This window comes from Flavobacterium fluviatile, from assembly GCF_010645065.1.
Taxonomy (GTDB): Bacteria; Bacteroidota; Bacteroidia; order Flavobacteriales; family Flavobacteriaceae; genus Flavobacterium; species Flavobacterium fluviatile.
In genome coordinates this window covers 1-46,687 of sequence record NZ_JAADZW010000026.1, presented here as the reverse complement: position 1 = coordinate 46,687, position 46,687 = coordinate 1, and the positions used below count along the sequence as shown (strand labels likewise).

Here is a 46,687-nt window from a genome sequence, read left to right as displayed (position 1 = left end):
TATATTTGAAAAAAGGCTCCGATTATAAAAACCGAAGCCTAAACTTTTCAACTTACACACTTTTTGGGATAGTGTCATTTTAAATAAAAAGAGGCGTTCAGCCTCTTTTTTATTGGATTAGATTTAATCGTTATTTTTTCTGTATTCTCTCATTTTGTCCTTTGCCTTATCTTTGTTTTCCTCCTGGATTTTTTTCCATTTGGTGTATTGCTCGGCAGTTAGAATTCCTTTCATTTTAGCATCGTTTGCATCTGCTTCTGCTGTCATTTCTTTTTTGAAAGCTTCTCTCTGTTCAGCGGTTAGTTTGGTGCCTTTTTCTCTTTGCTCTTTTCTGGCTTCTTTTAATTTTTCTGCTTTTGCACTTCTTTCAGCAATTAACTGCTTTACTTGTTCCTGCTGTTTTGCATCTAAAGTCAGGTCAGAGGTTAATTTTTTAAGTTGTTTTTCATTACGCTGTTCCGGAGTCATTCTTTCTCTTTGTTCACGGGCTGGTCTCTGATCCATTTCACCGCCATCTCCATCTTGTGCGAAACTTGCTATTCCAACGAATAGTAAAGCCGCAATAAATAATTTTTTCATGAGTTGTTTTTTTATTGGTTATTGCAATTAGACTTTAGAGGATTCAATAGGTTTAATCTGATAGTCAGAATTGTAATTGTTTAACAAAAAATATAGAAAAAAAGGTTCGTATTAAATATAAATTCATGGGTGATCTTTCCCAGTCCAGAATAAACTACGTATTTAAATAAGTATAAACCTATTTTAGGAAGTAGCTTTTTGTTTTTAAATATTCTAAATTAGTAACATTATCACATTTTTAAGCATTATTGTGTTTGAAAAACATACTTAGGTATTTTTACTTAGTTTTTCTTTATTTACTTTTACTCCCGAAGAAATCTTTCTTTTTTACTTAAAAATAGAAAATATAAATATAAGTATGTATTTAATATGATCAAGGATGAAAAACAGGACTTTTAATACTAAAGCATTACTCATTGCCACATTACTTTCAATACTAATGATCGTATTGGTTTTTTATGGTTCAAGGAAACTGCAGAATTTTGATGCTGCACTGATTACCTATCTTTTCGGGACTGTTTTTGCTTTTTTCGGTATTGTGTATCGCTATACTGTATGGCTGCAAAGACCTCCAACGTGGATCTATTTTAAAAGAGGGATTACTTTTTTATTCACCGGAAAAGTATTCTCTCATTTTTGGTTTGCATCCAAAGAAACTATTGAAAATATAGCTTTTCAGAAGTTTATTTATCCAAGAGGAAAATACCGCTGGATGGCGCATTTTATGATTGCAATAGGCTGTACGTCTGCTTTTCTAATTACTATTCCGCTTACGTTTGGATGGATTCACTTTACAATGGCTCCTAATTCTATTTCGGTTTATGAAGCTCATTTTTTTGGTTTCAAAGTGATGGATTTCGAACTGGATTCTATCATGGCATTCCTGACTTTTCATGCTTTGAACTGGTCTTCTTATCTCGTGATTTTTGGTTCCGTGTATTATTTAAGAAGACGATTGACGAATCCCGGATTAATTGCTACCCAGACTTTTGAGGGAGATTTACTGCCGCTTATTTTATTGATTGCTATTTCAGTTACGGGATTGGGACTGACCTATTCGTATCAGTTTATGAAGGGTTTTGCTTTTGACTTTTTGGCGGTTCTTCATGCTGTCACGGTAATTATGTTTTTGATCTGGATTCCGTTCGGGAAGTTTTTTCACATTATTCAGCGTCCCGCACAAATTGGTGCTCATATCTATAATAAAGAAGGAAGGAAGAAAGGAATGGCTGTTTGTCCACACACTGGCGAAGAGTTTGCAACAAAACTGCACATTGACGATCTTAAAATAGTAACCAAAGAATTAGGTTTCGATTTTACTTATGAAGACGGGACTTCACACCTTGATTTAAGTCCTGAAGGAAAAAGATCCCGATTGGCTCAGGCTCATTTAAGGGCAAGGCAGGATGGTGGAAATTTATTTGGATAATTTTTTAAAGAAAAAATAAAAAACATGGCAAAATTACCTGTTTCAGAAGAAAATATTGTTTCACTCTTTGGACCTCATAAAAATTATAGTCCAAAGGAAGGTTATGAAGGAAGGGACGAACCGGATGAGCTGGTCAAAACCCACTGTTGTTTTTGCGGAATGCAATGCGGAATCCAATTGTCTGTAAAAGAAAATAAAGTGGTTGGTTTTGAACCCTGGATGGAATTTCCTTTCAACGAAGGAAGACTTTGTCCAAAAGGGGTACAGCGTTATTTGCAGAACAATCATCCTGACAGGCTTTTGAGTCCGTTAAAAAGAGTAGAAGGGCAGGGATTTGTACCCACTTCCTGGGATGATGCAATGGAGAAAACGGTTTCAGAAATACAACGTATTCAGGAAAAATATGGTAACGATGCTTTTTCGATGCTTTCTGGAGTTTCATTGACTAATGAAAAAAGTTATTTGGTAGGCAAATTTGCCAGAGTCGCTTTAAAAACAAAAAACCTGGATTATAATGGACGTTTGTGCATGGTAAGCGCGGGAGCCGGAAATAAAAAAGCCTTTGGTCTGGACAGAGGTTCCAATAACTATTCTGATCTTGAATATGCTGAGGTAATTATTGTGGCCGGAGCAAATATAAGCGAAACGTTTCCAACCCTGACACACTGGATCTGGAAAGCGAGGGACAGAGGAGCAAAATTAATTGTTGTTGATCCAAGGATAATCCCGTTGGCGAGAACTGCCGATATTCATTTGGATGTGCGTCCGGGAACCGATTCGGCTTTGTATGGTGCGATGCTGAAATATCTGGCAGACCATGATTTGCTGGATCATGATTTTATTAACAATCATACTTCGGGATTTCAGGAAACTTTAGAGGCTGTAAAAGACAATACACTCGAGTGGGCAGAAGAAATTACCGGAATCAAAAAAGAAAAAATTCAACAGGCAGCCGAGTTATGGGGGAAAGCCAATACGAGTTTCCTGCTTCATGCCCGTGGAATCGAACATCATTCAAAAGGAGTGGATAATGTTTTGGGATGTATCAATCTGGTTTTAGCAACAGGAAGAATCGGTAAACCCTATTGTGGTTATGCAACCATCACAGGACAAGGAAACGGACAAGGAGGAAGAGAGCACGGTCACAAATGTGATCAGTTGCCGGGAAACAGAGATATTGAAAATCCGGAACACCGTAAATATATTTCTGATGTTTGGGGGATTAATGAGAAAGACTTACCCGGAAAAGGTTTATCTGCTTACGAAATTATAGAAGCCATTCACAGAAGAGAAATCAAAGGTCTGCTGTCTATTTGTTTCAATCCACTGGTTTCGTTGCCGAACAGTAATTATGTTCGTGAAGCTTTAGAAAAATTAGAGTTTTACGTTTGTATAGATTTTTTCTTAAACGAAACAGCGCGTCATGCCGATATTGTTTTAGCAGGTTCTTTGCAGGAAGAAGAAGAAGGAACAACAACTTCTGCTGAAGGAAGAGTAATCCGAATTCGTCAGGCAGTTACCCCTCCGGGTGATGCCAGAACAGATACTTCTATTATTTTGGAAATTGCAAAACGTTTGGGTGTGAAAGACAAATTTACCTATGAAAATAGTGAAGCGATTTTTAATGAATTGCGTGTTGCATCAAAAGGAGGAACAGCCGATTATTACGGAATTACCTATCAAAGAGTGGAAGATGAAATGGGAGTCTTTTGGCCTTGTCCAACGATAGGACATCCGGGAACACCACGTTTGTGGGAAGACAGAAAATTCAAAACACCAGATGGCAAAGCTCATTTTAATCCCGCCCCATATAAACTTCCGGGTGAAGTAACTGACGAAGACTATCCCGTAATTTTAACAACGGGACGTGTAGTTTCTCAATATTTGAGTGGAACGCAAACCCGAAGAATAGGAAAATTAGTCGATCAGTTTCCGGAACCTTTGGTAGAAATCCATCCAAATATGGCGAAACAATACGGAATTAAACAAAGAGAATTAGTCCGTGTTTCAACCAGAAGGGGAGAAGGAATTTTTCCGGCTAATATTGTGGAAACCATCAGAGAAGATACTGTTTTTATTCCGTACCACTGGCCAGGAAAAAAATCGGCAAATCAACTGACACCGGGAACACTGGATCCGATTTCCAAAATACCCGAATTCAAGGTTTGTGCATGCCATTTGGAACCTCTTAATGAAATTGCGCCAACTGCAAGTGAATCAAAAGCCTACGCCAGTATTTAACTAAAAAAACAAATTAATGAATTATACCAGTTTCAATACAAACGAAGAATTTTTTATAGACATGCAGCGCTGTATTGGCTGTAAAGCTTGTGAATTGGCCTGTGCAGAGTGCGAAACTAACGGTCAGGAATCCATGATACACGTTAATTATGTAGATCGGGCTGCTACCGTACAAACAACAGTACAGGTGTGTATGCATTGCGAAGATCCTGTCTGTGCGAATGTCTGTCCGGCAGATGCAATATCTCAGGACGAATTCGGAATCGTTCATACGGCCAATACCGAAAGATGTATCGGATGTTCCAATTGTGTGATGGCCTGTCCTTTTGGTGTGCCTAAAAAGGAAGAAAATTACGATTTGATGATGAAATGTACCATGTGTTACGACAGAACCAGCGTGGGCAAAAAACCGATGTGTGCAACTGTTTGTCCAAGTGGTGCTTTGTTTTTTGGTACGAAAGAGGAAATTCAGGAAATGCGCCCTAACAGTACTCCGGTAAACAGTTTCATATTCGGAAAAGAAACAGTCAATACTAAAGTAAACATTATGATGCCTAAAGGAAGTACAGAACTGATAATTTACTAAAGAATACACTCATGTCGAAAGAAGATAATCTAAATAAAAACTGGAAAAAAGACTTTCCGATCGAGAAACAGCTGGCAACCAGCGTAAGCCGGCGTGATTTCGCAAAATTCCTTACCCTGGTTTCCGGCGGATTAATGGTAGGAAGTGGTTTAGTTGCGGCAAAAGCTTATATATACCCAAAAGAACAAGTCGAAGGCGATCATTTTGTGTGTAAAAAAGACGAAGTCCCTGTGGGAGGAACGCGTGCTTTTGTAATCGAAGGCAGTACGATTCCGTATATATTAATTCATTTGGAGAATGGTGATTTTAAGGCGTATGAACAGAAATGTACGCATCTTTCCTGCTCTGTTTTTTACAAACCCGGAACCGGAATCATTCATTGTCCCTGCCATGAAGGCTCTTTTGATGCCAAAACAGGCGATGTTCTTGCAGGTCCGCCACCAAGAGCTTTACCAGGTCTGGATGTGTTTTTCAAAGGCAATGATGTTTATGTAAAAGCTGCCGTTCAGGAAAAAAATCCGGCATAAATCATTAAAATAGATCAATTATGAGTAATTTTAGAAGAAGTCAGAACCAATCCAATCCGAACAAGCTGAATGCAATTCTTTCGTCATTAATTTTTATTTTAATTTTGAATGTAAGTATTCAGATTTGGCTGTTGTATGCAGCTTTGAACAATGCTTTAGATAACAATAAAGAAATCCTTATTCCTGCCTTTGTGGCTTCTTTAATATTGTTTTTGATTGGTTTTAGCTGGCTGTATTATTTACCGAAAGGAAATTTTAAGAAATAACAGATAGTTAATCAAAATTTTAAAACAATAATTATGAGCTTAAATTCTATTTACAACCCAAAAAAGATTGCTTTTTTCTCTACCCAGCCGTATGACAAAACTTTCTTCAATAAATACAATACTGAGTTTAATTATGAGTTGGATTATTTTGAAACACAGCTGAATCCGCAAACGGTAATTTTGATCGAAAACGCTGAAATTGTCTGCGTTTTTGTAAATGATATTGTCAATGAAGAAGTCATCAGGCAGCTGGCAGAAAAAAATGTAAAAATTATTGCTCTGCGTTGTGCAGGTTTTAATAACGTAGATTTAGAAGCAGCAAAAAAATACAATATAAAAGTCTGTCGTGTTCCGGCTTATTCCCCTCAGGCAGTTGCCGAACACGCCATGGCAATGATTTTAACCTTAAACCGAAAAACACATAAAGCCTACAACAGAGTTCGTGAACAGAATTTTTCCTTAAACGGTTTATTGGGTTTTGATTTATTCGGAAAAACAATCGGAATCATCGGAACCGGAAATATAGGGAAAGCTTTCGCTAAAATTGCCTTGGGTTTTGGGTGTAAAGTATTAGCGTATGATATTGTTGATAATGACGAAATGATCAAAAACGGTGTTTCTTTTGTAGGTTTAGAAGATATTTTTAAAACAAGTGATATCATTTCGCTGCATTGTCCGCTGAATGATCAGACCAGGCATGTCATCAATAAAGACTCTATTGCTTTAATGAAAGAACATGTAATGATTATCAACACCAGCCGTGGCGGATTAATCGAAACTGCCTGTGTAATTCAGGGGTTGAAAGAAGGAAAAATCGGTTATCTCGGAATCGATGTTTACGAACAGGAAGAAAAACTGTTTTTCAAAGATTTATCAGAAGATATTATTCAGGACGATGCAATCCAGCGTTTAATGAGTTTTCCGAATGTTTTGGTTACGGCACATCAGGCATTTTTTACCAATGAAGCTTTGACGCAAATTGCGTTGGTCACTTTTAATAATATAAAATCGCTTCTAGCGCATAATGATATCGAAAATAAAGCTGCGTTATTAGTTTAACCCGATGGGTGAAATTATTTCTTTTCCAATTCTATCCCATCAGCTTGATATAAATCTGTCTAAATCTGTTTTAATTTGTGTAAATCTGCGTGAAAAATTAATACGCAAAAGTATTTCACGCAGATTTTAAAGGATTTTCGCAGATCAAATTAGATTTAATGCTTGAATGAAGCTATTTTGTTCAATTTCACCCAACGAGTCAGTTCAGATTTAAATACGTTTTCAGACCCCGACAAGTTTTAAAAGCCTGTCGGGTTTATTTTTGTCGAATATTTTTTGTAATTTAATTCATTATAAGAATTTAAATAGCAGATCATGAAACGCATAATTTTAATGCTAATCGGAATTTCAATATTATATTCCTGTCAAAACAAAGACCAGAAAAAAAATATCATTAAAACGATTGTTCAGGACACTTTGTCTAAAACACTAGGCGGTACAGCTGATGTAAGTGATGCTCCGTCAAAAGACGAAGCAGTCGAATTGATTCGCAAGCAATTGCAGGTTTTATTAAAAAAAGATCTTCCGGCAATGACAAAAGAAGACCGCTACTTTTACTACGAAGCTTTCGATTTGAACAATGACCAAAAAGACGAATATTTGGTAGGCTTTTCCAATTCCTATTTCTGCGGAAGCGGAGGCTGTTCAGGTTATATTTTAAACAATGACGGAAGCCTGATGAATTCTTTTACCGTAACCGATTTCCCGATTTATGTCACCACAACTCCAACTGAAAAGGTTTACGATTTAATCATGGAAAGCGGCGGAAAGTTTCATCATGTAAAATTCAGCAATGGAAAATATCCTTCAAATCCATCTATTGAGCCGGAACATAAAGGCGATTTTCCGAAAGAAAGTTCAAAGGTTTTGGATATTGAAGGGAAGAAACTGGAGAGTTATTCGTTTTAGAAATTTTTTATTTTGATAGCCATTCTAAATCTTCTTTGTCTAAATCTTCCTGAGAAATAACCCTGCCACATTTTATATCTTCTTCACTTTCTTTGAGCATGTCTAATTCGTATTGCTCAAATTGATAAACATCAGAAGTATCTACATTTTTGAGAAGATTTTTAATTTTTTCCAACAAACTTACATCTTCAATATTTTTGAGTTTGTCAAATATTTCTAATTTTAATTCTAAAGTGCTCATAATGATATGATTTAATAAATCAAAGTTATATAAATTTAATCAAAAACCCGACAAGTTTAAAACTTGTCGGGTTTGATATTATTAACCGTTGGAATTTGGCGATCCTTAAGGAACAGGCGAAGCAATTTATAAACTTTGGAATTTACCCCACCAACTCCACAAACTTAAACTCACCCTCAACAGCAACCTTAGTCAAACCGTGTTTAGATAAATTCTTCATAGACGCATCCCATTTTTTACCGCTTAAATTCGCCGTAATTTTTAATTGCTGAAGATCCATTTTATTTTCATTTTTGGTAAGCAAGTCAATAATGAATTTCTCCTCATCAGAGAGTTCAATCTGAGCTTGTTTTTTCTCAGGACGCATTTGCGGGAACAATAAAACTTCCTGAATAGAAGCGTTATTTGTCAAATACATAATCAAACGATCCATTCCAATTCCCATTCCGGAGGTTGGAGGCATACCGTACTCAAGCGCTCTTAAGAAATCTTCGTCGATAATTCCGTTGGCTTCATCATCCCCTTTTTCAGAAAGACGCATCTGGTCTTCAAAACGCTCTCTTTGGTCAATTGGGTCATTTAATTCAGAATAAGCATTTGCGATTTCTTTACCGCAAACCATTAATTCAAAACGCTCCGTCAAATCCGGATTATCTCTGTGCTCTTTACAAAGCGGCGACATTTCTTTTGGATAATCTGTAATGAAAGTTGGCTGAATATAATTTCCTTCACATTTTGCTCCAAAAATCTCATCAATCAGTTTTCCTTTACCCATTGTTTCGTCAACCTCGATTCCCATTCCGCGTGCTGCTTCAAACAATTCCTGTTCTGTTTTACCGGAAATATCAAAACCAGTAAAATGTTTGATAGAATCGGTCATGGTAACACGGGCGTAAGGCGCTTTAAAGTTGATGGTGTGCTCGCCAAAAGTAACTTCGCTGGTTCCGTTTACAGCAATTGCACAATGCTCCAGTAAACCTTCTGCAAATTCCATCATCCAGTTGTAGTCTTTGTAAGCTACATATATTTCCATTGCAGTAAATTCTGGATTATGCGTTCTGTCCATACCTTCGTTACGGAAGTTTTTCGAAAACTCATAAACACCTTCAAATCCACCAACAATTAATCTTTTCAAATACAATTCGTTCGCAATACGCATGTAAAGCGGAATATCAAGCGAATTATGATGCGTAATAAACGGACGCGCCGCTGCACCACCCGCAATAGGCTGTAAAACCGGAGTTTCAACTTCAAGGTATCCCGCATCGTTAAAATAACCACGCATCGCACTAAATAATTTTGTACGCTTAAGAAAAGTTTCTTTAACCTGCGGATTTACTGTTAAATCCACATAACGCATTCTGTAACGTAACTCAGCATCGTTAAATGCATCGTACACGTTTCCTTCTTCGTCAACTTTTGGCAACGGAAGCGGACGCAGCGTTTTACTCAGGAAAGTAAAACCAGTTGCACGAATACATTGTGCACCAACCTGAGTCGTAAACAATTCACCTTCAATACCAATAAAATCTCCCAAATCGGTTAACTTTTTGAAAACCTGATTGTACAACGTTTTATCGTCACCCTCACACAAAATATCACGGTTTACGTACAATTGGATACGTCCTTCGCTGTCCTGCAATTCAGCAAAACAAGCTTTACCCTGATCACGAACACTCATCAAACGTCCCGCAACAACCACCTTCTTACCCTCTTCGAAAGTTTCCTTTATCTGCTTCGAAGTATGATTTACAGGAAAAAGATTAGCCGGATAAGGATTGATTCCTAAGTTGCGTAAGTTTTGAAGTTTTTCTCTTCTGATGATTTCTTGTTCTGATAATGCCATTTTGTGCTCTGTTTTTTAAGTGTGCAAAGATAGTTTTTAAGTCGCAAAGTTGCAAAGTCATCAAGTCTAAAGTTTTAGAAAAGAGCAATGTTTTTTATCAGAAGCAGAAAAATCGTTTTTAAATTATCTTTTGTCCCGCTATCCGTTATAATCTTTTATGCCGAACCCCGGCATAAAAGGATTTTCACTTCTATCGGGTCTATATTACAATAGTTCGTTTTATAATACAATAATCAAAAGTAAACCCAATTCACGTATATTTGTTTGAATAACTTTTAAACCAACACGTACGATGAAGTTATTATTTCTTTTACTGATTTTCGCTTCTGTTGTTTTTTCGCAAAATCAAATCCAAATAGTTGAAAAAGACGAAAATTCAATTTTAGTTAAAGGAACAATTAGTGGTAGTGCGATAACCTTATTTCTTGAAAATAAAAAAATTACAGATTGTGATATGTATGATAATTACATTGATGGCTGGTACTATTATGACAAGTATAAAATCAAAATTTATCTAACGGGTTTTTCGAATAAATGCGATATAAAACTGTTTAACTACGGTAAAAACCATTCGGCTGCACAAAAATCTGTGTATATAATAAATACAAGTTCTTCAAAAATTGACAGTCTGTATGAAAACTCAAAATATGAAGAATAACTGACTTTTAATCGTTGTGCCACGACCAAAGCAACACTTTAACTGGAATTTTCGATTTTAAAAATAAAAAACCTAAAATTATAATTCATTCAAACAATATTGCTATTGGTCAACATCATGAATATGTAAAACTGCCAAATGGCACTCAAATTGACTTGGTTAAGCTTTTTTCTGGTTACGGAGGTAATACTTTTTATAGTTCGTATCATGATGAAAATGAAAGTCGAGTAATTTATTCCTTTCGTGGTATTTCTAATCATAATTATTGTGGAAGGTGTGGTGCAAGTAATGGAGAAATAGGATTTAGAATAATCTATTTCGACAAAAGCTGGAAAATAAAAAGCAAAGAAGAATTTAAAACGGAAAGTTGTCTGGAAGGTTTATACCATTCAAAATTCAAAAAGCTATCCAGCAACTTATTTAAATACACGATTAAGGATAGTGATGATGTATTATTTGAACATTGATAAGGAAAAAGCTAAAATAAACAGATCGGAATAAAGTAAGGTCTGCTTAATGCGGGGTTTTATTTGTTTCTAATTAAACCTTTCCTAGCAACGGCTAGTCCAATTATGAAATAACCTTAATAATAAATGATTTCAAAACAGGAATCTTTTTCAGAACTTTATGCTCAATATAAAACCCTCGTGTATAACGTGGCTCTGAGTTATGTTCAGAACATTGAAGATGCCGAAGAAATTACCCAAGATGTTTTTGTAAAACTTTTTCAAAGCATCGATACTTTCAAACAAGAATCCAGCTTAAAAACCTGGATTTACCGTATGACCATCAATAAAAGTTTGGATTTTTTAAAACATAAAAAAAGCCAAAAGCGTTTCTTTATTTTCGGAAAGCGTTCGGAAGACGAATATGAAATCCAAAATACGTCTAATTTTGAGCATCCCGGCATTTTATTGGAAAATAAAGAGAAATCTAAAATACTCTTTGAAGTCATCAATCAGTTGAATGAAAATCAAAAAACGGCTTTTATCTTGTCTAAAATAGATGGGTTAAGTAATCCTGAAATAGCGACGATTATGGAGCTTAGTGTTTCCTCGATAGAATCGCTTCTTTTTAGAGCAAAAGAGAATCTCAAGAAAAAATTAGGAAATAAATTTGAAGAATACCACAAGAAAAAATAAAAAATAGCGTCTAAATACTATGGAAAAGGAAAATTGGATAAACGAAATTATAGACAGTACAGATCAAATCGTTAAAGTACTACCTAGTGACGGATTGTATGCCAGAATTCAGTCCCAAATGAATGCGCAAAATACCATTGAAACTAAATGGATAGGGCTCGCGGCCGCTTCCTTATTGTTATTGTTAGGCCTTAATGTCAAGGTCGTTATAAACGAATTGGAAGTGGAAAAAAATAGACAAGAAAAAGCTTTAGTTGCCCTAATCGCTGATACAAACTCATTTTACAAATAAGAATTATGAATAAGATAAAAGTATTAAGCTATGCTGTTATTATACTCGTTATTCTAAATTTGAGTATCATCTTTTTTTTTATGATTATGAAACCAAGAGAGTCAAGAGGTCTTCGCAATGGCCCGCGTGTGATGATTATGGAAAGACTCCATTTTGATGAACAGCAACGGAAAGAATTTCATGTCATAATAGAAGAGCACAAGGATAAAATTAATGTTGTGGAAGACGAAATCCAACACACCAAAGAAAATCTCTATTTACAGCTAAGTCAATCAGAAGTAGATTTAAAAGTAAAAGACAGTTTGATTAGCGTTTTGGGCGATTTGCAACAACAAATTGAATTGGCAAGATTTGAACACTTTAAGCAAATCAGAAAAATTTGTAATACGCCCGAACAAAGAGGAGATTTCAAGGATTTAATGATTGAATTGGCTGAAAAAATTCCACAGCAAAACCTCCATCCAAAAAAAAATTAGTAAAACCGCGCATGAATTAAATAAAACTTTCGTCTAAAGGAATATAAACAAATTAAAAATTATGAAAAAGTCACTCTTTTTGCTTATTCCTACTTTATGTGTCGTTTTATTTTTTGCTTGTAGTAATTCTGATGAGGATTCCTCAGGACCTGACTCACCAGATGTTTCAAATGCAGTACCTGAGGTATATAAAAAAATATATGGAGCATCGAGCATCACTTCAGATGGAACTTATATAACTATAAAAACCAATGGTCAGCCAGACCACAAAAGTGTCTATTATCCCACAACGAATGCTAAATATGAAAGTTTCAGCGGCACTACTTTTGGCGGCACTACTTTTCGTAAAAATCCGAATACGATAGGTTTAAATTTAGCCTATACCTATAAAATTCCATTACATCCTGTTGCAGCCACTACACATGCTTCTACACCATTAGGCGCCATGGGAGTTGCTGTAAACGGTGTGCCGTTTTTTAATCAATATGCAGGCCCTAATCAGCCTTTGACAAATGAAATTACATCATTCGATCAATATTGGGGACATCCGCAAGCCACTGGAATGTACCATTATCACGTTGAACCTTCTTATTTGACTCAAACCAAAGGCAAAGAAGCCTTGATGGGGTTTCTATTGGATGGCTTCGCTGTGTATGGTCCGGAAGAAAACGGAGCTGCCGTTACTGGCTTAGATATTTATCATGGACATACTGGTGTAACCACCGATTATCCAAACGGGATTTATCATTATCATATAACCAATACCGATCCTTATATTAATGGGAACGGATTTTATGGCACCCCAGGAACCGTTTCTAATTAGTTTCTTTACTTTTTTCACCGCGAAGACACAAAAGGTTATGCCATTAAGCCAAGAGAAAAAACATCTAGTTTTGTCATTTCGACGATGGAGAAATCATATAAGAAAAGCTTAAATTAATAATATTGAACGATGATATTGGACATAAGGACGCAAAGTTTTAAAAGTTATGGATTTGCTTTGTAAATGCTTGTCGGTTGTGATTCAAAACAGAAATCAAATGGATTTAAAAGAAGATTTTTTTAAAAAAATAACCTTTCCTTTTTTTGTATGCTTGTTCATTATAAGTTGTAATCAAAGCCCAAATGAAGTACCCAAAAGACTCGCTCAAAAAATACCTTCGATTTACAAACTAGCTACTGATGAAGGTTTTTATTTTAAACAAGACACCCTGCTGTTTAATAACGAAAAATTTTCGGGTAAACAATACGTCTTGTATCCCTCAAAAGATACTGCCTTTGTAAAATCCTATTTAAAGGGTATGCTCGAAGGAATACAGAAGCAGTGGTATTCCAATGGAATCTTAGCCGAGGAACGCCTCTATGTTGCCAATAAAAAAGAAGGATTGCATAAAGGTTGGTGGGAAAACGGAAAACCTAAATATACCTATCCGTTTTATAATGACGAACTAGAAGGAGAAGTCAAAGAATGGTATGCGACGGGGCAATTGTTTAAGTGGTTTCATTACAAAAAAGGCTACGAAGAAGGAAGCGAGCGCTTGTGGTATGAAGATGGCAGTGTCCGTGCCAATTTTGTTATCAAAAACGGCAAGAAATACGGATTAATCGGAATTAAATTATGCAAGAATCCTTATGAAAATACAGATAAATTATAAAATTTTAGGCGTAATAACCTCAATTTTTTTATTAGGCTCCTGTGCTAATAAACAGCAAGAGGAAGAAGGCATGCCTTTTTACAACTCTGCTGAATTCACTCCTGAATGGATTAGTGCCGATAGTCCCAACTATGATAAAATCCATACGATTCCTGAATTTTCGTTTACGAATCAGGAAGGTGAACCGGTTACCGAAAAAACGGTGGAGGGCAAAATTTATGTAGCCAATTTTATGTTTACCAGTTGTGGTAGTATCTGCCCAAAAATGACTGATAACATGAAAATCCTACAAGATAAATTTGCGAATGATGCTGAGATGTTACTGCTCTCTCATTCGGTAACTCCCGAAAAAGATACTGTTGAAGTATTAAAAAATTATGCTAAAGAAAAAGGGTGTATTTCGGGCAAATGGCACTTATTAACAGGAGATAAAAACGCGATTTATACCATTGCCAAGAGGGAATACTTTGCCGGGGATTCCATAGGCTATTATGGCAAATTGAATGATTTTTTGCATACCGAAAATTTTATTTTGGTCGATGGTAAACGCCGTATTCGCGGTGTATATAATGGAACTCTGCCCATCGAAATGGACCGAATTATCGAAGATATTATTACGCTTAAAAAAGAAAAGTTACAAAAAAAACCATTATGATTTATCACAATTTATATAGTAAAAATTTAATTAGCACCGCTGCTTTCTTGTTTTTTTTAATGCTACTTTCTTGTAGCTCTACTAACGATAGTGTTGTTGAAGTGCCCACCACTCCCGAAGTGCCATCGGTTTCAAATACAGTGGGTTTAATTCGACACGAAGCGGGAACATTCGATGCGGGTTATGTTTTGTTTGCACCCATTGGGAGTACGACCACCTATTTAATTGATAAATGCGGCAAACAGGTAAAAACATGGCCTAGCAATTATCGACCAGGACAATCCTGCTATTTATTGCCAGATGGAAGTTTATTACGAACAGGAAATGCGAATAATGCGACATTTAATGCAGGCGGAAAAGGCGGAATTATTGAAAAAATAGACTGGAACGGCAACGTCACTTGGACCTATACACTTTCGGATGCACTGCAATGCCAGCATCATGATGTAAAAGCACTGCCTAACGGAAATATCCTAATCATCGCTTGGGAATCTAAAACGAATACCGAAGCCATTGCCCAAGGGCGAAATCCAAATTTGGTACCCGCTACCGTTTGGAGTGAGCAAATTATAGAAGTCAAACCAACGGGCATTTCGGGAGGAACAGTTGTGTGGGAATGGCATTTGTGGGATCATCTGGTTCAAGATTATGATGTGGCTAAATCCAATTATGGCACCATAGCTTCCTCGCCAAATTTGATTAATTTGAATTACAATGCGAGTGCCACTAATCAAGATTGGATTCATTTGAATTCAGTAGATTACAATGCGGCTTTAGACCAAATCTTAGTAAGTTCCCACTCTTTTAATGAAGTTTGGATTATTGACCATAGCACCACTACGGCTCAAGCAAAAGGACATACGGGTGGAAATTCTGGCAAAGGAGGGGATTTGATTTATCGCTGGGGAAATCCGTTGGCCTATAATACGGGAACGACAACCCAATTATTCGGGCAACACAACGCCTATTGGATTGAATCGGGATTTCCTTTTGAGAACCAAATTATGATTTTTAATAATGGAAACGGAAGAACCGGAGGTAATTATTCGACAATAGAAATTATCAAACCACCTGTGAGTGGATATAATTACACCCAAACTTTACCCTATGCTCCTGCGGCTACTTCATGGAATTATAACTATGGCAATCCGAATGCAATGTATGCACAAAACATTTCTGGTTCGCAGCAGCTGTCTAACGGCAATGTTCTTTTTTGTAATGGCCCTGCGGGAACATTTACTGAGGTAAATAGCTCTGGGACTATAGTTTGGCAGTATGTTAATCCAGTTTCTTCTTCGGGGATTTTAAAACAAAATGCGACCGTAGGACAAAATCTAGTTTTTAGAAGTACATTTTATCCTAAAACCTTCAGCGGTTTTTCGGGACATACTTTGACTTCGGGTAATATAATTGAAGATGTGAACTTAATTTCGGCCTCTTGTAAATAGACTGCTGCTCATAACATTCAATTATTTTACTTAAAAAAAACTCTTTTTAGTGTAATCATGCTGAAAAGTTGATTCATGGGTGGACTATTATATTAATTCAAAAATCTACATTGGTAAATACTAATCTTAAATCTATCCTTTGTAACTTTGCAATTCGAAATAACGAACAAAATAGGATCCCTCGCCACTCCTAGCCATGACAAAAATGAATAAGACCATTCAACTTCAAGATTTAGGAACTAAAGATTACAAAGAATCTTGGGAGTACCAAGAAGAATTATTCAAAGGAGTTGTCGATTTGAAAATTCAAAACAGGAGAGAGGAAACCGATTGGCCAACACCAAATTATTTATTATTTGTAGAGCATCCGCATGTTTACACTTTAGGGAAAAGTGGTGATCTTGAAAATTTATTATTAAGCGAAAAACAGCTCGAAGCCAAAGGTGCGACTTTCTATAAAATCAACCGTGGCGGCGATATTACCTATCATGGTCCCGGACAAATCGTGGGTTATCCTATTCTGGATCTGGAAAACTTCTTTACCGATATTCATAAATACCTGCGTTTTTTAGAAGAATCTATTATTCTGACTTTAGCAGAATACGGTTTAGAGTCAGGCAGAAGCGATGGAGAAACCGGCGTATGGCTTGATGTTGGAACTCCGTTTGCACGTAAAATCTGCGCAATGGGTGTTCGCGCATCCCGCTGGGTCACCATGCACGGATTTGCCTTAAACGTAAATGTCGATTTAGGGTATTTCGATAATATCATTCCGTGTGGAATTCGCGGAAAGGGAGTTACTTCTTTAAATGTAGAACTTGGTGTTGAAAAAGTTGATGAAGAAGAGGTGAAAGCCAAAATCATCAAACATCTTACTGAGTTATTCGAAGCCGAATTTGTTTAACAAAAGTAATTCAGGCATGGAAAATGAATGTAAAAAATCATTTTTAGATCAGCTAGGCCTTCCTGAAAAGGAATTAAAGGAGTTGGCAAATATATCAGAACATAGAATTATTCATAAAGGAAATTATTTTATCAGTGAAGGCCAGATTCCGCGTAAAATGGCTTTTGTGATCAAAGGTTTGTTTCGATATGTTTATACTCACGAAAACGGAAACGAATTCACGAAAAATATTATAAGCGAAAAGAATTTTATCAGTTCTTATTCGGCTATGATTTATAATACAGCATCTTATTTTTCTGTTGAAGCACTGGAAGATGCTGAAATTTTTGAGATTAATTATACAGATTGGTTAAACATAAAAGAAAGGAATCCGTTTTGGAATGCCTTTTTAGTTCACATTCTTGAAAAAGCCTTTTGTACTAAAGAAAAGCGCGAAAGAGAATTACTCCTTTTGGACGCAGAAAAACGATATGAAATTTTTGTAGCAGAATTTCCAAATATTGAAAATCGTGTTTCACAACAGATCATAGCTTCTTATTTAGGGATTCAGCCCGAGTCCCTAAGCAGGCTCAAAAGAAAACGCAAGAGTTAACATAGGTCAATGCAGGCCTTCAGACAGTAAACTATTTTTGATTCATAATTGTAAAAAACAAGTTATGAAAATCTTAAACAGTACTGTCATTATTACCGGTGGAAGTTCAGGTATTGGCTTCGAGATTTGCAGACAGCTTATAGAAAGCGGAAATAAAGTAATTACCTGTTCACGCTCTTTGGAGAAACTTACCGCTGCACAAAAAAAATTACCAAATCTTATTATTTACCAATGTGATATCGCTCACGAAACAGCATGTAAATCTTTCGCAGACTGGATTATAGAAAATCATCCTGATGCTAATGTTTTGATCAATAATGCCGCAATTGTAACGAGAAACAATTTTATTGAAGATGCCTTCGCTTTAGAAAATCTGAATAAAGAGATTTCCACAAATTTTATTGCCCCGCTTCGTCTCACTAAATTATTATATCCGGTATTAATTCAAAACAGCCATCCTAAAATCATAAATATAACAACAGGTTTGGTGTATGTGCCAAGAGCAGTTTATACTTTTTACAATTCGGCTAAAGCAGCATTGCATTCTTTTACACAGGTTTTGAGATATCAGCTTAAAGAGGAAAACATTCAGATCATAGAAGTACTATTTCCGGCTGTTGATACTCCATGGCACGATGGAAATCCTCCTAAAATAGCCATAACACCTGAAAAAGCAGTTTCTGAAATGCTAAAAGGAATTAGCAGAAATAAAACTGAAATCAGGATTTCGAAAGTCAAGCTCCTCTATTTTATTTACAGATTAACTCCCAAATTTGCTTTCAAAAAAATAAATAATGTGAACTGAAATATCGTTTTTTTGAAATAAGTTAGACCTGAAAGTAAATTACGGATTTGTTGCAATTCTTTTCTGTATTTGTGGTAAATTTGAGTTTATACATTCTGTACAAGTTTTATTAATCTAATGTGTCTGACTTATGAGAAAAATTTACTTTATCTGTTTCCTTTTTGTACTTAATGGTCTTTTGGCTCAAAAAAAGGACAAATTATATCCGGTTACGGTTTATGAAAAAGTATGGCAGGAGAAAAATAGCGATGCAAGATTAAAACTGATAAAAATAATATGGCTCGAAAATAGCACTTTTGAAGATCCTTCAGCGTCAATAAAAGGCATTGCCGCATTAAATAATGTTATCAGCGAATTTTACAAAAAATTCCCGGATGCTGTATTAACATCGGGACCCAAAACCGTAAAAGATAATTATGTAACCTGGGACTGGAAAATTCAGGATTCTAAAAATAAACCCATAATGTCAGGACGCGATTTCGCCCGGTTAAACGGAAAAGGTCAGGTAAGTAAAATTATAGGTTTTTGGGATAAGGATGTGGCTTTGTCAGAGGATGATGTTTTGAAAAATCTGGAAGCGGATAATTTTAAAGTCGTTTCAAAATATTTTGATTGCCTTTTTAAAACCAGCGATTTAACTACAATGCAGACTTTAATTCAAGAAAATGCAGTTTATAACCAGGCAGAAGGACTTCCATACGGCGGAACATATAAAGGTTATGATGAATGGACTAAAATGTTTGTAAAATCAAATGAATTCTTCGATAGGCAGATAGAAAAAGAACCGGTCTATTTTAGCGATGCAACCAAAAATGAAGTGATTATTTATTTTACCATAAAATGCAAATCAAAAAAATCCGGTAAGACACTTTCAATGCCAGTTTCCGAGCATTTTGATTTAAAAGACGGAAAAATTACTGCAATCAGGTCTTTTTATTTTGATACTAAACTATTTGCTGAGTTTTTGAAAAGTAAAAAATAAAATATTTTTTTAAATCCTTATTTTAATTATCTAGTTCTTTACCAAATTGTGTATTTTTGTTTAGTAAGAATTTTTCGAACATTTTTTTTAAAATATTTTCGGTTATTGCTGAAAATCAAGTTCATATAACTTTTCAAATTATGCAAAGTGTAATAGACGATTTATCTAAGTTTATTGAATTAAAAGAAGAAGAAAGTGAAGCTTTTAGAAAAATACTGAAATTTAAAAAGCTAAAAAAAAACGAGCACCTGTTAGTGGAAGGCCAGTTTTGCAATTTTGGTGTTTTTATTGAAAAAGGATGCATACGCCATTATTATTTAATTGACGGGGTAGAATCAACAGGTAATTTTTTCTTTGAAAATGGCTGGTATGCTGATTTTGAAAGTTATTTGTATGGAAAACCTTCGAGGTTGAATATCGAAGCCCTGGAAGATTGTGATCTTTTTTTGGCTTATAAAGAAGATTTTGACAAATTAGTAATCCAATATCCTGTTTTTAATGGTTTCTTGAGGGAAATGATGGAAAGGACCATAAAAGGATTAACCGGAAAAGGAATGTCCATGACGCTCTTGAGTCCCGAAGAGCGCTATCTGGCTTTAATTAAACACCGTCCTAAAGTAGTCGAAAGGGTATCTCTTAAGTACATTGCCAGTTATTTAGGCGTAAAGCCCGAAAGTTTAAGCCGGATCAGAACCCGGATAACATTAAACAGTAAATCTTAACGAAAGTCAATTTTTAAAAAATTTGGGCTTTTTACTTTTGCTTTTATAATCCTAAAGGAACAAAAATGAAAAGTATATTTCTGATTTTTTTGAGTTTTTTAAGTCTGTGTATTTATGCTCAGACTGGAGTTGTCAAGGGAAAAGTAATTGACAAACAATCTGAAAAGCCTCTTTCAGGTGCTATAATTGAATTAGTTGGTACAGAAAATATTCAGGAAACCTCTGATGAGGAGGGAAATTTTAAAATTCTAAACGTCCCGACAGGCCGACAAAATCTAACCATCACTCTTATTGGATACGAAAGCACTTCGGTTTCTGATATAGATGTAACTTCAGGAAAAGATATTGTCATAACCGTATCAATGATTGAAAAGTTTAATACGCTTGATGAAATCGTTGTTTCTTCGAGTTCCAACAAATCTAAGCCTGTTAACAAAATGGCTATAGTTTCAACCAAACAATTCAGTCCCGAAGAAGTAAATCGTTTTTCCGGAGGCCGAAGCGATGTGGCACGTTTAGTGTCTAATTTTGCAGGGGTTTCGACGGGTGATGATACCCGTAATGATATTGTAGTTCGCGGAAATTCACCATCCGGAATGTTATGGCGTGTAGAGGGGATTCCGGTTCCAAATCCAAATCATTTTGCAACTTTAGCCACTACAGGCGGGCCTGTTTCAGCATTAAATCCGAATCTTTTAGCAAATTCAGATTTTCTGACTTCTGCTTTTCCTGCAGAATACGGAAACGCAATTGGGGGTGTTTTTGATCTGGGATTCAGGAAAGGAAATCCGGATAATTACGAATATATGGTGAGCGTGGGAGCGTATCCGGGAGTAGAAGCCATGGCCGAAGGACCTTTAGGTAAAACCGGTGGTTCTTTTCTTGCCGCTGCCCGTTATGGTTTCGTTGGCGTTACAGGTCTGGCCGGTACAGCTGCACAACCCAATTACCATGATATCAGTTTTAATGTTGATTTTGGAAAACATAAAATAGGGAATTTCTCTATTTTTGGAATTTATGGAGCGTCAAACATCGATTTTTTGGGAGAAGATATTGATAAGGATGACCCATTTGCTGCCAAAGATGAAGATGGCTATGTAACTTCAGATTTTACTTCTGTCGGATTAAAACACAATCTGGATATCGGGGACAATTCTTATTTAAAAACAATTGTGGGATTTGCAAATTCTGCCAATACCTATAAAAATGATCGTTATTATGATTACGGTACGCCAGAAGAAAATAAATTACGCTTTCAGGATAATGATAATAACGAAAACCGAATCACATTTTCGACCTTATTCAATTCAAAAATAAATAAAAAGATAACCATAAGGACAGGATTGCTTTTCGAAAATTACAATCTCGATTCCAATGTCGCATCAAGAGACAGACAGCAGGACAATGATGGCGACGGATATCCTGATTTAGTACAGCTCATTTCTACCAGGGCCAATTACAATATTGTTCAGCCTTATGCTCAGGCTCAGTTTAGGTTAACTGAAAAGCTTACTTTTAACGGAGGTGTCCACGGGCAGTATTTTTCAATAAATGAGGAATTTGCAATTGAACCCAGAGCAGCATTTTCTTATGCAATCAATGGGAGAAACAGCATAAATTTTGGCTACGGAATTCATCATCAAAACGTCCCTGTACCTATTTTATTTCTGAACGAAAATATAAATGGAGTTCCGCTTCAAACCAATAAGGATTTAGATTTGGTTCAAAGTCAGCATTTTGTTTTAGGCTATGAGGTAAGAATTGCAAAAAGATGGCGCGGAAAAGCAGAGGTTTATTACCAGGATATTGCCAAAGCTGGTGTTGAATCGTTTCCGAGCAGCTATTCATCCTTAACAGAAGGAGCAGATTATGGCTATTCTATAGACAAGACTTCTTTGGTAAGTAACGGAAAAGGCTTTAATCAGGGAATTGAGTTTACGCTTGAGAAATCTTTTAGCGATGGTTACTATGCTTTGTGTACGACTTCTCTATTTGAAAGCAAATTTAAAGGAAGTGACGGAATTGAGAGAAATTCTCCTTTTAACAATGGATATGTATTTAATGTTTTAGGAGGAAAAGAGTTTAAAGTGGGTAAGGCAAGAACAAATGTTTTTTCTATTGATACTAAATTTACCACAGCAGGAGGACGCTATTATACGCCTGTAGATTTGCAAGCTTCAAATGATGCAGGCTATGAAATCAGGGATGATGCTAATGCGTTTAGCCAGCAATATGATCCGTATTTAAGATTAGACATGAAGTTTGGCTTTAAAATTAATAGCAAAACCAAAAAGAGATTTCATCAGTTTTACATCGATCTTCAAAATGTTACCAATCATACCAATATTTTTACGATGGAATATAACAGGCTGACCAATAGTGTAAACCAGAAAGATCAAATTGGTTTTTCACCGGATTTTGGATATAAATATCAGTTTTAGTTTATCAGATTTTAATAAATAAATAAGGCTTGTCATTTACTGACAGGTCTTTTTTATAGCTCAAAAAAATCGAGTTCCAACTGTTCCGGCAGAAGTCTGAAACTCATTCGGTGGTATTTAGTAGTTCCGTATTTTTTTATGGCTTCTCGGTGTTCTTTGGTAGGGTAACCCTTATTTTGTTTCCAGTTATACATCGGGAATTCTTTGTGGATTTCGTTCATGAATTCATCACGGTACGTTTTTGCAAGTACTGAAGCTGCGGCAATACTTAAAAATTTTGAATCACCTTTTATAATGCTTTGATTCGGAATTGATTTTAATAACTCGATTTCTGTAGCAGAGAATTGTCTTCCAAGAGTATTTTTCAGGCCCAGTTTTGCATTCAGTGAGCGGTTTCCATCCACAATAATAAATTCCGGAACCTGTTTTAATTTCAGGATGCATTCCTGCATTCCTTTCATTGAAGCATTCAGGATATTAATTTCGTCAATCTCATCCGGATGCAAATGCGTTACGGCAAAACAAACAGCATTTTCCTCAATAACAGGTTTTAAGGATTCTCTTATTTTCTCGGATAATTGTTTGCTGTCATTTAACAATGGATGTTCAAAGTTAGCAGGCAAAATCACAGCTGCAGCTGTAACGGGACCTGCCAGACATCCCCTTCCGGCTTCATCTGTTCCGGTTTCGAAAATATGTCCTGAGAAATTCTTATGAAGCATTGTTTGGATTTGATATGACAAATATCCAAAAATATGATCAATAAAAAAATAATAAGATGATTTGTCGATCTGATAAATTCTATAGTATCATTTTATGATATCAGTAAAATAAATCAACTTTTTTAACGAGGTTAATTTTTTTAAACTTCAATAAGTTAAATTTTTGTTAAATGTTTAAATTTATTTTTTTGTTGTATATTTATCAACGATTTATTTTATTCTTTGATTTTTTTATTGAAAAAATAGTGTTTCATGTCGTTATTTTGCATTTATTTTATTTTTGAGTTGAAAAAAACAAAGATAAAATTTGGAGTTTTAAGAAATTATTAAGAGGTTTGCCCCATACTAATTCAAAATAAATTAACATGAAATTAAGATTAAAATGGATTTTTACGCTCTTTATAGCGTTGATTTTACAGCTTTCTTTTGCTCAGGAAAGAACTGTGTCTGGAAAAGTTTCTGATAAAACAGGAGTGATTCCAGGTGTAAATGTTGCAATTAAAGGAACTAAAACTAGTACGTATACTGACTTTGACGGTAGTTATTCTTTAAAGGCAAAAACTGGGGATGTTTTAGTTTTTTCATACGTAGGTATGACCAATCAACAAGTAACAGTGGGAACATCAAATACTGTTAATGTTACTTTAGAGACAGAAGCTCAGGAAATGAATGAAGTCGTGGTTGTTGGATATGGAATTCAGAAACGAAGTGAGGTGACAGGATCTATTTCGAAAATAGAAGGAAAGGATATTGCCAATTTAATCACTCCGTCTTTTGATGCGCTTTTAGCAGGTAGAGCAACAGGTGTTCAGGTTTTAACTAATACAGGTCTTATTGGTGCGGCTCCAAAAATCAGAATCAGAGGAATTGGTTCTATTTCCGGAAGTACAGAACCACTGATTGTGGTTGATGGTATTCCGATTTACTCTGGTGACATTGGAGGTGTTTCGGCTACAAATGGTCTGGCAGATATCAATCCGGAAGATATTGAATCTTTTGATGTCCTGAAAGATGGTGCAGCTACAGCGATTTATGGTTCAAGAGCTGCAAATGGTGTAATTTTAATTACGACAAAAAGCGGTAAAAAAGGAGCTTTAAAAGTTTCTTATTCAGCTGTTTTTGGAATTGCGAGTGCGGCTAAAAAATATGATTTATTAGAAACTCCTGATTTTATTACAATTTCAAATGAAAAAAGAGCTAATGCTTCATTGAGTCCATGGGCGGCAGGAACAACCTACAATACTGACTGGCAAAGTGCTGTGTTAAGAAATGCTCCGCAGATAACACACAATCTTAATTTTAGCGGAGGTTCAGATAAAACAAAATACTATTTGTCTTTAGGAATTAATGACTTAGAGGGTATAAACTTAGCAAATAGCATGAAAAAATATTCTATAAGGGCAAATATTGACCAGGATATCAATTCATGGCTTAGTATTGGTACAAACTTAAATGTGAACAGAACTGAATACAATGGGTTAAATAGTAATGCAAGTGGATTATCAGGTAATATTTTTAATACTATCAGACAATTACCGAATACGCCTATTTACGATGATCTGGATCCAACAGGATATAACCTTTCATCTAATAACGCAACTGTAGGTCAGTGGGAGAACTTAGCACCGGCAGGAGATAATATTACAAACATTATCTATGTGCTTAATAAAAATAAATATGAGTCAACTACTACAAGGATTATTGCAAGTGCATTTGCTAACGCAAAAATTACTTCTGATTTAAGTTATAAATTGCAGGTAAGCGCTGATAATGCTGCTACAGACGGTTTTCAATATTGGAATCCTGTACATGGTGACGGACGTACATCAAACGGAATTTTATATCAGGAAAACAGAAATCTCTTACGATGGAACTGGCAGAATATTCTGAACTATAAGCATACTTTTGCCGAAGACCACAATTTTGGTATAACCGCTGTGAGTGAGTATCAGAAATCAAAAGACAAAATTTTATGGGGACAAGGAAGTGATATCATAAGTGATTTCTTTGATAATAATTTAGTAACTAACAGTTATAATACTAAAGACTCCGGTGGTGGTATAACAGAAAAAGGAATTATGTCATATTTAGGACGTTTAACATATAACTATAAAGAAAAATATTTTATTCAGGGATCTATTAGACGTGACGGAATTTCTCAGTTTGAATCAGATGTACGCTATGAAAACTTTCCTGGTATTTCAGCAGGTTGGACACTTTCTAAAGAGAGCTTTATGGAAGGAATCAATAGTGTAGTTTCAGATTTGAAGCTAAGAGGATCTTATTCTGAAGTTGGTAACGTTGATGTTCTGAATAGTGCATCATATCCTTCAAAGGACCTTACAATCGGTTCTCCTTATGGGTCTTCAAATGGTATCGGCTATTATCAATTTGGAAATAGTATATTACAGTGGGAAACTTCTGCAAAAGTTGACTTTGGTGTAGATTTAGGTTTGTTTAACAATCGTCTGAATTTGACTTTTGATTATTACAAAAATGATATTGATAATTTAGTTCTGGCAGCTCCAACATCTCCTTCTCTTGGTATTCCAAATAATACAATTAACCAAAATGTAGGTAAAATGTATAATGAAGGCTATGAATTTTCGGGTTCTTTTAAAGCAATCAATACGGCAAATTTATCTTGGGATGTTTCTGCAAACCTGACGCTTACAAAAAATGAAGTTACAGCATTATATCAGGGACAGTCTATAATAGGAGGTTCTTCTACAGATACCAATATTGCACCAAATATTATAATTGCAGAGGGAGAATCAATAAATTCTTTATATGGTTTTAGATATTGGGGTGTAAACAAGGCTAATGGAAATCCGGTTTATTATAAAGCTAACGGCAGTTTAGTACAAGGAAATCTTAATAATACACTTTACTACGAATATGATCCTGCTGATCCTGCTAAAGCTATGACTGAAAGCAACAGATCCTCTTTAGCATCTACTGATAAAATTGTTTTAGGTAATACACTGCCAACCTATTACGGATCATTTATTTCTAATTTGAAATATAAGAATATTGACTTTGGTTTCATGTTTAGATTTAGTGGAGGAAATAAAATTTTTAATTCTACAAGAAGAGAGTTAATGAACCAGAACCTTAATAATAATGGTACTGAGATTTTAGGAAGATGGCAAAGTGCTGAAAACCCAGGAGATGGTTGGACACCAAAATTATATGCAGGTTCAAATACATTTACAAACCTTTCAGGGAGCGCCAGTACACGTTTTGTTGAAAAAGGAGATTTTATCTCACTTGATAATATTAGTGTAGGATATACATTACCTAAAATGTTATTGGATAAAATTGGGGTAGATAATTTTAGATTTTTCGTGCAAGGGCAAAACCTCTGGTTAATTTCAGATTATAAAGGTATAAACCCTGAGATGGAGACCTCAGGAGTAGATATTAATGGTACTCCTCGTGCTAAAGTTGTATCAGTAGGACTAAATGTAAGTTTATAATAAAAAAAAATATGAAAAATATAATTAAAACAATTTTGCTTTCAGTAATAGCTCTTGGGATGAGCTCATGTACAGAAGAAAAAATATTGGATTTAAAACCAGTAAATAATATCCTAAGTCCGGATGCTTTTACAACTCCTACATTGATTTCAACTTATATGAATGGTGTATATAATGCGGCTGCTATTGGTCAGTATAATGCTGTGCCTACTAGTCCTAATGGAGGTAGAGGCTATGTCTGGGGAGCTGCTTTCGTAGAGCAGGGTGAAGCAAGAGGTGAAGATGTTGTGAATATGGCTACCTTTTACGAGTTGACATACAGGGCAACTTATGATGCTACAACCCCTAATAATGTTTATTACTGGGTTGATGGTTACCGATTGATTAATAGATGTAATATTATGATTGAAGGAACTACCGATGCTGCAGCTAAAGGTGTAATTACACAGGCTGTCGCTAATGATTATATAGGTCAGTGTAAATTTTTAAGAGCAATTACACATTTAGAGTTGCTTACTTATTTTTCTAAGCCTTATTTTCATACTCCAGATGCAAGCCATCCAGGTGTTATTTACAGGGAGATTGGGGTAAATACTAACGAAGAAATTGCTTCAGAACGCCTAAAACCAAGAAATACAGTTGCAGAATGCTATTCTAAAATATTAGCAGATTTAAACGATGCTGAAGCTTTAATAACTGCTGTTAAAAATGTTGGCAGAGCTTCTAAATCGGCTGCAATTGCTTTTAAAACCAGATTGTATCTTCAAAAAAGAGACTGGACAAATGTAATTCTTGAAGGAAGCAAATTGTCTGCTACTTTTGCTTTAACAGTAGATCCATATGCTCCATTCCAGAGTCCTTCTTCGAATACAGAGTCAATTTTTTCTATTCAGCATTCTGCTACTGCTAACCCAACTGTTAATGGCGCTTTGGCTCCAATGTTAAAAGACAGGGCTTTAGTTTGCATCAGTCCAATACTTTGGAGAGATAGCGGGTGGTTAGCTGATGATAAAAGAAGAGAGAATGGAAAATTTATACACACTGCAGCCGGGATTAAATATACTAATAAATATACTGATGTAACAAACAGAACAGATCCTGCTCCGGTTATCAGATATGCTGAGGTAGTTTTGAATATGGCAGAAGCTCAGGCCCGTTTATCTAATCTGCAAGATGCACTTACTTTATTGAATTCTGTACGAAATAGATCTTTGGCTAATCCAGCTACACAAGCATATACTAATTCTTCTTTTACTACAAATGCTGGTATGGTTGCTGCTATTCTTAAAGAAAGAAGAATTGAGTTTTTACAGGAAGGTCGCAGATGGACAGATATTCATAGATTACAAAATGATCCAATAGCCGCAGTTGCAACTAACGGTATTCCTGCAAAATTTGCGAATGCAACACCTCCGGCAATTGCTTTTGATTTATCAGTACCCTATGTTGTTAACGCTACTATTGGTGCAATTCCATATACAGATCGTAGATTTTTATGGCCTATACCACAGATTGAATTAAATACGAATCCAGATTTAGAAAAAAATCCTGAATGGTAGTATAAGATAAATATTTTGAATTCTGAAAAGCCCTCTGTCATCTTCTTGACTGGGGGCTTTTTGCGAAAAAAGCAATTCTTTTAAAGAACTTAAAATACAAACAATTTGTTTTTTTTATTTATACATATTTATAATTTACCTTTGCTTTATCATTTTATCAAAATCTTTACATCATATCGTTATCAAATGAGAATATTCTTTTTTCTATATCTATTAGTTTTGCCTTCTTTATTGTTTTCTCAGGGAGAAACTCCTAAAAAGAGTTTAGATATGAATTCGCAATATTCGAGTATTACGGATACTGTAAAAAAGAAAAAAGATCTTGTAGCTAAAATTGAACAATATCAAATCGTTACTTTAGAACATGATACTACGATTGTAGATACTTCCTTAACCTTAAAAAGCGCTTACAGACAAAATTACCTGAGAAGGGATAATTTTGGACTTTTGCCTTTTTCTAATATTGGCCAGCCATATAATACATTGCAATATAGCCTGACTGATTTTTCGCCTTACCCGGATATTGGTTTCGAGGGAAAGCATATTAATTTTATGGATGCCAGCGAGATTAATTATTACCATGTAGCAACACCATTTACAGAATTGTTTTTTAATACATCTATTGGAAAAGGACAAAACGCAGATTCGTTTATTACACTAAACACATCAAAAAATCTGAATTTCTTTGCAGCTTACAGGGGGCTGCGTTCAGAGGGAAAATACATCAATCAGCTAACCAGTATTGGCAATTTTAGAATTGGGACCAGCTATAATACGACTAATAAACGCTATGTTTTATATGCTCATTATGCTTATCAGGATATTTTAAATGAAGAAAATGGCGGAATAACAACTGCTGAAGATTTTGAAAGCGGGGATCCAAACTTTACCAATCGTCAGCGACTGGAAGTTTATCTGACGGATGCCGAATCTTTTTTAAAGGGCAGACGCTTCTTTTTTGATCATACTTTCAGGGTAAATCCTAAAGAGGCAAGCAACAATTTATATGTTACGCACCAGTTTAATTTTGAAAATAAATTTTTCGAATACAAACAACCCACAGTTTTATCAACAGTTGGGAGTACATTGGTACAGCGATTTGGGGATTCTTATTTGGCAAGTAATATTAAAGACCAAACCCATTTTGAAAAATTGTATAACAAAGTTGGATTGACTTATGAGAATGTTCTCCTTGGAAAATTTAATTTTTTCATTGACGATTACAGATCAAACTACAGTTATGATCGTATCATAATAAAAAATGACGGAACAACAATTTCTGATAATTTGTTCAGAGAAATTAATAGTTTTGGAGCCCAATACGAATACCAGAAAAATAAATGGAATGGAAGATTTTTATTTTCAAGATCCATTACAAAAGAATCAATTTCTGATTTAGATGCGAAGCTGAGGTACAATTTAAACGAAAAGATTCAGTTTGATTTCCGTTATAAAAACATTAGCAAGCTGCCTAATAACAACTACAACCTTTATCAAAGCAGTTATATAGAATACAATTGGTCTAATGATTTTAAGAATGAAAAAATCAATTTGCTTAGTGCCAGGATATATACTCCGTGGCTGAATGCTGAGGCAAGCTATACTGTCTTGACGGATCATTTGTATTTTGCAGATGGTGCAACAGACCAGCAAATTGAGGATCGTGTACAAATTGTAAAACCGTTTCAATACGGAGGTACAATCAATTATCTGTCACTAAAGGCAAACAAAGAGTTTAAATTTGGTAAATTTGGTTTAGATAATACACTTTTGTATCAAAAAACTACGCAACGAGATGAGCCTGCGGAAGGGCCTAAACAGATTCTAAATGTTCCTGACTTTGTAACCAGAAACACATTTTATTATTCGACTTATTTCTTTGATAAGGCACTGTTTATTCAAACCGGAATTACCTTTAGTTATTTTACAGAATATTACGGAAATGATTATAACCCTGTTGTTGGAGAGTTTTTTGTGCAGAATAATAAGAAAATAGGAAACTATCCTGTTTTTGATTTTTTCCTGAACGGAAAAATCCGCCAAACGAGGATTTATTTAAAAGCAGAACATTTTAATGCGACTTTTGGCGAAAGTAATTATTATTCAGCTCCCAATAACCCCTATCGTGATTTCACTATCCGGTTTGGTCTGGTTTGGAATTTCTTTCAATAGAATGAAATTTGTTTTATCTTAAAGCAAAAAATTAAACTGATACAGATATGGACTTTTCAAATAATATTTTAGGAACCATTGGTAACACTCCATTAGTGAAACTTAATAAAATTGTTGCTGAAATTGATGCCCTGGTACTGGCAAAAGTTGAAACTTTTAATCCGGGCAATTCCGTTAAGGACAGAATGGCTGTTAAAATGGTTGAAGACGCAGAGGCAGATGGACGCTTAAAGCCAGGCGGAACCATAATTGAAGGCACTTCAGGGAATACAGGAATGGGCTTGGCACTGGTAGCGATTACAAAAGGCTATAAGCTGATTTGTGTGATATCAGACAAACAATCGAAGGAAAAAATGGATATTTTGCGCGCTGTGGGTGCCAAAGTTGTCGTTTGTCCTACTAATGTAGAACCTACGGATCCAAGGTCTTATTACTCGGTTTCAAAACGCCTGGCTGAAGAAACGCCCAATTCATGGTACGTAAACCAATACGATAATTTATCAAATACCCTTGCGCATTACGAACAGACAGGGCCTGAAATCTGGAAACAGACAGAGGGTAAAATAACTCATTTTGTTGTGGGAGTAGGAACTGGAGGAACTATTTCAGGCGTTGGGAAATATTTAAAAGAGAAAAACCCCAATATTAAAATCTGGGGAATCGACACTTATGGCTCTGTTTTTAAAAAATACCACGAAACCGGAGTTTTTGATGAAAACGAAATCTATTCGTATATCACTGAAGGAATAGGGGAAGATATTTTACCTAAAAATGTTGATTTTTCACTGATTGATGGTTTCACTAAAGTAACCGATAAAGATGCGGCGGTTTATACCAGAAAAATTGCATTAGAAGAAGCCATTTTTGTTGGAAACTCTGCAGGAGCCTGTATTAAAGGATTATTACAGCTAAAAGAACATTTCAGGCCGGACGATGTAGTAGTGGTTTTATTTCACGATTCGGGAAGCCGCTATGTTGGTAAAATGTTCAATGATGACTGGATGCGTGAACGCGGTTTTCTGGATGAAAATGTTACAAAAGCCGAAGATGTTATTAAAGATCATATTGACAAAGAACTGATCGTAGTTCGTACAGAAGAACTGGTTTCACATGCTATTGAGCGTATGCGTAAATACAAAATTTCTCAAATTCCGGTAGTCGATATTAATGGATTTGTGGGTTCTGTTGATGAAACCGATTTGTTTAGAAGCTATGTAGCCGATAAAAATGTAGCCGAAAAACCTATCAAAGAAGTTATGGGAAAACCGTTTCCAATTGTAAAATTAGGGACTTCAATTGAAGAAGTTTCAAAATTGTTTACAAAGGAAAATGATGCTGTTTTAGTGGAATTAGGTAATGGGAATCATCATATCATTACAAAATATGATATTATTGGAGCTATAAAATAAATGCTCTTATGTAAATTATAAAAGGCGTGCATTGTAAAAAATGCATGCCTTTTTGGTTTGCTGCTTTTTGCTCTTAATCAGAATCATTAGGATTCAGATTATCTTTTTTTGAAATCCGGTTTGGGTTATCATCAATAAATTCTTCAACAGTCTGCGTATTTTTATTTTTCTCAGAAAGTGTTTTTGCATAAAGATTTTCTATCGTGTCTTTTTCCGGGCAATTTTCGTTATCCGGATCATAATTTTTTTCGACCATGACTTTTGATTTTTAATTATTTTTGGCTGAATTCTTTTAAAAGCTATTTTGCGCAGTTTTTGCGCTTAGGCTTTTTTTGATAATCAATAAAATTAAATAAAGGAAGAGATTTCTTTTTTATAAAATTGAAATCTGCATTTATATAATTGTCAGCCTGATTTCTTAAAATCTGTGATAGAATATTAATATTGATTTGAAGCCAATCAAAATAATTCAAGTTGATTATTAGGATTTATGGGTTTACTTGTGAGAGGTTTAGCGTCGCCAAAAACAGTTTTTCCTCCATATTTATACGATTCATTCCGTTCTTTTTGAATTAGTGCATCAAAGTTAGAATTAGGTGTAAAGGACTCCTCAGCTTTTCTGGAAATTTCGGATAATTTCCGGATGGCATCTATTTTATCACTATTTCCAATTTTAGCACGGTTAATTGCTCTTTGTAAAGTGTCAATTGTTTCGTCATAAATTTTTACGGGAACAGGAAACGGGTGTCCGTCTTTTCCTCCGTGAGCAAATGAAAATCGGGCAGGATCTTCAAACCTGGTTGGTGTGCCGTAAATTACCTCACTAACTAAAGCCAGTGACTGAAGAGCTCTTGGACCCATTCCTTTCAAAAGTAGTAGTTCTTCAAAATCTTCAGGATTATTCTCATGGGTTGCCCACAGCATGGCACCAAGTCTTTTCATATTGACATTTTCCATCCTGAGATCGTGATGTGCAGGCATTACAAGATGCTGCATTTCTTTCATGATTTTGGTTGGGGATTCTTTAGACAATTCTAAAATGCCTTCTCTGGATTTTTCAGCACTATTTGCCGTGAGATTTAAAATTGCTCCCTGATTTTCACCATATATAAAAGTGTGTGGTTCATTTATAAAAGACTTCAGGTCTTGTGAATGCCAGTGATATCTTCTGGCTGTTTTGGAGTTAGGATTCATTCCTTGCTGAATAACAGCCCATTGTCCTTTGTCGTCAACAATAAAATTATGCTGGTATAATTGAAATCCGTCCTGAATAGCTGTATTGTCAACTTTGGCTGTCAACCTGCTGCAATTAGCCAGATTATTGCCATCAAGACCTGTTTTTTCAGCAACAAATAAAAGTTCTTTTGGCGTTAGCATAGAATGTTTGCCTTTGCCTCCGCAGATATAAATTCCCAGTTCTTTCGAATAGGGGTTGACCGACTTTTTTAATGCCCCCAGTACAGAAGTCGTAATTCCTGATGAGTGCCAGTCCATTCCCATAACGGCGCCAAAACTCTGAAACCAGAAAGGATTGCTAAGCTTACTGATTACTTCTGAAGTAGAAAATTCCATTGCAATAGTTTCAACAATAGCAAAGCCAAGTTTAGACATACGTTCAGCAAGCCATAAGGGCACATGTCCATAATGTAATGGAAGGTCTGCAGTTCCGGAACGTTTCATGAGAAGGGATTTTTTTGTAATTTACAAAAATACGAAAAAATGTTTGTAATACCTTAGAACAGAGAATTTAGGGGTAAAGCTATATGATATAAATTATTCCTTCTTTGTAAAGCCTTTTCTGGTCATTTCGCCCCAGCCCTTTGTTCCCATAATTTTTTCTTTATAACCAACTAAGGCAGCATAAACTGTTAAAGGATGAAAATATATTGGTTCAATAAAAGCGGCCAGTAACAGCTTAAAAAAATCAGTTTGTTTTGGATATTTATGATAAGTAAACTCTTCACTAAATAATGCTATTACAGAAAAGAATACGGCAAAAGTATAAACAAATAGTACAAGTAAAAGAAAGAAATGCCAGTGAATGAAACCAAAAAGCATAAATAACAGTGTTATAATTAGTCCTGTAAATTCTATTGCTGGAGCCAGAAATTCGAAAAATGTCCAGTAAGGTATACTAATTAAACCCAGAAGTTTATACTTGGGGTTTAGGAACATTTTTTTGTGAATTGCAAGCGTCTCAATAGTACCCCTCATCCATCGGCTACGCTGTTTTTTGAATATCTTGAAATCTTCAGGGGCTTCTGTCCAGCAAAGGGGGTCAGGAATGTAGCTAACGGAGTAAGGTAGTTTATTTTCGACCATATAACGGCGCATTCTGACTACCAGTTCCATGTCTTCACCTACCGTTTTAGTATTGTAACCTCCTGATAATAATGCTATTTCTTTGTCAAATGCACCAAATGCACCACTAATGAGCAATAGACCGTCCAGTCTTCCCCAGGCCATTCTTCCCAAAAGAAAAGCCCGAAGATATTCTAAAACCTGTATTCTTGGCAACATTACGTCCGGAATATTTACTTCAACCAGACGTCCATTCCGGATAACACACTGGTTTGCTATCCTTACGACACCACCTGTCGCAATAATACGCTTGCCATGAGATTCTAAAAAAGGTTTTGCTAATTTTAATAAAGAGTCTTTGTCCAGAATGCAATCAACATCAATACATACTACGTATGGATTTTGGGCAATGTTAAGCCCTACGTTTAGAGCATCAGCTTTTCCTCCATTTTCTTTGTCAACAACGATCAGTTTTTTAAAAGCAGTATTTTTAGAAATGTATATTCCTCTGACTTTTTTAGTTTCGATTTTTGAGTCGAACCTAAGTTCCTTCAGAACAAGATTGTAGGTATTAATCAGGATTTCCATCGAATTGTCTTTACTGCCGTCATTCACAACAATTACCTCATAATTATTGTAGTTTAAAGAAAGCAAAGATTTTACATTTTCCTCAATAGTGAAACCTTCATTATAAGCTGGGGCAATTAAGGAAAGTTTAGGCGCAAATTCGCTGGTAAGCAGTACTTCATAATCTACAAAGCTATTCTTTTTGAGATAGCTTCTTAGCGCTTTTGTAGAAAGGTAGGCTAATATAAGGTAAGATGACATGATTAAGATTGCATATCCGAGAATGAGGAGGATGTAAACATCCAAAAACCATATTGTTTCACTGTTAAAAAAACTCATTCGTTTGTAAGGTTTACGGTTAGCGCTTTTAATACACTTTGTGCTTCATATTGTATTAGAGTATTGGGAGCCCTTTCTGTTAATAGTTTTACATGATGGAGTTTTTGCGTAAGCTTAAGTTCTTTGATGAGTTTTAATGCAAGTGCAACAACTGTTGTGTTTTTTGATTCAAGCAGGTATTCGACGCCCTGTGTATCGCCAATATCGTGTTTTTTGAAAGCATTTATAATATTTAGCTGCGTCCAGTCATCAATTGGATAGGCGTGTTCAGTAAGGTGTATTATGCCCTTTACTCCTTCAAGTCTGATAGAGGCATTTATAGCAGTGATTTTTAAGACTTTATTTTTGGATTTAGAAATGCTTATCATTTTTTCAGAAGCGTCAGTAATATTCATTTCAGCCAATTCTGTAATTCCCTTGCACTTTACTTCCCATTTATGGCTTTTAAGTTTTTTTAAAGAACTTTTTATTAATTCGGACTCTTTATAAAATTGTTCCAGCTTTAGGGCATAAACACCATCATAATTTTTGTGAAGATTGATAACAGATTCACTTAGTACTTCTCTGAAATAAGCATTCTTTAAAAACATCACATAATTAGGATCGTCTTTTACAGAAGAAAAAGGAGCGTCCATGAACACCACTGAATACATTAACTCTACAATGATTTGTTCGTATTCGTTTCTGAGTTTTTCCTGTTTTATTTTTCTGTTTCGGCTTTTGATAATTAATAAATACAAAACAACTGATATCCCTGCAAACAAGAAAACTGAACCCATTAGAAAAGGTTCTGCCCAGTCGCTGTTTTTATATTGTTCCCAGATACTCACTTTATTAACATATTATAAACGGATATTGAGTAATTTATTGATTCTTATTAAGAGTACAGCAGGACTAATCGGTTTGGCAATAAATTCGTTCGCACCAATGTCAAAGGAATCTAATTCTGTCTGTTCTATACCGGAAGAAGTAAATATAATTATCGGAATATCAGAGTTAATATTTTGTCTTACATATTGTGTGATTTCCATTCCGCTTTTGCCGGGCATATTAATATCTGTCAGGATCAGGTCATAACTATTCTTTTCAATAGCATCGAGTGCCTCCTGTCCATCAGAAAACTGGTCAACCGCAAAACCTTTAGAGGCCAGGAAAAAAGATAATGATTTGCGTAAGATTTCATTATCTTCTGCTAAAACTATTTTCATGGGTTTGAATATTTATCTTTTGAGGAATTTAATTTAGTAAAAAAATAAGGAATTACGTAAAGCTATAGCATATTTTCTTTTTATCACAGTTCCTTTAAAATTTTAACTGTCTCAATAATTCCGCAGTGTATGATATTTATCTTATCTAAACTTTCAGTGGTAAATTTTCCCATAATGGCTTCTTCTTCAATAATCGATAAGCAATTAGAAAGATCTTGCAGCATAAAGATATCGAGGCTGGATCTCATATTATGGGCTAGTTTTTTTACACTATCAAAGTCATTACTGTTAAATGACTCTTCGAGCTGAGCTGCCTCATTTGGAATCTTTTCTATAAAGAGATCTATCATATCCTGTTTAAAATTGGGATTTCCGCAAGACATTTCGTCTAAAAACGATAAATCTATTTTTCTTTTGAGAGTATGCTTAACATCTTTGTTCAGAACTGTTTTTATTGTCTGTAAAAGCATTGCCTGCTTAAAAGGTTTGGGTACATAAGCATCCATTCCTACATCATAACAGCGTTCCTGTTCACCTACAAGAGAATGTGCTGTCATGGCTATAATCGGAATGGTTAAATCCATCTCATTCCTGATATATTGCGTTGTTTGATAGCCATCTTTTACTGGCATCTGGAGATCCATTAGTACTAAATCATAATTGTTTTTTGATAATAAATCTATACCTTCTTCACCATTTTCTGCAATATCCAGTTCAAAGCCAAAATTTTCAATAACGCTTTTTGCCAGCTTTTGATTTAAGGCATTGTCTTCACATAACAGGATTTTGAGTTTGCCTAATTGTTCTTCCGGTAATGTTTTAATTGGAGTTTCATTGTAATCTGCTTTTTTGTAAGTAAGGACAAATGAAAATTCTGAGCCACGGCCTTCTTTGCTTTTTACATGGATTTCAGCATCTTGCAGTTCTACGAGCTGTTTTACAATGCTAAGGCCGAGTCCCGTTCCGCCAAATCTTCTGGTTGTACTTTCTTCTGCCTGGGTAAATCGTTCAAATATCGTTTTAAGTTTTTCCTCTTGTATGCCTATTCCGGTATCTTTAACAGAAAATCTGAGAGCATAATCATCAGCAGTCTCATTGATCTTTTTAACGGATACTGTAACTTCTCCTTCCTGGGTAAATTTGAGGGCGTTACCTGTAAGGTTAACCAGTATTTGATTTAGTCTCCCCTGATCGCCTATTACCATTTCCGGCAATTCGGTATCTACGAAGAGATTGAATTCAACAGCAGGAGGTACTTTAATTTTTAATAAATTATATACATGCTTAAGTGTCTTTTTTAAATTGAATGGCTGTGACTCAATAGTAAGATTGCCTGATTCGATTTTAGAAAGATCCAGAATATCATTGATAATCAGAAGCAGATTCTCTCCTGCAATTTGTACGCTATCAATATAATCCCTTTGCATGCTGTCCAGCTGTGTCTGGGCCAAAAGATCTGTAAAGCCAATTATTGCATTCAATGGTGTCCTGATTTCGTGACTCATGTTTGCTAAAAAGCTGTCTTTTGCCAATACGGCACGTTCTGCAATTTTTTTCTGAGCGTTGAGCTCTATGTTTTTTGTCGCCAGCTCCAATTGATTTATTACATGTTTTGCAACAATCGACAATGCATTTTTCTGATTTTCGTTTAGTTCCTTGGTAACATGATCTATTGCGCATAGGGTTCCTATGTTATAACCGTCTGGTGTTGTTAATGGAATACCGGCATAAAATCTTACTTTAAAACCTCCTGTAACATTCGCATCTTCTTTAAATCTTTCATTTAAAAGTGTATCGGGGATTTCAACCATTTTGGAGTCCATAATAGTGTACTGGCAAAAACTAATTTCCCGCGGTACTTCTGACACACCTATTCCTATTTCAGATTTGAACCATTGTCTGTTTTCATCTATGAACGAAATATGTGCAATGGGTACGCCACATATATAGGAAACAAGTTTTGTTGCATCATCAAAAGCATTATCAGGAAGCGTATCAAGAATATTATAACGTTTTAATGCGGCTAAACGTTCTGCTTCATTGTGTGGTATTGGAAGTTCTATGTTTTTCATTTTGATAAGGTAGAGTGTATAAATATAATAATTTTGGGTCTGAACTTCGCAATAAATTCGAAAATGAAATTTTTGTCAGGCATTTTTTAGGATTAATCTGTTTTTAGGATTGATTTGGTATCGTATTCCTTTTTGTCTTCAAATTTTTATATTCTTCTGTAATTGTTAAATAAGTATTTGAAACATCTCAATCTTATTCAAATTAGACCTTTTCTTGTTTCAAGTTATAATCTGAAACATGTTTAGTTAAATATCAAAGCACTAGTTTTTTAAATTTGAGTGTCTCTACAAATACCACAAAAAAAATTCAAGTTTTTTATTGAAAGACCATTATTAATCTAACGTGGTTATATAAATGTTCATATCCACATAGCAATTCCGGGCCTATGGAACAATCTATACAAATTAAGTGTTATTTCAAAAAAATAGTGTTAGCTGTACTTCTTGTATTGTTTTTTTCTAAAAATACATATGGACAAAATTGTACGGTAAACGCAGGAGTTCTAAACGTTACTATCTGCGAAACAGAGTCCTTAGTTTTAACAGGAAATAATCCTTCTCCTATAATTGGCAATGCGGTATGGACTCAAATAGCAGGCCCTACTGTAGTGATTGACACTCCAAACAACCCAACAACAAATGTAACTGGATATACAGGCGGTAATACTTATATTTTCAGGTATAGTGCGACCTGCGGTGATGGGATATTCGCATATCAGGACAAAGTTGTTAATGTAGAACCTATTACTATTGCCAATGCCGGTGGAAATATAGCGAGTTGTCCAAACAACTCGGGTACTTTAACAATTAGTGGTAATACACCACAAAATGCAGGAGAAACCGGTTATTGGGAAATTGTTGGAGCCAATAATGCGGGAGTTGTAATTGATTTTCCAAACCTCCCTACCTCTACTATAACATTACCTCCAACAAGCTGCGGCACCTCCACACTTCAATGGGTTATTGAAGGTCCTGAATATTCTTCCGGGCAGCGCTGCAGAACAACATCACAAATTACTGTTACGAACTATGGTGGAGAAACCCCTGTTTCTGCAGGACCAGATCAGACTTTAAGCAATTGCTATACTATTTCGCAATCTACAAATATAACAGGATCTTACGGAGGCTGTGGCCTGAACGGACAAAATGGGCAATGGACATTTGTAAGCGGTCCAAGCACCCCTACTATTGATAATCCTAATTCTAATAGCACTGAAGTTTCTAATCTTACTGAAGGAACTTATACCTTTAGATGGAGCGTAACCGGTCTATGTGCATCAGGTAATGATTTGGTCACTATTACAGTCCCTCCGGCTACACAGGATGTTACAACTTTACCGGGCGGAGACGAAAACATATCATTTTGTGATAATACAATTACATCAGTAACATTAGTTGCACAAACCCCATTATATGCGGGCGAAACTGTTGAATGGACACAAATAGCCGGAGATACCGGAGCAGTAATTGTTACTCCAACTAATCCAACTACCTTAATTACAAATATTTCAGATTCGGGAGATCCTTACACTTTTAGATATACTCTGACAAATAGCAATACCGGATGTGTGTTTACAAAAGACTATAATATCCGATATAATGGGGCAACAAGAACTATTATCGCCAATAATGGAGATAATATTGTAGGGGCCTGTGATGCTACAGTTTTTACAATTCCTATCGCTGTAACCGGTACAGGAGTCAATCAATACCGTATTGTAACCGGACCAAGTGGTTCTCCGTTAGGACCTTTTCCCACACCTTTACAAAGCGTCGGAAGCTCCCTTACGTTAACACTGGAAACTCCTGGCGGTTATGCACTTGAATTTATCAGAAGCCAGAACGGTTCTCTTCCTGTTGGCTGTGATTATGGATTCGACAGCTTAGTTATTTTTACATCTGGCCAACCGGTCCCTTCAAATGCAGGTTCTGACGTAAGCTTACCCTGTGGTACAACCAGTACAACTTTATCCGGAGTTGTGAGTCCGGATGGAACGCATGTATGGAATCAGTTAAGTGGTCCTAATAATGCTATAATAGATAACCCATTTGCTATAAATCCGCAAATATCAGGACTTGTTGCCGGGACTTATGTATTTCAATATGTTACAAAAGGGGGTGGTGCAACATGTGGTTATTCAACCGCTACAGTATCTATAAACGTTTCAGATAGTTCATTAAGTACGCCAGATGCCGGACCCAGTCAGATTGTTTGTTATAACTCACAAGTACAACTTGCTGCTGTACCAGCGCAGGCTGGTGAAATAGGTACATGGAGTCAGCTATCAGGTCCGGATACAATTACATTTTCGAATAGTAATGATCCAAATGCTATTGCCACTGGTTTCTCTACCAACACAGCTTCCTATCAGTTACAATGGACAATTTCTTATCTGCATCCTGGCCCTTCATGTAGTGCACCAGTTTCAGACGACATTACAATTTTAACAAATAATGCGGCTGCCTCTTCTAATTCTGATGCAGGTCCTGATACTTGTTATCCTTCCGGAACAGCTTCTTTCAATTTAAGTGGAAATACACCCGCGATTTTAGAAACAGGCACATGGTCTGTCTCGCCTTCAGCCGGAGTTGTTTTTGCAGATATAAACGATCCTAATACATTAGTTACAGTACCTTCAAACGGAACGTATATTTTTACATGGTCAATCCAAAGAACATTTGGCAGTTGCCAGCCTAATGAAAGCTCTGTTTCTGTAACCATTGCCGATACACCACCATTGGCTGAGGCAGGTCCTGATCAGGAAATATGCGGTTCAGTCATAACTATGGCCGCTACCTCCAGTAGTGGTGCTACTGGAACCTGGACAAGAGTTTCCGGGCTTTCCAATTATACCATTAGTGATATACATGATCCAAATGCAACATTTACATTTACCTATAGTGGTAATTATATTTTTAGATGGACTATTGAGGCCGGAGTGTGTGGTGAAGCTTTTGATGATGTTAATGTTACAATAGGAATTCCTCCCTCAGCAGCCGATGCAGGACCTGATCAAAATGTTTGCAGTGGCACCAGTACAACAATGAGTGCAAATAGTTTTGATAATTTTTTTGAAAACGGACAATGGTCTCTTCTTGATGGAGCACCAAATCAGCCAACTATTGTTAGTCCAAACGATCCGAATACAGTCATTAACGGACTTGTAGCGGGTACTTATACTTTTAGATGGAACATCACTGCCCGAAATGTATTTTTGTGTAACCCAACTTTTGATGACGTTGTTATTGTTGTAAGTCCACCTGCTGATGCAGGCTCTGATCAAAACTATTGTGATGTCACTAGCATTCAGCTTAGCGGAAATGCAAATTCAAGAGGAACATGGTCGCTTACCAGTACTAGTGGTAATCCAGGCGATGTTATAATTACACAGTCTCCTGCTGATAGTTATATTGCAAATGCTACTGTTGTTCCTGGAGAAAGTTATGTTTTTACTTATACAACTAGTTCCGTAACTTTTCCGGATAGCAGTACCTGTCCAGGATCATCTGATTCGGTAAATATTCAAATATTTAGTGGCGCAAGTCTTGATCCGATTGCTGGTCCTGATCAGAATTTATGTATTGATGATGTTGCAGGAATTACAACTCTAAACGGAAATATTGCTCCTGCTGATGTTACGACTGCAGAATGGCGATTTGTTACACAGCCATTAGGAAGCGTTGCAGTCATTGATGATCCTACAAATCCTAATTCAACAATTTCCGGCTTAACAGTTCCCGGACTTTATATTTTAGAATGGGTATTCGAAAGTGCCTCATGCAGAAGTTTATCAGATATTGTCAGAATAGAAATGTATGCGGCACCAAGCAGCGCTGATGCAGGTCCGGATGATGCTGTTGCCTGCCAGACGACTTATCAGACCTCCGCAGTAGCTCCTGCAGTTGGTATTGGAACCTGGACTATTACAAATCAGCCTCCGGGTGCAGCTGCTGTAATTGACAGCCCAAACAGCCCAATTACGACTCTTTCTAATATCTCAGTATTAGGAACCTATACACTAACGTGGACAGTAACAAATGGACCATTTACAAATCCTTCTTTATGTCAGCCTTCTTCAGATTCAGTCAATATAACCTTTAATGATGATCCTCCAACGCTGGCTGATGCTGGTCCTGATCAGGATTTATGTGATGTTGACACAGTAACTATGGCTGGTAATGTGCCTGTTATTGGAACTGGTGTCTGGACACAGATTTCAGGACCAAATACCGCTAATATCTCGAATATAAACAATCCCGTATCTTCAATTCTAGGACTAATTCCAGGGACTTATGAGTTTAACTGGACTATCTCAACCACCGGATGTATTTCTGAAGATACCGTGATAATTAATATTTATGATCTGCCATCAACAGCTAACGCAGGACCAGACCAGACAATTCCACAATTCACCCCGGTAAATCTAAATGCTGTTGCACCAACTGTAGGAACTGGAATATGGTCACAAATTTCCGGACCAAGTGTTGTAGGATTTACAGATAATACCTCTCCGGTCACTGCTGTAACAGGAACTGTTTTTGGTACTTATGTGATGCAATGGACCGTAAGTAATGGAAATTGTGCTGTTTCAACAGATACTGTTACCATTACAATTTTATCAGTTGCTGATCTTGAACTAACAAAATCGGTGTCTCCAAATATAGGTAACGCAGGTGATGTCGTAACTTTTAGCATAGAAATCTTTAATAATAACTCGCAAGGAGGAACAGTTGATGCCACAAATGTAGCAGTGAGAGATTATATTCCTTCGGGATATACTTTAGTTCCGGGGTCAGCAAGCAATTCAGGACAATACAATATAGGTGACAACACTCTTTCATGGTATGGCCTTGCAATTCCAAATGGAGACAGGCTTACCTTAACTTTCAATGCTACCATTAATCAAACCGGATCTTATTTAAATGTTGCTGAAATCATTGCAGCTGATCAATATGATCCGGACAGTACACCTAATAATAATATCTTAGCAGAAGACGATCAGGATGATGCAGAAGTAACATTAAAAATAGCTGATTTATCGCTGCTTAAAACAGTTTCGCCAACCTCAGTAAGCATTGATGATAATGTTATATTCACAATTAGGGTAACTAACAGTGGACCAAATAATGGTACCGGAATTACTGTTTTAGATCAATTACCTTCAGGTTACACTTATGTAAGTGATAACGGTGCCGGAAATTATAATAGTGCTACAGGCATTTGGACTATCGGAAATCTTAATACCGGTAATACTATAACACTTCAAATTACTGCAAAAGTCAATTCGGTAACCAATCTTTCAAATTATATAAATGTTGCTGAAGTTCAAACAGCGAATGAAATAGACCCTGACAGCACACCAGGCAATGGTTTGATAGAAGATGATCTGTCTAATACGACAGTTACCTTAAAACAGGCTGATTTAGAGCTCATAAAGTCTGTTGCCCCAACAACTGCAGCTGCCGGTGAGCAAGTAGATTTTACAATTAATGTCATCAACAATGGTCCCGGAAATGCATCAGGAGTTGATATTCAGGATGTAATTCCTGATGGTTACACTTTAATTCCTGGATCAGTTTCAAATGGCGGTACATATCAAATCGCAAGTGCTACATTACAATGGAGTGATTTATATATAGCCAGTAATTCTGGTATAAATCTAACTTTTAGTGCGATTGTAAATCCGTTAGGTAATTACGTTAACGTAGCACAGGTTACAGCTAGTGATTTGCCAGATCCTGATAGTACCCCTAATAACAATGTACTAACAGAAGATGATCAGGATGATGCCGAAATTACTTTTGAAGGACCCTCTGCCGACTTGTCTTTAGTTAAAAATGTAGTGGCAGGAAATACAACTCCTTTTATTGGAAGTCAGGTTTCTTTTGAACTCATTATTAGAAATGATGGTCCAAATAACGCCACAGGAGTTCAGGTAACCGATTTATTACCATCTGGATATGAATATGTAAATTATAGTTCATCAGCCGGATTATATGATAGCGCAACTGGTATATGGAGTGTAGGAAACGTTGATAGCGGAGTTTCAGAATCCCTGATTCTTGATGTAGAAGTACTTTCAACCGGTGATTATTTTAATATTGCACAAGTGACGGCAAGCGATTTACCTGATATTGACAGTACACCAAATAACGATGATGGTGATCAAAGTGAAGATGATGAAGCTAATGCAACTACAACTCCGATTCAGCCTTTATCAGATTTATCATTGACCAAAACAGTGAGCAATGCTACTCCTTTAGTGGGTTCTGAGGTAACTTTCGAAATAGTAGTTGCCAATAACGGTCCGCAGGACAATACCGGTGTTCAGGTGACTGACTTGCTTCCTTCAGGATATACTTTCAATGGATTTACCGTTTCAACCGGAACTTATATCCCGGCAACGGGTGTTTGGACTATTGGCAATTTAATCAACGGAGCTTCAGAAACATTACAAATAACTGCCACGGTCAACCCAACAGGAACCTATTTGAATACTGCCGAAGTTACGGCGAGCGATCTTCCGGATCCGGATTCCACACCAAATAATAGTGTCGTTCTTGAAGATGATTTCGCAACGGCTGTTACTATTCCGATACAACAATCTTCAGATTTATCATTGACCAAAACGGTGAGCAATGCTACTCCTTTAGTGGGTTCTGAGGTGACTTTCGAAATAGTAGTTGCCAATAACGGTCCGCAGGACAATACCGGTGTTCAGGTGACTGACTTGCTTCCTTCAGGATATACTTTCAATGGATTTACCGTTTCAACCGGAACTTATATCCCGGCAACGGGTATTTGGACTATTGGCAATTTAATCAACGGAGCTTCAGAAACATTACAAATAACCGCTACAGTCAACGCAACCGGAACCTACCTAAACACTGCTGAAGTTACAGCAAGCGATCTTCCGGATCCGGATTCCACACCAAATAATAGTGTCGTTCTTGAAGATGATTACGCAACAGCTGTTACTATTCCGATACAACAATCTTCAGATTTATCATTGACCAAAACGGTGAGCAATGCAGCGCCGCTTGTAGGATCTGAGGTGACTTTCAGTGTGAATGTGACCAACAATGGTCCTCAGGATACTTCGGGTGTGACTGTTACAGATCAGCTTCCTTCAGGTTATACGTATGTTTCCTACACAGCAACGGCAGGAACTTACGACACAGCAACGGGTGTATGGACAGTAGGTTCTTTAGCCAATACGGCTATCCAGACCCTGCAAATAACCGCTACAGTCAACCCAACCGGAACCTACCTAAACACTGCTGAAGTTACGGCGAGCGATCTTCCGGATCCAAACTCGACACCTGCAAATGGAGATACAACTGAAAACGACTACGCTGAAGCGACAACCGCTCCAATACAACAATCTTCAGATTTATCATTGACCAAAACGGTGAGCAATGCAACACCGCTTGTAGGATCTGAGGTAACCTTCAGTGTGAATGTAACCAACAATGGCCCTCAGGATACTTCGGGTGTGACTGTTACCGATCTGTTGCCTTCGGGTTATACGTATGTTTCCTACACTGCAACGGCAGGAACTTACGACACAGCAACGGGTGTATGGACAGTAGGGGATTTAGCCAATACGGCTACCCAGACCCTACAGATAACCGCTACAGTCAACGCAACCGGAACATACCTAAACACTGCTGAAGTTACGGCAAGCGATCTTCCGGATCCGGATTCCACACCAAATAATAGTGCCGTTCTTGAAGATGATTACGCAACAGCTGTTACTATTCCGATACAACAATCTTCCGATTTATCATTGGCCAAAACGGTGAGCAATGCTACTCCTTTGGTGGGTTCTGAGGTGACTTTCGAAATAGTAGTTGCCAATAACGGTCCGCAGGACAATACCGGTGTTCAGGTGACTGACTTGCTTCCTTCAGGATATACTTTCAATGGATTTACCGTTTCAACCGGAACTTATATTCCGACAACGGGTGTTTGGACAATTGGCAATTTAATCAATGGAGCTTCAGAAACATTACAAATAACTGCCACAGTCAACCCAACCGGAACCTACCTAAACACTGCCGAAGTTACGGCGAGCGATCTTCCGGATCCAAACTCAACGCCTGCAAATGGTGACACAGCTGAAAACGACTACGCAGAAGCGACAACCGCTCCAATACAACAATCTTCAGATTTATCATTGACCAAAACGGTGAGCAATGCAGCGCCGCTTGTAGGATCTGAGGTAACCTTCAGTGTGAATGTAACCAACAATGGCCCTCAGGATACTTCGGGTGTGACTGTTACCGATCTGTTGCCTTCGGGTTATACGTATGTTTCCTACACAGCAACGGCAGGAACTTACGACACAGCAACGGGTGTATGGACAGTAGGTTCTTTAGTAAATACGGCTACCCAGACCCT

The 46,687-nt window shown here is 36.3% G+C and carries 37 protein-coding genes; 27 read left to right on the top strand and 10 right to left on the bottom strand.

Annotated features, from left to right (window positions below):
• Positions 1–123 precede the first annotated feature (123 nt).
• Entirely contained in the window at positions 124–579 is a 456-nt protein-coding gene (locus GXM17_RS18810) for a hypothetical protein (protein WP_163401088.1), read from the bottom strand.
• Between the two features lie 379 nt (positions 580–958).
• Between GXM17_RS18810 and GXM17_RS18805 the strand changes: the two genes are divergently transcribed.
• From GXM17_RS18805 to GXM17_RS18775, 7 genes are all read left to right on the top strand, one after another.
• Positions 959–2,008 (top strand): MFS transporter, encoded by a 1,050-nt coding sequence (locus tag GXM17_RS18805; RefSeq protein WP_163401087.1) that lies wholly within the window; start codon positions 959–961, stop codon positions 2,006–2,008.
• 24 nt (positions 2,009–2,032) lie between these two features.
• Complete coding sequence (locus GXM17_RS18800; RefSeq protein WP_163401086.1) at positions 2,033–4,249, top strand: molybdopterin oxidoreductase family protein; 2,217 nt, start codon at positions 2,033–2,035, stop codon at positions 4,247–4,249.
• A 16-nt stretch (positions 4,250–4,265) separates the two neighbouring features.
• On the top strand, positions 4,266–4,835 hold the full coding sequence (locus tag GXM17_RS18795; RefSeq protein WP_163401085.1) for a 4Fe-4S dicluster domain-containing protein: 570 nt from the start codon (positions 4,266–4,268) through the stop codon (positions 4,833–4,835).
• An 11-nt stretch (positions 4,836–4,846) separates the two neighbouring features.
• On the top strand, positions 4,847–5,362 hold the full coding sequence (locus GXM17_RS18790; protein ID WP_163401084.1) for a Rieske (2Fe-2S) protein: 516 nt from the start codon (positions 4,847–4,849) through the stop codon (positions 5,360–5,362).
• A 20-nt stretch (positions 5,363–5,382) separates the two neighbouring features.
• Positions 5,383–5,628, top strand: a complete 246-nt coding sequence (locus tag GXM17_RS18785; RefSeq protein ID WP_163401083.1) for a DUF6755 family protein — start codon at positions 5,383–5,385, stop codon at positions 5,626–5,628.
• 33 nt (positions 5,629–5,661) lie between these two features.
• A complete protein-coding gene (locus GXM17_RS18780; RefSeq protein WP_163401082.1) occupies positions 5,662–6,687 on the top strand; it encodes a 2-hydroxyacid dehydrogenase in 1,026 nt (341 codons plus the stop codon).
• Positions 6,688–7,002: 315 nt separating this feature from the next.
• Positions 7,003–7,596, top strand: coding sequence for a hypothetical protein (locus tag GXM17_RS18775; RefSeq protein ID WP_163401081.1), 594 nt, complete (start codon positions 7,003–7,005; stop codon positions 7,594–7,596).
• Positions 7,597–7,603: 7 nt separating this feature from the next.
• Here GXM17_RS18775 and GXM17_RS18770 read toward each other — a convergent pair whose 3' ends face one another.
• Positions 7,604–7,837 (bottom strand): hypothetical protein, encoded by a 234-nt coding sequence (locus GXM17_RS18770; RefSeq protein ID WP_163401080.1) that lies wholly within the window; start codon positions 7,835–7,837, stop codon positions 7,604–7,606.
• Positions 7,838–7,979: 142 nt separating this feature from the next.
• The gene (lysS, locus tag GXM17_RS18765; protein ID WP_163401079.1) at positions 7,980–9,683 is read right to left on the bottom strand and encodes a lysine--tRNA ligase; all 1,704 of its coding nucleotides are present in this window, start codon (positions 9,681–9,683) and stop codon (positions 7,980–7,982) included.
• A gap of 292 nt (positions 9,684–9,975) precedes the next feature.
• On the opposite strand from lysS, the gene GXM17_RS18760 reads away from it, so the two are divergent.
• The 15 genes from GXM17_RS18760 to GXM17_RS18690 all read left to right on the top strand — a co-directional run bounded on the left by GXM17_RS18760 (position 9,976) and on the right by GXM17_RS18690 (position 22,455).
• Positions 9,976–10,341, top strand: coding sequence for a hypothetical protein (locus tag GXM17_RS18760; RefSeq protein WP_163401078.1), 366 nt, complete (start codon positions 9,976–9,978; stop codon positions 10,339–10,341).
• Positions 10,342–10,355: 14 nt separating this feature from the next.
• The gene (locus GXM17_RS18755; RefSeq protein ID WP_163401077.1) at positions 10,356–10,808 is read left to right on the top strand and encodes a hypothetical protein; all 453 of its coding nucleotides are present in this window, start codon (positions 10,356–10,358) and stop codon (positions 10,806–10,808) included.
• Positions 10,809–10,934: 126 nt separating this feature from the next.
• Complete coding sequence (locus tag GXM17_RS18750) at positions 10,935–11,483, top strand: RNA polymerase sigma factor (RefSeq protein WP_163401076.1); 549 nt, start codon at positions 10,935–10,937, stop codon at positions 11,481–11,483.
• A 19-nt stretch (positions 11,484–11,502) separates the two neighbouring features.
• The gene (locus tag GXM17_RS18745; RefSeq protein ID WP_163401075.1) at positions 11,503–11,775 is read left to right on the top strand and encodes a hypothetical protein; all 273 of its coding nucleotides are present in this window, start codon (positions 11,503–11,505) and stop codon (positions 11,773–11,775) included.
• A 5-nt stretch (positions 11,776–11,780) separates the two neighbouring features.
• Positions 11,781–12,251 (top strand): Spy/CpxP family protein refolding chaperone, encoded by a 471-nt coding sequence (locus GXM17_RS18740; RefSeq protein ID WP_163401074.1) that lies wholly within the window; start codon positions 11,781–11,783, stop codon positions 12,249–12,251.
• A gap of 61 nt (positions 12,252–12,312) precedes the next feature.
• Positions 12,313–13,074: a YHYH protein gene (locus GXM17_RS18735; RefSeq protein ID WP_163401073.1), complete on the top strand. Its 762-nt coding sequence runs from the start codon at positions 12,313–12,315 to the stop codon at positions 13,072–13,074.
• Between the two features lie 217 nt (positions 13,075–13,291).
• Positions 13,292–13,906 (top strand): toxin-antitoxin system YwqK family antitoxin, encoded by a 615-nt coding sequence (locus tag GXM17_RS18730; protein ID WP_163401072.1) that lies wholly within the window; start codon positions 13,292–13,294, stop codon positions 13,904–13,906.
• Positions 13,884–14,561, top strand: coding sequence for an SCO family protein (locus GXM17_RS18725; RefSeq protein WP_163401071.1), 678 nt, complete (start codon positions 13,884–13,886; stop codon positions 14,559–14,561). Before GXM17_RS18730 ends, GXM17_RS18725 begins: the two co-directional genes overlap by 23 nt.
• Positions 14,558–16,009: an aryl-sulfate sulfotransferase gene (locus GXM17_RS18720; protein WP_163401070.1), complete on the top strand. Its 1,452-nt coding sequence runs from the start codon at positions 14,558–14,560 to the stop codon at positions 16,007–16,009. The genes GXM17_RS18725 and GXM17_RS18720 overlap by 4 nt, the downstream gene beginning before the upstream one ends.
• 205 nt (positions 16,010–16,214) lie before the next feature.
• Positions 16,215–16,913: a lipoyl(octanoyl) transferase LipB gene (gene lipB / locus GXM17_RS18715; RefSeq protein WP_163401069.1), complete on the top strand. Its 699-nt coding sequence runs from the start codon at positions 16,215–16,217 to the stop codon at positions 16,911–16,913.
• A 16-nt stretch (positions 16,914–16,929) separates the two neighbouring features.
• Complete coding sequence (locus tag GXM17_RS18710) at positions 16,930–17,505, top strand: Crp/Fnr family transcriptional regulator (RefSeq protein WP_163401068.1); 576 nt, start codon at positions 16,930–16,932, stop codon at positions 17,503–17,505.
• 64 nt (positions 17,506–17,569) lie between these two features.
• Positions 17,570–18,310, top strand: coding sequence for an SDR family oxidoreductase (locus GXM17_RS18705; protein WP_163401067.1), 741 nt, complete (start codon positions 17,570–17,572; stop codon positions 18,308–18,310).
• Between the two features lie 130 nt (positions 18,311–18,440).
• Complete coding sequence (locus GXM17_RS18700; RefSeq protein ID WP_163401066.1) at positions 18,441–19,292, top strand: nuclear transport factor 2 family protein; 852 nt, start codon at positions 18,441–18,443, stop codon at positions 19,290–19,292.
• Positions 19,293–19,432: 140 nt separating this feature from the next.
• Positions 19,433–20,014, top strand: coding sequence for a Crp/Fnr family transcriptional regulator (locus tag GXM17_RS18695; protein WP_208796464.1), 582 nt, complete (start codon positions 19,433–19,435; stop codon positions 20,012–20,014).
• Between the two features lie 65 nt (positions 20,015–20,079).
• Positions 20,080–22,455 carry a TonB-dependent receptor gene (locus GXM17_RS18690; protein WP_163401065.1) on the top strand — a complete coding sequence of 792 codons (2,376 nt, stop codon included), beginning with the start codon at positions 20,080–20,082 and terminating at the stop codon, positions 22,453–22,455.
• A gap of 53 nt (positions 22,456–22,508) precedes the next feature.
• Here GXM17_RS18690 and GXM17_RS18685 read toward each other — a convergent pair whose 3' ends face one another.
• Positions 22,509–23,177 (bottom strand): ribonuclease HII, encoded by a 669-nt coding sequence (locus tag GXM17_RS18685; protein WP_163401064.1) that lies wholly within the window; start codon positions 23,175–23,177, stop codon positions 22,509–22,511.
• A 365-nt stretch (positions 23,178–23,542) separates the two neighbouring features.
• Here GXM17_RS18685 and GXM17_RS18680 point away from each other — a divergent pair, with 365 nt between their 5' ends.
• The 4 genes from GXM17_RS18680 (at position 23,543) to GXM17_RS18665 (ending at position 31,796) form a co-directional block, all read left to right on the top strand.
• The gene (locus tag GXM17_RS18680) at positions 23,543–26,656 is read left to right on the top strand and encodes a SusC/RagA family TonB-linked outer membrane protein (RefSeq protein WP_163401063.1); all 3,114 of its coding nucleotides are present in this window, start codon (positions 23,543–23,545) and stop codon (positions 26,654–26,656) included.
• A gap of 11 nt (positions 26,657–26,667) precedes the next feature.
• Positions 26,668–28,215, top strand: coding sequence for a RagB/SusD family nutrient uptake outer membrane protein (locus GXM17_RS18675; protein ID WP_163401062.1), 1,548 nt, complete (start codon positions 26,668–26,670; stop codon positions 28,213–28,215).
• A gap of 186 nt (positions 28,216–28,401) precedes the next feature.
• A complete protein-coding gene (locus GXM17_RS18670) occupies positions 28,402–30,387 on the top strand; it encodes a putative porin (RefSeq protein WP_163401061.1) in 1,986 nt (661 codons plus the stop codon).
• A gap of 47 nt (positions 30,388–30,434) precedes the next feature.
• Positions 30,435–31,796, top strand: coding sequence for a pyridoxal-phosphate dependent enzyme (locus GXM17_RS18665; RefSeq protein WP_163401060.1), 1,362 nt, complete (start codon positions 30,435–30,437; stop codon positions 31,794–31,796).
• A 73-nt stretch (positions 31,797–31,869) separates the two neighbouring features.
• On the opposite strand, the gene GXM17_RS18660 is transcribed toward GXM17_RS18665, so the two are convergent.
• The 6 genes from GXM17_RS18660 to GXM17_RS18635 all read right to left on the bottom strand — a co-directional run bounded on the left by GXM17_RS18660 (position 31,870) and on the right by GXM17_RS18635 (position 38,283).
• Positions 31,870–32,052 carry a hypothetical protein gene (locus tag GXM17_RS18660; protein ID WP_163401059.1) on the bottom strand — a complete coding sequence of 61 codons (183 nt, stop codon included), beginning with the start codon at positions 32,050–32,052 and terminating at the stop codon, positions 31,870–31,872.
• Between the two features lie 203 nt (positions 32,053–32,255).
• Entirely contained in the window at positions 32,256–33,476 is a 1,221-nt protein-coding gene (locus tag GXM17_RS18655) for a DUF763 domain-containing protein (protein ID WP_163401058.1), read from the bottom strand.
• Positions 33,477–33,569: 93 nt separating this feature from the next.
• Entirely contained in the window at positions 33,570–35,003 is a 1,434-nt protein-coding gene (locus tag GXM17_RS18650) for a glycosyltransferase family 2 protein (protein ID WP_163401057.1), read from the bottom strand.
• Complete coding sequence (locus GXM17_RS18645; RefSeq protein ID WP_244307441.1) at positions 35,000–35,833, bottom strand: hypothetical protein; 834 nt, start codon at positions 35,831–35,833, stop codon at positions 35,000–35,002. The genes GXM17_RS18650 and GXM17_RS18645 overlap by 4 nt, the downstream gene beginning before the upstream one ends.
• Positions 35,834–35,845: 12 nt before the next feature.
• On the bottom strand, positions 35,846–36,211 hold the full coding sequence (locus tag GXM17_RS18640) for a response regulator transcription factor (protein WP_163401056.1): 366 nt from the start codon (positions 36,209–36,211) through the stop codon (positions 35,846–35,848).
• A gap of 83 nt (positions 36,212–36,294) precedes the next feature.
• A complete protein-coding gene (locus GXM17_RS18635; RefSeq protein ID WP_163401055.1) occupies positions 36,295–38,283 on the bottom strand; it encodes a GAF domain-containing hybrid sensor histidine kinase/response regulator in 1,989 nt (662 codons plus the stop codon).
• Positions 38,284–38,669: 386 nt separating this feature from the next.
• Between GXM17_RS18635 and GXM17_RS18630 the strand changes: the two genes are divergently transcribed.
• On the top strand, positions 38,670–46,687 hold an 8,018-nt coding region (locus tag GXM17_RS18630), incomplete at its 3' end, for a DUF11 domain-containing protein (RefSeq protein ID WP_163401054.1).

Bases quoted from the DNA above. Each gene is read 5' to 3' on its own strand.
- GXM17_RS18775 (WP_163401081.1), top strand. From the start codon at position 7,003: ATGAAACGCATAATTTTAATGCTAATCGGAATTTCAATATTATATTCC.
- GXM17_RS18810 (WP_163401088.1), bottom strand. From the start codon at position 579: ATGAAAAAATTATTTATTGCGGCTTTACTATTCGTTGGAATAGCAAGT.
- GXM17_RS18790 (WP_163401084.1), top strand. From the start codon at position 4,847: ATGTCGAAAGAAGATAATCTAAATAAAAACTGGAAAAAAGACTTTCCG.
- GXM17_RS18655 (WP_163401058.1), bottom strand. From the start codon at position 33,476: ATGAAACGTTCCGGAACTGCAGACCTTCCATTACATTATGGACATGTG.
- GXM17_RS18750 (WP_163401076.1), top strand. From the start codon at position 10,935: ATGATTTCAAAACAGGAATCTTTTTCAGAACTTTATGCTCAATATAAA.
- GXM17_RS18670 (WP_163401061.1), top strand. From the start codon at position 28,402: ATGAGAATATTCTTTTTTCTATATCTATTAGTTTTGCCTTCTTTATTG.
- GXM17_RS18740 (WP_163401074.1), top strand. From the start codon at position 11,781: ATGAATAAGATAAAAGTATTAAGCTATGCTGTTATTATACTCGTTATT.
- GXM17_RS18695 (WP_208796464.1), top strand. From the start codon at position 19,433: ATGCAAAGTGTAATAGACGATTTATCTAAGTTTATTGAATTAAAAGAA.
- lipB (WP_163401069.1), top strand. From the start codon at position 16,215: ATGAATAAGACCATTCAACTTCAAGATTTAGGAACTAAAGATTACAAA.
- GXM17_RS18805 (WP_163401087.1), top strand. From the start codon at position 959: ATGAAAAACAGGACTTTTAATACTAAAGCATTACTCATTGCCACATTA.
- GXM17_RS18720 (WP_163401070.1), top strand. From the start codon at position 14,558: ATGATTTATCACAATTTATATAGTAAAAATTTAATTAGCACCGCTGCT.
- GXM17_RS18705 (WP_163401067.1), top strand. From the start codon at position 17,570: ATGAAAATCTTAAACAGTACTGTCATTATTACCGGTGGAAGTTCAGGT.
- GXM17_RS18690 (WP_163401065.1), top strand. From the start codon at position 20,080: ATGAAAAGTATATTTCTGATTTTTTTGAGTTTTTTAAGTCTGTGTATT.
- GXM17_RS18685 (WP_163401064.1), bottom strand. From the start codon at position 23,177: ATGCTTCATAAGAATTTCTCAGGACATATTTTCGAAACCGGAACAGAT.
- GXM17_RS18710 (WP_163401068.1), top strand. From the start codon at position 16,930: ATGGAAAATGAATGTAAAAAATCATTTTTAGATCAGCTAGGCCTTCCT.
- GXM17_RS18735 (WP_163401073.1), top strand. From the start codon at position 12,313: ATGAAAAAGTCACTCTTTTTGCTTATTCCTACTTTATGTGTCGTTTTA.
- GXM17_RS18800 (WP_163401086.1), top strand. From the start codon at position 2,033: ATGGCAAAATTACCTGTTTCAGAAGAAAATATTGTTTCACTCTTTGGA.
- GXM17_RS18700 (WP_163401066.1), top strand. From the start codon at position 18,441: ATGAGAAAAATTTACTTTATCTGTTTCCTTTTTGTACTTAATGGTCTT.
- GXM17_RS18785 (WP_163401083.1), top strand. From the start codon at position 5,383: ATGAGTAATTTTAGAAGAAGTCAGAACCAATCCAATCCGAACAAGCTG.
- GXM17_RS18730 (WP_163401072.1), top strand. From the start codon at position 13,292: ATGGATTTAAAAGAAGATTTTTTTAAAAAAATAACCTTTCCTTTTTTT.
- lysS (WP_163401079.1), bottom strand. From the start codon at position 9,683: ATGGCATTATCAGAACAAGAAATCATCAGAAGAGAAAAACTTCAAAAC.
- GXM17_RS18770 (WP_163401080.1), bottom strand. From the start codon at position 7,837: ATGAGCACTTTAGAATTAAAATTAGAAATATTTGACAAACTCAAAAAT.
- GXM17_RS18665 (WP_163401060.1), top strand. From the start codon at position 30,435: ATGGACTTTTCAAATAATATTTTAGGAACCATTGGTAACACTCCATTA.
- GXM17_RS18760 (WP_163401078.1), top strand. From the start codon at position 9,976: ATGAAGTTATTATTTCTTTTACTGATTTTCGCTTCTGTTGTTTTTTCG.
- GXM17_RS18745 (WP_163401075.1), top strand. From the start codon at position 11,503: ATGGAAAAGGAAAATTGGATAAACGAAATTATAGACAGTACAGATCAA.
- GXM17_RS18780 (WP_163401082.1), top strand. From the start codon at position 5,662: ATGAGCTTAAATTCTATTTACAACCCAAAAAAGATTGCTTTTTTCTCT.
- GXM17_RS18725 (WP_163401071.1), top strand. From the start codon at position 13,884: ATGAAAATACAGATAAATTATAAAATTTTAGGCGTAATAACCTCAATT.
- GXM17_RS18635 (WP_163401055.1), bottom strand. From the start codon at position 38,283: ATGAAAAACATAGAACTTCCAATACCACACAATGAAGCAGAACGTTTA.
- GXM17_RS18675 (WP_163401062.1), top strand. From the start codon at position 26,668: ATGAAAAATATAATTAAAACAATTTTGCTTTCAGTAATAGCTCTTGGG.
- GXM17_RS18795 (WP_163401085.1), top strand. From the start codon at position 4,266: ATGAATTATACCAGTTTCAATACAAACGAAGAATTTTTTATAGACATG.
- GXM17_RS18640 (WP_163401056.1), bottom strand. From the start codon at position 36,211: ATGAAAATAGTTTTAGCAGAAGATAATGAAATCTTACGCAAATCATTA.
- GXM17_RS18660 (WP_163401059.1), bottom strand. From the start codon at position 32,052: ATGGTCGAAAAAAATTATGATCCGGATAACGAAAATTGCCCGGAAAAA.
- GXM17_RS18650 (WP_163401057.1), bottom strand. From the start codon at position 35,003: ATGAGTTTTTTTAACAGTGAAACAATATGGTTTTTGGATGTTTACATC.
- GXM17_RS18680 (WP_163401063.1), top strand. From the start codon at position 23,543: ATGAAATTAAGATTAAAATGGATTTTTACGCTCTTTATAGCGTTGATT.